Here is a 57,671-nt window from a genome sequence, read left to right as displayed (position 1 = left end):
GCTATCCAACTCTTTTAAGACCAATCCTGTAATGCCACTTAGAGTTTGGCGTTCTTTCATAATATTCAAATCATAATCAGGTTTGATTTTAAATATTTCCAAAACTGAATCTAACATTTCACGATGTTGAGCTGTCACAACAGTAACAGTTTCAAATCGATCACTATTTTGTTTTAATTTCAAAACTAATGGTGCCATTTTAATTGCCTCTGGACGTGTTCCAAAGACTGTCATAACTTTGATTTTTTTCAAATTAATCACCTCAATAACCTTCTCAAAGTATATCAGAATAACCCGGCTTTATGTAGTGGTCGAAACATTAGGACAATAATTAGATATTTTCTGAAAAAACTTGCTATAATTAATTTCATGATGATAAATATTCCGATGCTTATAATACTCAGCACACTCACGACATTACTTGCCTTTTTCCTTGTCATGGCAATTTACAATACATTTATGAAATCAAACGGAAAAAAATACTGGTGGTTTATTTTATTAGGGCTCATAATCCTTTATATCATAGCATTTATCGCCTATTTTCATTTCAGAGGTACACCTTTACTGTAAATACTTTTACAAAAAACATATGAATTCGTTAAGTTTTGAGTTAAAATATCAATTGTATTCAAAGATGAATTTATTGGAGGATTATCGATGGTTTTAACAAACGGTAACGAAATTTTCAACAACGCCCGTAAAGGCAAATATGCTGTTGGTGCTTTTAACATCAACGACTTGGAATGGACTCGCGGTATTTTAGCTGCAGCCCAAGAAACAAACACACCTATCTTGGTTCAAACATCAATGGGTGCTGCTAAGTACATGGGTGGTTATGAACTTTGCCTACACCTAGTACAAGACACAATCAAATCAATGGGTATCACAGTTCCAGTTGTTATGCACTTGGATCATGGTAACTATGAAGCTGCTAAAGAATGTATCGAAGTTGGTTACAACTCAGTTATGTTCGATGGCCATGACTTACCATTCGACGAAAACCTTGAAAAGACAAAGGAAATCGTTAAATTAGCTCATGCTAAAGGTATGTCTGTTGAAGCAGAAGTTGGTTCAATTGGTGGTACAGAAGATGGTATTACTGGTCTTGGTGAATTAGCTGATGTTGAAGAAGCTAAGACACTTGCTGCTACTGGTGTTGATTACCTTGCTGTTGGTATTGGTAACATTCACGGTGTTTACCCTGACAACTGGAAAGGTTTGAGCTTTGACCGTCTACAAGAATTAGCTGCTGAAATCTCAACACCACTTGTTCTTCATGGTGGTTCAGGTATCCCTAAGGAACAAATCGTTAAGGCTATCTCAATGGGTATCTCAAAGGTTAACGTTAATACTGAATTACAATTAGCATTTGCTAAAGCAACTCGCGAATACATCGAAGCTGGCCACGACCAAGATATCGATGCTAAGGGTTATGACCCACGTAAGTTACTTGCACCTGGTACAAAGGCTATTACTGAAACAACTAAGGAACGTATCGAATGGTTCGGTACACCTTCACTATAATAGTTGGTTATTAAGAGAGATGTTTATCATCTCTCTTTTTTTATGCTTATTTTCAAATTGGTATAGTTGCGATATACATTATTTACAGAAACTTTCCTCTTGTGAATTCATTTTAAGAAATCATCATCACAATATCGTTGATATGTCAGTGCTACAAGCTTGAATTGTTGTGAAGCCAAAATGTAAGATTGCATATATATTGTGAATTATAATTATTCCTGCTATACTGTGCATATAAATAAGAGAGAGATCTCTTAAGTAAGGAGGTCCTGCGATAATATTGGTATACTCAACAATTTTATCCACGCCTACTCTACTTCCTAATATAGCCTCCCTGGAATAATGCGTGGATAAGTTTTCGTAATAGATATATCCCCCACAGTTTTAGAAGTACAAACCCCTAATGAAAAAAGTAACCTAAGATATTTGCCGTCTTAGGTTACTTTTTTTGTTATTCTAAATTCATTGCTATTTTAGCGACACGACTCATCTTATCCATCGTCCACTTTGGTTCCCAAACTAACTTAATGTTGCACTTATCAATGCCCTCAACTGAAACAGCTGCATTATGAATCATCACCTTCAGATAGTCACTGGCTGGACACCACATATGAGTCAAAGTCATAGTTATTTCACACGTATCATCGATGATCTCAACATTATAAATAATCCCCAAGTTAACCACATCGACCCCTAATTCAGGATCTACTACATTCTCTAAAGCACACATTACATCTCCGGCACACTGATTTACATCTTCCACTTGCTTATCCATCTTTACGACTCCTCTCGGAATACGAAATGTATTTGCTTTCACATTCACACTTAATATATCATCTTTTTTGTTTTTTTGCACAAAAAAGGACAATTTTATTTATAAAAATTGTCCTAAATTTGTTTAAATCAATTATTCTTTATTTACGATACCATAATCCAACTTATCAATAGCTAACTGTGCTACTAAGTTTAAATAATTCCATGGATTATCATAATTTGGTTGGAACAACATATCAACAAATGCTAAATCATCGATCGTATTGTTGTTTTGAATGGCAATTGAGACAGCATTTGCGGATTGGGCCACTTCATGTTTACTGAATAACTGTGCTCCTAAAATTTTACGTGTGTCTTTATCGTAAACTAAGAAGATCGACAGCATTTCATTAGTTGGCATAAAGTCAGGACGATAGTTGGCATGGTATTCTACTCTATCAGCGTTGATTCCTGCAGCCAAAGCATTGTGTAATGTGATACCAGTCGAAGCCAAGGTATGCTCAAATAGTTCCATACCAGTTGATCCTTGAGTACCCATGTATTTTTGAACATTGCCAAAGACATTTTTACCAGCTAGAACACCTTGGCGAACAGCGTTCGAAGCCAATGGAATATATAGTGGTTTCTTTGTAGGATTGAAATTGACAGCACAAGCATCACCGGCTGAATAAATATCAGGATCTGATGTTTGAACGTATTCATTAATGATCAAGGCATTACGCGAATCCATATCCACTTGACCTTTTAGTAATCCCGTATTAGCGTCAAATCCAGTACACATAATAACTAGATCAGCCTTATGAGTGTCCTTATCAGTCTTGATAGTAATTTCCTTACCATCTTCAAAACCTTGGACACGCTCATTTAAATAAACGTGAACGTAATGATCTTTTAATAATCCGATTATCTTATCAGACAGAGGCTTATCAATATAATTCTTAAGGATTTGACCACCTGATTGAATCAAAGTTACCTCATGAACTGTATTAGCGTAACTTTCAGCAAGTTCGACACCAACGTATCCACCACCAACGATGGCGATACTTTGATAATTTTTAGCAGATTCATAAATACGCTTAGCTTGCTCATAATTCTTGCAATACAAAATACGAGGGCTATCAATTCCCTTAATATTAGGAGTACTTACAACTGAACCAGTTGTCATGATCAATTTATCATAAGTATCTTCAAATTCTTTACCAGTTTCAAGATCCTTAACGATCATTGATTTATTTTTAGCGTTGATTTTTTCAACACTGTGCTTCATCTTAACGGTTGCACCGAGACTTTCAAGTGTACCAGGGTCTGCATAGAACATGTCCTCTAGTCGATCAACGATTCGACCTAAGTACAATGCAATTCCACATGATAAAAATGAGATGTTGTCCTCACGCTCATATACGGTAACATCTGTTTCAGGGTGATCCTTCAAAATCTGTTCAACTGCAGCTGTACCAGCGTGTGTACAACCGACAATAATAACCTTCAATATGTGCCTCCCCATGGGACGTTTTTAATAGTTCTTTTTCATCTAGTAAATCAAAAGTCTTTAATATTAAAAGTACCACACTTATACTTTTTATTTTACTAAATTGTCCTAAAATATGTGAACCTTTTCTAACCGAATTATAGTTTAATTCTACACCTTGTAACTACCAGTTTCGACAAATTCATTTATCGAAAATTGAATGTACAAATGGAATATTTATAATATTCTAATATTATGTTGTGAATTATCATATTACACTACAAACTTTTTTATAATTAGAGTAAAATAATTTAAATTCGACAACTGAAAGTGAGCTTATCATGCAAGAAATTAATTACTCTAAAGATTTATCATCAAAAACTTATCAAGACGCCCTAAACATTCGTAAAGAGGTCTTCATCAAAGAACAAAATGTAGATCCGGACATTGAAATTGACGGCGAAGATAAATGTACTCACGTAACTATCTATGTTGACAATAAACCAGCTGGAACAGCTCGTTACTATCCGACAGCCGATAATGGAATCCACATTCAACGTGTCGCAGTTCTCAAAGAATTTCGTCATCAAGGCTTAGCTTCAATACTACTAAAAGATATAATCGCTAAGGCCAAAGAATCAGGCTATGACTACATTATATTAGGAGCGCAGGACCACGCTCAAGCATTTTACACTCAATTAGGATTTAAAGTTATTGGAGAACAATATCAAGAAGCAGGAATCTTGCATCATGATATGAAATACTCAATCTAAGAATATTGTTTTTGTTTATTGTATAATGATATCAATAAGCAATCAGTTATAGGGGGAAGTTTATGTACAGATATTTTATTCAGCCGCAATTAAACAAGTACACCAATACTTTGATTGGCTATGAACTACTAATGAAAAAGAAGACCGCCGACGGTTGGCGTCCACCACTGCATTTTTCAGATATTCCATCGCACACCATGGCTGAAGTACTGATTGCTACAACCAAACGTTTATCTCTAAAAATTGGCTCAGTATCAGTTAATATCAATCGAACACAACTCATGAATCCTGAAGTTAGGGAAGCTATTATCAAGTCACAACTGCAACTACGACCACTCAAATTAGTTGTGGAGTTGACTGAAGAACCTGGTGACGAAAAATGGACAAATGAAGAAATGATTCCCTTGATCAAACAATTCATCGACTATGGAATGGACTTCAGTTTGGATGATGTTGGTACCGGCGAGAATAAGTTGGAACATATCAAGCCACTGATACCGATGGCTTCTGAAATCAAATTTGCCCTTCAAAACTTCAAAGAGAAGTTTAGAGATCCACATATCGAAGATAAAGTTATTTTTTGGCGCGACTATACTAACAAACACAATCTTCGTTTGATACTTGAAGGTATTGAAAATGAAAATGATGATAAGCTTGCTGATTCATTACAGATCGATCTACGCCAAGGTTATTATTATGGAAAACCTCATCTGCTTAAATTAAAAGATGATGATGATGTTTTTGATAAGTAGTTCTTGGATGCCGCTGGCAGTGGTCAACAATTCCATCTGCCGTGGGACCGGCCTCAGTCTTCGTCTTCGGCCTCGCTTGGAAGCCTGTAGTCTTCCAAGTCGTCCAGCGTACTAAGCGATAAATCGCTTAGTACGCTATCACGGCTGATTCCATTGTTGACCACCGCCAGCTAGTTTTGTACTACTTCTATTATTAATATATATACTTGGTAGCAAATACTTAAAAATACATAAAAAATAAAGCAGCATACCATGACAAACTGGATACATTACCTATCCAATTGTAGTGATATGCTGCTTTTTTGTAATAAATATATTGAGCTGGAGGTCAGCAGTAATGGAATCCGTGGCAAAAGTGGTGTTAATGTGGTGGTTTCCCCACATTTACAGCACTGGACGTCTTTCTTGATTTGCGGTTTATGCAAAGCAAGAAAGCGAAGTCCTAGACCGCTTTTTGGCTAGGACTGGTCCCGCCACAGATGGAATTACTGCTGACCGGAAGCGGTAAGCGACAAACAATACACGAAACATTTCCTACTTTCCAAACTTCCGCTGTACAAATTTTACAATCTCCACAAATGGAATAACCGCAAATGATGATCCTAAGACTATCAACCATTGGTGAAGATCTAAATTTGCCACCTTGAATGCGTCATTCAGACCAGGAATCAAAATAACTGCCATCATCATTATCAGTGATAACAAAATAGCTCCGTTGAATGCCTTGTTCTTAAATAAGCCTACTTTGAAGATCGATTGATGCACAGACTTAACATTGAAAGCATGGAACAATTGAATCAACCCCAATGTAGCAAATGACATGGTCAAAGCGTCAGCGTGAATTGCTGAATATCCGCTATGAACTGGCCAAATAATTGCCGTTGCATAAACCATTAGCACCATCGCTGCTTCAAAAATACCCTGATAGATAACACTACTCAATACTCCACCAGAGAAGAAATTTGAATTTCTTCCTCGAGGCTTGTGATTCATTAAATTGGCTTCGGCAGGTTCCATCCCCAAAGCAATCGCTGGAAAGGTATCAGTTACCAAATTGATCCACAACAAGTGAATCGGCAACATTGTATCCCAAGCTAGCAAGGTTGCCACAAACAGCGTCAGCACTTCTCCTAAGTTAGCTGCTAGTAAATATTGAATGGCCTTTTGAATGTTTGAAAAGACCTTCCGACCTTCCTCAACTGCAACTACGATAGTCGCAAAATTATCGTCAGCTAAAACCATATCTGAAGCACCTTTAGATACCTCAGTACCAGTGATTCCCATACCAATACCGATATCAGCTTGCTTCAATGCTGGAGCATCGTTGACACCATCACCGGTCATAGCAACGACTTTGCCTAATTTTTGCCAAGCTTTAACGATTCTGACTTTGTGTTCTGGAGACACACGTGCATAGACTGAATAATTTTTGACTTGGCGATTAAATTCTTCAGTCGACATCTGGTCTAATTCAGCACCAGTAAGAACAGCTTCATCGTCACCCTGCGAAATGATTCCCAATCTGGCAGCAATTGCCTCGGCCGTATCACGATGATCACCAGTTATCATCAATGGTCTAACTCCCGCCTCTTTAGCAACGCGCACTGCCTCAGCGGCTTCTTCACGTTCCGGATCGATCATCCCTACTAATCCAGCAAAAATCAAATCGTGTTCAATATTTTCCGAATCCACCTTATCAGGGATTTCATCAACATATTTATATGCCATTTCCAAGACACGCAACGCTTGTTGCGCCATATCTTTATTATTGTGAAGGATCGTTTGCTTATCCTCATCAGTAATATCTCTAATACCATCTGGTGTCTCGATCTTGGTTACACGTTCCAACAAAATATCGGGAGCACCTTTCACGGCTACTAAGTATTTTCCATTCATTTCATGAATCGTTGACATCAACTTACGTTCGGAATCGAATGGTAATTCTTCCACACGAGGAGATTTCTTTAATTCTTCATCTAAATCAAAGCCATGTTTTTTACCAAATGTAATTAATGCTGTTTCAGTCGGATCACCAATCATCGAACCATCCTGAGAGATCTTCGTATCATTGGCGAAGTTCATGATTTTTAGAGCCATATTATCTGTGGATAATTCTTGATCGGCTGATATTTGTTGATCAAAAGTATAGAGCTTTTCCACAGTCATCTGATTCAAAGTCAAAGTTCCCGTTTTGTCGGAAGCAATAATTTCCGTTGATCCTAAGGTTTCCACAGCTGGCAACTTTCTAATAACGGCGTTACGCTTAGCCATTACTTGTGTTCCCAATGCTAGAATGATCGTTACGATTGCTGGCAATCCTTCTGGAATAGCCGCAACTGCTAGTGAGATCGATGTCAGCATCATCTTGATTGGATCCATTCCGTTGAAGAAGGTTCCAACTACATACATCAACACTGCGATCACGACGATTGCAATCGTTAAGAATTTACCCAAGTGATTGAGGTTTTGCTTAAGGGGTGTGGTAGTTTCATCTGCCCGCTCCAACATGCCCGCAATCTTACCGACCTCCGTTGCCATTCCGGTATTTACAACTACACCTTTACCACGTCCATAGGTCACATTGCTATTTGAGAAAGCCATATTCGTACGATCACCGATTCCAGCTTGCTCATCATCAATGACACCGACCGATTTCTCAACCGAAACTGACTCTCCGGTCAAGGCCGATTCTTCGATCTTCAAAGAATTGGCTTCAAGTAATCGTAAATCCGCTGGTACAACATCACCAGCTTCTAATAAGACAATATCACCAGGAACCAATTCCGTACTTTTAATGGTGATCGTATCCCCGTTTCGCAATACATTAGCGTGAGGCGTTGACATTTTTTTGAGTGCATCGATTGCCGCCTCAGCTTTGGATTCTTGAAATACACCTAAGATAGCGTTGATGATTACAACTGCCAAAATAATTACTGAATCGATCACATCATGCGATACTACTGCTGATATAATTGCCGCAGCTAACAAAACTAATATCATCAGATCCTTAAACTGTTCCAAAAACTTTTGGACGAGGGATTTTTTCTTACCATCATTCAGTTTATTGGATCCGTACTTATCCATCCTTTGAGCAACCTGCTTGCTATCAAGCCCTGCAACAGTCGTGTCTAGTTCAGTTAAAACTTCTGACTCACTCTGTGCATAAAAAGCATTAGATAACTGTGATTGTTTTTGTTCTGACAATGTGATTCCTCCTTTTATTTGCGAGGTCTCCATTCAAACAAAAAGAGACCTACGCGTGTCAAAAACACACATAAGTCTCACTATTTATAGCAATACCAGAAAAATCCCTTCGGGTTGGTGATATTGCTACAGCAAACGCTGCTAGTTACTCCCTCATGAAAAACATTTCTATGTTAACCAAAGTATATCTAATTGATTATCGAAGAGCAACTATCTTTATTTTTTCTTTTCGTCACGTTCTTTGGCAACTGCCATTTGACCGACCAAATTCAAATAATTGAATGGATTATCATAATTTGGCTGGAACAACATATCAATAAAGGCTAAATCATCAATCGTGTTGTTGTTTTGAATCATTACAGAAATAGTATTAGCTGACTGAGCTACTTCGTGCTTACTGAACAATTGGGCACCTAGTATCTTGCGATTGTCCTTATCATAGACCAAGCGAATCGTTAACATTTCAGTTGTAGGCATATATGAAGGACGGTAGTAATCATGATAGACAACTGCATCAGCATTGAAGCCCCACTCTAATGCATTCTTCAACGTCAATCCTGTTGAGGCCAAAGTATAACCGAACAGCTCCATTCCTGAAGTGGCTTGTGTTCCCATATACTTTTGAACATTTCCAAAGACATTCATCCCTGCCAATGCCCCTTGGCGAATGGCGTTAGTTGCTAGCGGCATATAGGCTGGCTTGCCAGTCGGATTGAAGTTGACGGTACATGCGTCACCAGCAGCATAAATATCAGGATCAGAAGTCTGTACGTATTCATTAATTATGATGGCGCCACGACGGTCCATATCAACTTGACCACGTAATAATTCAGTATTGGCGATGAAACCTGTACATACGATAACCAAATCAGCCTTGTGATCTTCTTTGTTAGTTTCAATAACTACTTGATCATCTCCAGAAAACCCACTCACACGTTCATTTAAGAAGACGTTGACACCGTGGTCTCTTAATAACTTAGTAATATTCTCTGACATTGACTTATCAATGTAATGATTCAATAATTGGTCTCCAGCTTGAACTAGAGTCACTTCGTGATCTGTATTGGCATAGCTCTCAGCTAATTCAACACCAATGTAGCCACCACCAACGATTGCAATGCGTTTGTGATCTTTGGCAGTCTCATAGATTTCACGAGCTTGTGCATAACTCTTACACATCAAGATCTTGGAATTATCGATTCCCATAATTGGTGGAACTTGAACGTAAGAACCAGTTGTCATAATCAACTTATCATAGGTATCTTCAAAAACTTCACTAGTTTTAATATTTTCAATCATAAGTTTTTTATTTTTAGCATCTATTTTTAAAACATCGTGTTTCATGAATACCTTCGCACCAAGTTTTTCCAACTCAGAAGGATCTGAATAAAACATATCTTCAAGACGTTTTACTTTGTGACCCAAATATAAAGCAATCCCACAAGACAAAAAGGAAATATTATCGTCTCGTTCATATACAGTCACTTCTGTACCAGGATGATCTTGCAAAATTTGATCAATGGCGGCAGTTCCTGCATGTGTACATCCAACTACAACAACTTTCATTTAAATTCCTCCATTTTGAAATTATTATCATATTAATAATACAGCAAACATAAATATTTTTAGTAATTTTCACAATAAAAAATTATTTATTACAGAAATTTATTAAAGATTTTAGAATAATTGACAATTTATGAACCAATAAAGGTATAAATAGCCATTTTTTGATAATTATTTTATATAATTTGCTTTATTTGTTTTTGTTACAAATATAACTAAAATATTTTTAATTTTATAATCTAACAATATATTAAACTTCATGTTAATATCTATATTAGTTACTATGCTGTTCACATAAGGTTATAAACCCACTACGTTATGGCAAATAATTTAATATTTTGGGGGGTGAAGGATGTCAACTGATTATAATTTTGATAGTATCCAGTCACTTTTGAGTGTAGATGGTAATATAAATGCAATTATCATCGCTCTAATAACAGTCGGTTTAATAACTATTATCACGATCATGGCGTATTCATTTGAAAGCATACTGCGTGGTAATAATAGTGCCAGCTATCGACTGCTTTTGGAACTTGTCGAAGGGGTCGTCCTTGTAATTGGGATGATCTTAGTTCAGCACATATTCAAAGCATTGAACTCCGGCGATATGCGGAGCTGGTTTTATGCGACTACTCAATTGACATTGCTTCTGTACAGCTTATATACACTGCAAAATCGTGTCATTGAAGTAGTAAACATCATTGCCCCTATTTATGTTTTCGGTCAACGTGCGATAACTGGATATAGTAATTACATTGTTCTATTCACCGTTTCGACCGTGATGCTGGCACTAACCGTTATCTATATTTACCGGCACACTGATTTGATCTTATCATCACAGTGGCGATTCATAGTGCTGCAAGCTATGTACGGAGCATTCTGGTGGGCAATTATTTGGCCGTTCCACAAGTTTACTCCCTACTATACGATCAACATGGTTGTCGGATTCGTTGCTTATATGTATTTGATCCGCTTTCTAGCAAGGTGGATCCGTAATTCCTTCAAGAATTACAATAACTTATCAAAAAAAGTTAATTACGATGAACTTACTGGCATTAGAAATCGGGCTAGCTTCGATGAGGTATCTCAAGAAGTATTCAAAGTCTACAAAAAGAATCCAGAAGTACCCCTAACCATCGCTATGTTCGACATCGACCATTTCAAGAAGTTCAATGATACTTATGGTCACTTAGCTGGCGATAAAGTCTTACACCACGTGGCAACTCACTTCGAACGTGAATTGTTCAATAAGACGACTCGTGGACAGATCTTTCGTTATGGCGGTGAAGAGTTTGTTATTATCTTTCGTGGCTTGAGTGCTGATGAGAGTGCAACGATAATTCAGGAGATCAGAAACGACTTGATCAACGATCCTTTGACTTACAATAATCAAGAGTTGAATATCCATGTCTCCTTTGGAGTGACTGAACTTCAACCATCTGATAAGGTATTCAAAGATCTATTCAGCCGTGTCGACCACTACTTATATGAATCAAAAGATTCCGGTAGAAATCGCATGACTGTTGAAAATGAAGTTTTTGCTTTTGATAAAACTATCTAAAAGAAGCTGAAAAACAATTGTATCAGCTTCTTTTTCCATATTATAGATATAAATTTATTAATATAGTGTAGTATACTTACATATGGACATAGTTGTTTACTAAACGCAACTATTAAAAATAAAAAATAGAGGTACGGAATGTCAATAAAGTTAGAGGCTGGGGTATTTCCGAAGCTTTTAAACGTGGATGCAAACATCAATGCAATAATCATTGGTCTAATTACAGTCGGTCTCATAACTATCCTCACCATCATGTCATACAGTTTTGAGGATATTTCTAGACGACATAAAAGTCGACTGTACGACGTTGTTTTGGGACTGTCAGAAGGCGCAGTCGTCGTTATAAGTATGATTCTAGTCCAGCACATTTTTAAGGCTCTGAACGCTGGTAGTTCGGCCAATTGGTTCTATGCTACGACTCAAATGACGATTCTTTTGTATTCGTTGTATACGATGCAAAACGCCGTTATAGAGTTCGTCAATATCATTGCTCCGCTTTATATCTTCGGTCATCACCTGTTTGAGGGAAATACCGGCTACAATATAATTTTTATGGGTGCCTTGATTGCCATGGCAATCACAGTTATCTATATTGCTAGAAACAAAAATAATCTATTGAACGATGAATGGAAGTACATTGCGTTACAAATCATTTACGGCGGTATTTGGTGGCTGATCATTTGGCCAATCTATCGCTTCTCACCTATCAGAACGATTTATATTATGATCGGATTCATCATCTACATGTGGATCATCAGATTTGTGGCAACGTGGATCCGCAATTCATTCAATGATTACAACAATCTATCCAAAAAGGTTAATTATGATGAATTAACACGTGTTAGAAATCGGGCCAACTTCGATGAAGTATCAGCTGAAATATTTAAAGTTTACAGCAAAAACAAAGAAATCCCGTTGACTATGGCGATGTTTGATATTGATCATTTCAAATTATTCAATGATAATTACGGACATATGGCTGGTGACAAGGTGCTCCAACACGTTGCCAGTGAGTTTGAACATCAATTGTTCCAACAAACTACCAGAGGTCAGTTGTTCCGTTACGGCGGCGAAGAATTCGTAATAATCTTTCGTGGATTAACAACCGATGACGCCACCAAGGTCATTAAATACATTCGCCAAAAACTCATCAACGAGCCTTTGGAATACAACGGTAATGAATTGAATGTTCGCATTTCCTTTGGAATATCTCAACTTCATCCGTCTGATAGAAACTTCAACGACTTATTCAAACGTGTCGATCATTATTTGTACATGTCTAAGGAAGCCGGACGCAATCGTCTGACAGTTGAAGATCGAACTTTTACTTTTGGATAATTAAAAAATTCTCGTATTTGTAAATAAATACGAGAATTTTTTTGGTTTGAAAACAATAAAAAAAGATGAAACCTTACGGCTCCACCTTCGGGAAGGAATCAGTTGTTTTGTATCTGGTAGTCCCTAAAAGTCATAGTACAACATATGAGGTGGGTTCGCAATAGTATTCAAACAAATTATTTTAACTCTTTTCAAATTTTATGGTTGCATTTTTATACTCTTTTAACGTTATTTTAATATGAACTTAAAGAACGTAATGATGTTTTAACGAAGGTACTACGATCTTATCTGAGATGCCAATAATTATTCCTTGAATAAACACTGCTAAGAGCGTGCCAATTCCAACTGATAGTAATTTACCAGTACTAAAAAAACAAATCAGCATAATCGTCACAGGAGGCGTATAACTCAATAATTGACCCCAACCTGCTGATCCATGTAAGTATTTGAATCTTAACAGATATGCCAATTCGTCATTAGGGTGTTGGATCAAGTTGCAACGTTGATAAATCGAAGTTCCCACTGAAACGCCGATCAATCCTAAAATATCGATCGTCACTCGAACAAACAAATTAAGTTGATCAAAATGCAATGGTAAATACAAACTAGAAAAGAATCCTACTAAGTAACTGAACGGCAATGAAAACAATAAATTAGAAATAAAAATATGACCATCGAACTTGCCGATCAGAATTTGATTAGCCACGGTTACCAAGACGGCATATACGAACAAGGTCGTTCCGTAAGGAACATTGATCAGATGAGATATATTTACCCCTGAAGCCATCCAAACGGCACTACCGACGTTGCTGTCGATCATCAGAGCATTTGCAGCAGCATCCAAGATTATCGCAAATATCAAATATCCCATTCTTTTTTTGAAACTATTATCTTTCATGCAAAGTCCACCTCAATACAGTTAATAAGATTATGTTATTACTTTTTAGACCAAACAAAAAGAATGATCTTATGTGTGTAGGGGGATATGCCGCTAACGATGGTCAACAACTCCATCTGCCGTTGTTGACCATCATTAGATAGGTTTGCATTACTCTTAGATTAAATAGTTACTACTTGGAAGTGGTGTAATAATAAATTTTATATTTTTTAAATATTATCAATAAAACCATTGTAAATTATATTGTACTGAGCACCCGCTAAGCCGTACAGATAAATCTTTTCATTCATGGTCAAATTATACGGACTTAAACTAATGAGATGTTTATTCAGTTCTTCCAGATACAAATAAGATAAACCTGATTTGTAAATACTTTTAATTTGATTCCGATATTTATCAACGTAATTTCGGACCTCATTCATGTATGTATCCTCAAAACGTTCCTCGATTGTTTTAGGAGCATATTTTTTGTCAAAATTTATTAAAGCATCATGAATCAGAAATCTAACTAAGTCAATTTTATTCGGAAAATGGCGATAGAAGGTTGAACGACCAACGCCAGCTTTTGTAACTATTTCTTTAACTGTAATTCTTGAAAAATCCTTTTTATCCATTAGTTGTAAAAGTGCTATTTTTAAAGAATCAAAAATAATTTGTTTTTCTTCATCTCGTCTATTCATGGACAGACCTCCCTATTTGTCCCGGCTATTAGAAATCATACCTGTTATATTCTAATCATGAAACGAAAGGAAGAACGAATATGAATAAAATTTTATTAAAAAAATTAAATATAAACGGCTGGGAATTCAATGTTCGAGTGGCTGGACTTGAAAATAAAGGTGATCTAATCATATTTTTGCACGGTTTTCCAGAAACATCATTAATGTGGAATAACACGATGTTATATTTTGCTAATAAGGGATATCTGGTTTTAGCACCTGATCAACGAGGATATTCGGAAGGTGCCCGTCCTACTGATATTAAGGAATATCGAATGAAAGCTTTAGCCCAAGATGTGGTGAAACTCGCTGAAAAGTTTGGATATGATAAATTTCATCTAGTGGGACATGATATTGGATCAGTTGTTGGCTGGACCGTTGCTGCAAAGTATCCCGAAAAAGTAAAAACTTGGAGTTCACTATCAGTTCCAGATTGGCCTGCATACAAATGGGCTTTAGAAAATGATCCAACTCAAAAAGAAAAAGGTGCTTATGTCAGTCGTTTTCAAATTCCCGGAGAATCAGAAAAATTAATTGCTTCCAATGATTATGCAATTTTAAAAAAATTATGGTCAGGATTTGATCAAAATCAGATTTCTGATTACTTAAAATTGTTTTCTGAAGCAGGAGCTTTAACTAGCGTTATAAATTGGTATCGAGCACTTTTTCAATTTGAAAATAAAATTAATTATGACAATATTACTTCTGATACTATTTTGATTTGGGGAAATAAAGATTTAGCAATTAGTCGTGCAGGAATTGAAGAAAACAGTAAGTATATGAAGGGAAAATATAAATTTATTGAACTCAATGCCACACATTGGTTGACAGAATTCAACAATAATCAAATCAATGCATTACTAGACAAACATATTTCAAGAAAATAAATCAAAATCGCACATCATAGTAAATGGATAAAAATATCCAAATTACTATAACATGCGATTTTTTTGTAATCGATAAATTTAGCAATAATGGAATCTGCGGCGATTGTGCAAAGCAAGAAAGCGAAGTACGAGACCGCTTTTTGGCTCGGACTGGTCTCGCTACAGATGGAATTACTGCTGACCGGAAGCGACATCCAAAACTAAAACCTACTTAGAAGGATGTTGCATCTCATCCATCGAAATCAAATGGAATTTGTGCTCATGATTTGGATCGTAAGCTTCGATTTGTGCCATCATACCGGTATCCTCATGTTCCAAAATATGGCAGTGATACATGTAAACACCAAACTTAGTGAATCTAACAGCCAATCTAACTGTCTCACCAGCATTTACACCAACGACATCTTTCCAACCATGCTCATTTGGATAGACGTCTTTACCATTTCTACTCAATACTCGGAATTGGTTACCATGCATGTGGAATGGGTGAATCATTCCTTGTGCCATGTCATTTGTATTAGTTACATCCCAAATGACAGTATCACCGATCTTTTGTTTACGATCGATTCTTTGCATATCGAACAACTTACCATCAAGTCTAACTTGATCATCCATACCTGACATAACCGTATGAACGATTTCTGTTCCAGGTGTTGGTACTGGATCTGGAATCGTTGTTAGGTGTTCTGGTAATTCAACATCTTCACGTTTATACTCGCCAATCTTGAACTTCATGATTGGAACATCATCCGTCATTAGAGTAACGACATCGCCTGGCTTCTTGTCGCCAAAGTCAACGATAACTTCAGCACGTTCGGCACATGTCAGCATTAATTTAGTAAAGTGAACTGGTTCAGGCAAAGTACCACCGTCTGAGGCAATTTGTGTGAACTCATGCTCATCATCAAAGTGCAATCTCCATTCACGACGATCAGAACCGTTAAGAATACGGAGACGAACACGTTGTGTTGTTACATCGAATACACCATTGATCGTACCGTTGACTAAGGCATACTTACCCAATGTACCATCAACATCATAATCAGCCTTGTAATCTAGTTGGTTATCGTGATAAGTTCTGTCTTGCAAAATAACTGGAATATCATCGACACCATAATTTCTTGGGAATGGTAATTTAGCTTCTTCGTCATCTGTTACCACTACCGCTGCGGCAAGTCCATTCCAAACTTGACGAGCAGTATTTGGACATGGATGAGCGTGGAGCCAATCTGTTTGTGCTTGTTGATCCAATGTGAAGTCGATATCACGGCTGCCACCTGGATAGACTGGAGCATGTGGGCCACCATCAACGATAGGTCCGGTAACGTTCAATCCGTGCCAGTGGAAGGTTGTAACTTCTGGCAATTTGTTAACTAAGTGTACGTGATAATGTACACCTTGTTTGTAGACGATCGTCTTACCTAAGATACTTGCGCTGTAACCCCAAGTCTTAGTCTTCTTACCTGGTAAGATCTGTGTCTCACCTTCTTGAGCTGTCAAAGTGTAATAAACATCATTACCTTCAACTTTGTCAGGTTTCAATAGTTCCGGAACGTTCAATGGTTTCTCCGGTACATCTGGAACTTCTAGTGGAATATATCCACCGTCATGTAAGTCAAATATTGGCTCATCAAAAAAATAATCATTGTAAACTTTTGTTTTTCCCAATGTCTTCGCCTTCTATTCAAATTTTATCTTACTTCTTGAAAACCCCAAAAGCATTCACAACTGCTTCTAAAAACATCCCTATCGCCATCATATACATGGCTAGCATATTCTTATTAGCAATCACGAGAAAAAGCAGTATGGCATAAAAGATAACCATGAATACTGAAAATATTTTCGATCCACCCATCAAAATATCACCACCTAACTTTTTACATTTATATTTTAATACAGTTTCAATAAGTATAATAATAGATATCTAAATATTAATGACGTAAAAAAAGAGCGTGCCCATGCACGCTCCTAAATCATATTTAAAGTTTCCCATTTAAAAATTGTGCTTCACCATTACCAAAACTCCAGTCAGCCTTAGTATTAGCCGTTATACTGATCATCTGATTTCTTTCTTATCGCGACCTTTAATCACATTAATGGAATATTATTTCCTCTTAGTCTTTAACAATTTTACCAACGGCAATTGGCAAAGTAACGTGTTGATCATAATGACCCACTGCTCCAGCAATTGTATCTGGTAAGTCTAGATCATCTGGAACGCCATGAACGTAAATAACACGTTTATCTAATTCCAAATCATCGGTACCGAATACTTCTTTGAATTTAGCTTGTAATTTATTCAAAGGAACTTCTTTTTCGTATTCAAAACTTCCCTTATCATTTGATACTGGATATGTATCGTTAGGAACATTCATATCGTGTGGAGCAGCATCAAAAGGAACCATTGTTGTTCCAGATACGGGTTCTGTTTCTGGTAAATCAACGAAACCATCGCCATTTACATCTTGTGCTTTGGTGGCAATTTGTGCTTCTTTACCATCTGGGAAGCCATGGAAATGTTCCCAGTGTTGAGTATTTTTAGGAGTATCCTTCATTGAAATATGAATCTTCATTACATCATTTTCGATTTCGAATGTGGCAGTTCCATGTGCAGCTGTACCAATCTTATCTTCATTTAATGGAACGATTTTTGCGCTATATTTTTCTGTCATAGTAACTCCTCCAGTTATCACTTCTTTGATTACAGAAGTAATTGTATACTGAACTAGACAAAATAGAATTGACATATGTCAAGAAAGGAAAAATTATTTTATGGCACACGATCCTATCAAATGTGTTGAACAAGTTTCTATCTTCAAAGGTGCACCCAGAAATGTCATTGAGGCCCTAGCACGCGTTTCCGTTCATCAAAAAAAGATTCCCGCTGGTCAAATGATTTATTCACCTGGGGAACCTAACGACAGATTAATGATCGTTGACTCGGGAAGAGTTAGAGTTTTCAGTTATGCTGATGACGACCGCGAGCGAACCTTGTATATGCTACGTTCCCGAGAGGTTGACCTAACTGGTGCACTGTTTACCAACCATGAACATCATAATTTTGCCCAGGCATCTGAGCCCACTGAAATATGCTATCTAAAACAAAGTGCTTTCAAAAAGGTTCTGAAATCATATCCTGAAATGGCTCTTTCGCTGGTCGATGTTCTCGGTGAGCGCCTATCATCCCTAGAACGCAGAGACGTCACTGACACATTGCTAACTTCCAAAGAGCGGCTCTACAATTACCTATTAGAATTACAAGACCAATTCAATAGTTCCACTTACAAACTGCCCGTTACTAAAAAGGAACTGGCACTGTATTTGGGGATCACTCCTGAAACTCTAAGCCGCCAATTGAAATTACTCGTTGCTGAAAACAAAATCAAATTGAATCGACGAGAATTCACGATTCTTTAATACGTATAAGCGACGATCTTACCGTTGATATAGTTGGCCAAGTAAATATCCGCAATATCAAGATCTTGTTCCTTTATTCGAGCCTCGACCCATTCGGGATCACGGCCGATCATCTCTAATTCATCTGTATTGATCTTGCCGTCCAAGACAACTGGATACTTGATATTCTCTTCATCGTTCATAATGATCGTCAATTGTCCATTCTGTTCGAAAACTGCCCGCTTAACATTACTGATGTCAGTTACACCTGCTGTCCGTAATTTGAATGACAGATCCGCTGCAGATAGACCATTTCTCAATGCCAGATCAACATCGATCTTGCCATTTTTGATAATCATCTTAGGTGAACCGATGATCATCCTTCTGAAGTAAACATTATGGTTGGATAAGAACTTGGCGATAAAAACAATCAACGTCCAAATAATCAACACTAATGTGAATTGAAAGGTCGTTATGCTGGAATTGTAAATCATACCACCAACGATTCCACCTAGAACATAATTTTGTAATTGATCGATTGCACTAGTTGGCGCAATGTTACTCTTCCCAAATAAATTGATTTGAATAACCATGAAGAGAAATCCAATCGTCAATTTTAAAGCTAAATTTCCATATGATAATTCCATAATTTCTCTCCTACTTTACCAAATTAATTTGACTAGTATCGACGATACTGGCCTTATTTAAAGTATAGCTATTGACATTATTATCAAAACTAACACGATAGTAATCCTTGCCAGCCTTGATCAGCATCCCCTCAGTCAAACTAGAACTGTTAGAATATAACTTCTTCTTCGAAATTTTCTTCTCATTGGAGATCGAACGCATCAAGGTCAGCGTCTGGTTGGTCTGATTGTTGATATCGATCTGCTTCTCATAGTTGTTGTAATTGATTCCAAAGAATAAGGCAATCGCAAAGACAAAAATCACTGCCAGATCACGATATTTATTATCCTTACGATTTTTAAAGTACAAAAATCCTGTAACGATCAATGCCGCTGACAATGCCGTTAGGACAAAAATAAACCAAAAGTTTGGTTCTTGATTCTGTGTATATAAATGCTCATATGAGTAAAAAGTCATAACCATTCCCTCTCAAACTTTTAAGACTTCATGATTATTATAATATATTAAAAAAGTTGACCCTCATCAAAAGGAGTCAACTTTTTAATTTAAAGAATTTTATCATGGGAACCTGTGCGGACAAGAACAAGTATTAAATTTTCTTTTTTTATTTTGTATATTAAAAGCCAATCATTTTGAACGTGAAGTTCTCTGTATCCTTGCCAATTTCCATTTAAAGAATGATCTTGAAACTTGGTTCTTAGAAACTCTGTGTCTTCATTGATTAGATGAACAATAACTTCTTTTAATTTGTCCATATCATAATGCTTCTTTTTTAACCTTTTATAATCCTTTTTGAATATTGATGTACGTTCTATGCTAATCATTTAAATCATTCCACAAAGCTTCAATGGTATTAAATTTTTTTAAATTACCATCTTCTACTTCCTTCTTAGCTTTAATATTCTCAAAATTATCTGCTCGAGGTTTAAATGGCAATGCATTGTCTGTTAGTGATTGTTTTAAAAATATCGTAATTGCCGTAGATAGATCCATTCCCATTGATTTAAATAATTCTTGAGATTCCTCTTTTAATTCCGGATCCACTCTAATACTGATTCTTTTATCCTTATCATTATTTTTATTTACGCGTTGCATTAATATCACCCCTGTCAAATATTAATCTATTTACGTAATAGTATCATTTTGACACACATTGTGCACCAATTAAGGATTATTCATCAAACAATCATATATTAGATCTACATATCTATGACCAACTGTTATAGTAAAAAAGCGTTAACGTCCTTCTCAAGACATCAACACTTTTACTTATTCCAAGGAAACTTCAAACTAATATTATTATTAAAATCACGTTGTTGCTTGAGTTTTTTCATCCGCTCCGCTTGCCGTTGTTCATAACCCTGACAGACAAACTTATACTCTTCAGTATCCGGAATGATTTGTGGCAATTCGATTCCCCGCTCAACAACTACAAAGGATGAAAAACAAGTCAAACCTAAGAAACGTTCACCAGTCTTAAGATGTTCGCCGATTATCTTCGTAAAAACTTCAATCGAGCGCGTACCTACACCTGATACGTAGGATTCCGTGCACATGGAGTCTTGCAATTTGAATGGCAAAATAAAATTAACTTGATCAACTGAAGCAGTTACCGTTTCAATTCTGGCGACACGCGATGCTGGTATTGAAGAATTATCATCGATTGTGGCTAAGATTTTTCCACCAAAGACAGTATCATGTTCATTCAGATCTGATGAAAACACACGATGATTACTGATAGATAAGGTTTGCGACACATTAATAGTATTCATAGTTGAACTTCCTCTCTGTAAGTATCCATTAAAATTATTATACTAGAAAAAGTCCTTAATTAATTGAGCGATTACCTCAGCGTGTGTCTCCAAAGCAAAGTGACCACTGTCTACAAGGTCAACTTCAACATTCTCATCATCTTGTTTGAATGCTTCAGCACCAGGATAGATGAATGACGGGTCATTCTTACCCCAAACAGCTAACAGCTTCGGTTGATTGTCACGTAAGTATTTTTGGAAATTAGGATAGTCCTTAATATTATTTTGGTAATCATAGATCAAATCTAATTGTCTTTGGGCATAGCCTTCACCGTGAGTATAGGCAATATCCAGCATATACCCATCTGGAGAAACAGCCTTCGGACGGGTCCCAAACTTATATTGACCGATGATCGTCTTCGGTTCAAATGCACTTCTGTAAGAATTACGCTTCTCTTCAGTCGGATTATCCCAGAAATCTTGACGAGTGGCCCATTTGGAGCCCAAGCCTGCTTGATAGACATTGCCATTTTGGCTGATAATTCCTTGAATCCAATCAGGATGCCTGACTGCAATCTTGAAGCCAATTGGTGCACCGTAATCGAACACATACATATAAAATTTTTCAATAGAAAATAAAAAGACCGCATCTCTGCGATCTTAAATATTCACACGGTATCCTCAAACACCCACGTAAGTGTTGAACTATAAACACCTGTTTTCAAAAAAGCATCATCAAGATAGAGTAACAGTCCATCTTTTTTATTCCAGCCAATGGAATCGAACGACTCACCATTCTGAGTTTCTTTTAGGAAGGTTTTATTATTCAAAACACTGACATACTTACCATTCTCATAATATCTCATACTTGAAGCCAATTGGTCACCGGATTCACTTTGAAATGGTGTTTCCTGAGTAACATAAGCTTTTTTGGCTCGTTTATCACGACGTCGATCATTTATTTCAACGACGTTGCCCTGAGGCAAGTTGTGCTGGTCTTCTCGATACTGCAAGCTATTAGTATCTAAGGGATTGATCTTGCCATAATTCAGATTATTCGCTGAAACACTGAAGCCATCTAGAGTATAGTTGATCTGTTCTTCGATCCCCTTAGACATGTAGACTTCATTTGTGTTGGAGTTACCATACAAATATGGTGTATATGATAACGATTCAGAACCAGTGATACCGACAACTTTCGTTTCCACTTCGATAGAATGTTTTTTAACATCGACACCATCAAAATCGATTCCACTAATGACCAGGTCGTCAGTTTTGTTTTCGGAATTATTAATGACCGAATACTTGCTGGAATCTAACTCCGTATCATCTAGTTTCACACTCAAAATTTTTGTATCTTGGTGCATCGGAATAACATAATAACCGTCTTTTAAGACACCTCGGTCGCTATTCTCGATCAAATCTGCTTTGTAAGTTATCAAATCATCATTGCTGACATCATTCAGATGATGGCTATCATCGCCTTCACCGGTATAAGTAGTATTTATCACTGAGTTATCCACCGTAATATCAGGTTTATTGATTACGGTTAAATTGGCTTGATTAGTCGTCATCGTCTTGCTCTGCAAATTCAAAGAACCGTACTTAAAGGTTATCTTAGCTTCATACTTAGTCCCATCATCGTCCATCGTCGTAGCTGGTGTTGTGTAGGAGATGTAATCTTTGTAGTTCGAACTGGTACTTTTGGCAACAGAAGTTTTTTTACCGTTTTTGTCATATTTGAACCACTCGATCGTAATTTTTCCTTTGTTCTCAGAATCATCATCCCCGACAGTATCACCATGCATCGTATAAGTCGCCGTATCTCCAATATCAACAGTTTGATCATCCAAACCACCGCCTACTCTGACAGTCGTTGTATCATGAACCTTGCTGCCGTTAGGATTTGTCAGTGTTCCGGTAATCGTCACAGTCCCAACAGCTCCATTCTTAGCAATCAGCTGAGTTGTTTTACCACCATTTTCAGAGTCATCTGCAAAATCAGCAATCTCCGGCTTATCAACCGAATAAGTGACGGGACCGTTAGCGTCAGATGGAGTTGGATATGCATGAACATAAGTATTATTATTCGCTAAAATATTATCTCCAAGATTATATAAATAATTATCATCAGTCGTGATCTTCAACGATTCAGCGTTAACTGGATCTTTAGCATGTACCGCCGTTACTTGTGAATAAATGTGAGTTTTCAACAGCCAACCTGTCGCATAATTCCAGTATTGCGTATCCAATTGATACCAAGTCGTGCCGGTTTCTTTTGGTGTAACGGGAAAATTCATACGATAGCCACCATCTGTCTCGGAAACTGCTGACCAAGTCTCACCAGCATCAGTGGTCTTGTACCAACGATAATGCGGACTATCTAATAACCCGGTTAGAACCGACCAGACCGATCTACCGGCACTGGTTCTGATTATGACTGTTTGCCCGACCTGTGTATAATAATCACTTTCAGGCTGCAATGAATAACCGTTAGTCAGCCAAATCCCTAAGAACTTCACGACATCTCGATTAGGTTTTTCCATCGGTTTGACTACAACCTCTTCATCAGCCAAAGCCTCATTAGTAATCTTTTTGTTAGTTATCAAAAATAAAGCTGACATAAATAAAATAAGACAAGACCATCCTAGCAGCATCTTCTTTACTCGATGTTGTTTCATGATAAGCTCTCCTTGTTTATTAACTGATAAATTATCTTATAGTCATTATCTCAAATAGTTATATCCAAAAGATGTCATTAAAGAATATATTTTTTTATATAAAATGATATTCATAAAAAGATATATAAAAAGACTATTGGAATCACGTTTCTGTAATAATGATGACTTTTTTAGTCATATACATCCCGTATTGATTTTAGTCAGTAACTCTCTGCAAGGTATAATTATATTATTTGATGATTTATTTTAAATCACAAAGTAGCTTCGATATAATACCTTCAGGAGGGAGATCATGCATATTTCTGTTCATATTAAATGGTCACTTAAATTATTCAGCCTAATTTTGATTTACGCTGTCCTTGCAACTACTATGGCATTGACATTAAATTCCAAAGGTATCGTCTGGGCTGGAGATGACGCTTCATTTCACATAGGAAGATTAGTTACTTTGAATTATTCATTCCAGCATGGCAATCTGCTGCCAAGTATTTCCAATTCAAATTTTCAACAAATCGGCTATGGGATCAATCTCTTCTATCCGTGGGTAACTCTCGCACCACTTGCCCTGCTGTTTTCTTTATTTAATGATCCAGTAACAGCCTTTTACACTGGAATTGGTATTTATTTTTTCATTTCTTTTTGTATCAGTCACTTCGTAATGACTAGATTTTCCAATTCATTTTGGAGTGGTATTATCTTTTCGTTATTTTATAATTTATCCACATACTTATTAATAGAAGTATTGCCAAGGTCAGATATTGCCGAATTCATTGCCACAATCTTCCTACCACTCTGTTTCTTAGGATTTTACGAAGTTTTTTTCAGAGATTATCACAAGTGGTATATCTTGGCGATCGGCATGTCGGGACTTCTGTTGAGTCACATACTATCAACCATTATTGTTTCATTCTTCTTCATACTGATCTTGGTACTCTATATCATCAAATCCAATCGTTATTGGTCTAGGACCAAAGCCCTGATAAAGGCAATATTCACAACCATCTGTGCCAGTGCCATTTTTCTAATTCCTTTTTTGAATGAAATCAGTTTTCAGCCTTACGATCAGCCTTCTCCATATACACTTAAAGGAAAAGTTCTCGAAAAAATGCTTCAAGCAAGCCTTCTCAATAACAGTGCGCAGAGTATCGACGGCAACACTTATAATGTTGGGGTCGTCTTGCTAATTGCACTGACTCTGGGATTGATCTTTTTCTACAAGTTCTCATCCCTTTATAAAAAAATCTACGTCCTAGCCTTCCTAGCATTCTTTATGACGACTGACGTTTTTCCATGGCAATTTTTCCAAGGGACACCACTCAAAGTTATCCAATTCCCATTTAGATTTTTGATGATTGCTACACTATTGGCGGCGGTCATCGCCACAAAACTGACATTAATGGCAATTGATGAACTCAACTTAGTTAAGTTCAAACTTCCAATAGTAATCTTATTGGCAGCGGGGCTCTGCGGACTTTGGATCTTATCAGCTAATAATGCGCAAAGGCAGCCGTTTATTTCTAATGAAAAGCACGTTATCACTAGTAAGCAGATCAAGCACAAAAAATTTTACGAAGATTATTATGAACAATACTCTCCTGCCGCCGCTGGTAAGTTCATTAACTCAACGATTTGGCACGTGGGTAAGATCGATCATAAACAAGTTACCTTCCATCCAAAAACTCAGGGTGAATCAATTGTCTTCAAATTGGCGGGAATATCTAAGAACACCGTGATCGAATTGCCGATCATTCGGTACAAAAATACCGAGTTGACTATCAATAATAAGAAGGCTAAAATTTCTACCAGCAAAAATGGTACTGTCAAAACCAAAATAACCAAAAAAATAAGCCTCCTCAAATTGAGAACGACTTATAAAACCACTAATTTGACAATTTTCAGTGCTGCATTATCGTTGATAACTTGGGTTGCTCTATTATTCGGCCATCTTAAGAGAAACAAATATAATTGGACCGATATGGAAGAGTTCTTAAAAAATTTCGAATATTAAAATATATACGGTATAATTGAAACCTATTAAATATAAGTATCGTCATGGGGGATTTATTAATGCATGCAAACTTAGTCAACAAAAATACCAATGAGGTCAAAGACGTCAAAGTCGGCTTTTCATGGACCGAATTCTTCTTCGGCTTCTGGCCCGCAGTTTTCCGAGGCGATTGGAAATGGCTGCTAATTATGTTACTAGTCGACGTTGGTTTAGGCGTCTTCACTTGGGGTGGCGGATCATTACTTTTTAACTTCATCTTTGCCTTCTTCTACAACAAGTTCTATGTGAAAGATTTGATTGAAAAAGGATTCCAACCATCAGATGAAGGTGATTACCACACATTAGTATCTGAGGGTTATATCCAACCTAATCAACGTTTCAATAATCCTACTGCTAGACCTACTAATGATTCTTCACTTGAAGAATTGGACAAACTCAAAAAACTTCTTGATAACGGAACTATCACCCAAGAAGAATTTGATGCTAAAAAGAAGCAAATTTTAGGATTGTAGTGTTTTAAAAAGCAAAGAAATTATTGTAAGAACTTCTAAAATTATTATTTTGAGGTTCGGTTTTAAGGTTCGATTTTGATTTTCGCAAAGTGTGTGAATTTAAAAATATATCTTATGCTATATGAACGAAAGATTCACTTTTTCAACACCATTACCACTATAATTTTTTATTTTTTCTCCGACTAAAAACAGCTATTTTCATTCAAAATTTAGTGCCATTCTGATGTGCCAAAATAAAAATGTGCCATCAAATGTGCCATAATTTTAGGCTATTCATATCACTTTTTAAGCATATCAAAAACGCCGTATCCCTTGTATACCAAGGGATACGGCGTTTCACAAACTTTTTCAGGATAAACCCTGAATATGGTACAAATGATCCCTCCCGGAATCGAACCGGGGACCTACTGCTTAGGAGGCAGTTGCTCTATCCAACTGGGCCAAGGGACCATTGTGGTGCCACTAATAATAGTGCCACCAAATTATTTATATTTCAAGCTAATTCACAATTACTTATCTGACTTAGGAGTGCGGCGTTTTCCTTTATTCTTTTGATCACGCAGACGTTTCTTCGGTTTAGATTTTGACTGTGTTTTTTGTGCATGGCGTTTTTCTTTACGATAAGTTTCCTTATCTGAGAAAGTTCCATCACGATTCAAAAAGACTTTTTTAACTTCAACATCGGTGAAGTCTTGTAAGTTACGGAAATCGTGACTATTACCAAAAGTCAGAACGTTTCCAGCTTTACCCATTCTTCCGGTACGACCGCCACGGTGAACATACTCGCTGTTATCACGGGGAACCATATAATTAATAACTGTTGTAATGTCATCAATATCCATCCCACGGGCGGCGACATCAGTCGTTAACATCAAGTTGACCTTTTTACTAGAGAATAATTGTAAGGCTGACTTACGTTGTTGTGATGACATCTTGCTATCTAAGGCAACGAAGTTGGTCTTGTTGTAATGCAAGTCACTAATGATCTTGTGCAAAGAACGAGAATTGTTAAAGAAGACTATTCCCTTGAACTTCTTATTGTGAGCTAATTCTCTAATCAGTGCATCCTTAGTATTGTCCGTTGCCGCATTGATGAAGTAATGCTTGATTCCAGCAGTATATGAACTGTCATCTCTTTGGTCGATCATTAAGAAGTCTTGACCGAACCACTTATGCATCTCCTTGAAGATCTCATTACCAGTGGCAGAGAAGAATGTCATTTGAACATCAGCTGGCATTTGGTCGATTGTTTCACGAACTGATTCTAATTTTGATTCGTTCAACATTTCATCGGCCTCATCAACGATAACAGTTTGAATGTTGCCTAGCTTAACTTTGCGCATCTCAGTCAATTCCTTAAGACGTCCTAAAGTTGCGACTAAAATCTCTGGTTTTTCTTTTAACTTCTTGAGTTGTCTTTGAGGATTAGCCCCACCAGTTACTGATTGAACACTGCACCCCACTAATTTGGCTAATGGCTGGATAACAGTCCTAACTTGAATCGCTAGTTCTTGCGATGGTTCTAAGATCAATACTTGTAATCCATCCCCAGGAACTAATGTTTCGAGCATCGGCATCGCAAACGCCAATGTCTTACCAGATCCAGTCGGTGCCATGGCAACTAATCCTTTGCCTTCTTTAAATGGCAAATAGACTGATTCTTGGATCTTCGTTAATGACTCAAATTTATTCTCTTTAAAATAATCTTGATATAATTTTGGTATTTCCACTTTATTTTTCCTTATCTGCTTCAAATACAAGTCCAGCGCTGGTTCTGGCTTGTTCTAGTACACGATTTACTTTTCGTGCGTAACTACGTAACTTATCATAAGTTGCTGTATCATTTTCATTCATAATTCTGGCAAACTCAACGGCTTCTGAATCCATTGGATTGTCGCTCTTAGTTGTTGGGATCTCTGATAACTTCTTATCAGCACTGGCTTCTGTAAGTCTAGTAATATCACCAGCACTATCCATCAATAACGTCTTCTTGCCAAAGTAGATTTCAGATGGCATGTATGAATTCTTAGTCTTACCGACAATAATATTGACGTCAAACTTATCATACTTCAACGTTAAGCTGCCTGATCCATCGATACCTGAGCTAAGGATCTCTGGTTCATAGTCAACTTTGTTCGGTGCACCGAATAATACAATGGCATCATAAACGGCGTAGACACCTAAGTCATATAGTGCTCCGCCAGAAAACTTCGGATTAAAGATATTAGGATTCTTCCCGGCTAAGAAACTATCCATTTTACTTGAATATTTCATATATGACAAGGTGGCACCAGATAATTGTTCACGATTATCGTCAACATAAGCTTGGATCTTCTTAAAGATCGGTTCATGAATATGACGAGCAGCTTCGAAGAAGTATACGCCCTTTTCATGTGCTAATGTATCCAAAATCGTATATTCACGAATTATTGAAGTACTTGGTTTCTCAACAATTACATTCTTCCCATTCTCAATTGCCAACTGAGCTTGTTTAAAATGCAAAGCATTTGGTGATGCAATATAAACTGTATCAAAATCTTCACTCGCAAAAAACTTTTCTAAATCAGTGCTGATTTTAACATTTGAACCATCCAAAATACTCAAACCGTCAACAAATGCTTGAGCTTTCTCTTCTGTTCTCGAATAAACTCGAGTTAGTTTGAATGACTCTGTTTCCTCCGCAGCTTCAATGAATTGCTTAGTAATCCAACTAGTTCCGATTATTGCTAAATTTATCATAAAATCACCTCTATATTGATTTTACTTATATCTAGAGTTAATTACCACTAAAAACGTTACAGTCCTTACCTATAAGGTGTATTATAATATTTTACACTTTCACTTAGGGGTTGAAAATCATGGATAAGGAAATAGATAAGTTCAGTTTGAAACGCGATCTTGGATTCTTTTCTGCTCTATCCACAGTCATGGGACTGGTAATCGGTGGCGGAGTATTCTTCAAGATCTCAAGTGTCACGGCAGCGACTGGATCACCTAGCTTGACCATCTTCGTCTGGTTACTGGCGGGCTTCATTACTATCAATGCTGGACTGACAGTGGCGGAACTAGCGGCCGCATTACCAGTTGCTGGAGGCATCTACAAGTACATCGAATACATCTACGGCAAGGTTCCGGCTTTTTTGCTTGCCTGGGCACAATCAGTCATTTATTATCCCGCTGGTATCTCTGCGTTGTCGATAATCTTTGCGACGCAAGTGATCAACTTGTGCAATCTACCGGCCAACTGGCAAATTCCAATTGCGATCGCCCTAGCTGTCTTTTTATTTGCGGTTAATTTATTGGGAGCCAAAGTTGGAGGATCGATCCAATCGATCTCTTTGATCGCCAAACTGATCCCCATCGTTTTGATAGTTGCGGTCGGTTTATTCACTAAATCAAGCAATAACATTTCACTATTTCCTATTACTTCTGGAACCCATCCTGACTTCTGGTCTTCGATGGGTGGCGGATTATTAGCAACAATGTTTGCCTTTGACGGCTGGATGAATGTCGGTAATTTAGCTGGTGAAATGAAAAAGCCCGAAAAAGATCTATCACGTTCGATTATCTTAGGACTATTCTTGATCACAGTGATCTACGTCTCTATTAGTTTTATTTTTATCAAGGAATTGCCTTTCCACCTGATACCCGGTAATCAAAACGCTGCATCAGAAGCTGCCATCAGAATCTTTGGCAATATCGGCGGCAAGATCGTCACGATTGGAATTCTGATCTCCGTCTTCGGTGCCGTTAATGGCTACACTATGACTGGTCCCCGTGTTAGTTATGTACTTGGTGCTGATGACGATATTGTCTTCAGCAAGTTCTTCGCTAAACTGACGACCAATAGTCGTGTCCCATTAAATGCTGGTATTGTACAAACTGTCATTGCCATAATAATGATCTTCATGGGTAGTTTTGACTTTCTTACTGATATGTTGGTCTTTGTAATGTGGATCTTTTCAATGATGATGTTCATCGGAGTCTTCATTTTGCGCCGTACAGAGCCAGATTTGAAACGTCCCTATAAGATAAACTTCTATCCTATCCCTCCAATAATCGCCCTACTCGGTGGTGGATATATTATTATTTCCACTCTACTTAGACAGCCGACACTTGCCTTTACTGGTATCGCAATCACCCTATTAGGTTTGCCGCTATATTATATTCATCAATTTAACAAAAAAAACAAGTCGCTATAATGGCAGCTTGTTTTTTTTTAACGTTATAATCTAAATGAATTTATAAACCCCTAAATGTCGCAGGTGTTGAATATGGAAAATTTATTTAAAAATAAATTTGAACAAAAATTAGCTCAATTAACTTTAAAATTACAAAAATTATTATTTTACCGTATAATTCAACGAACTGTCTTAATGATTTTTCCCTTTGTTCTATTCGGAAGTTTCATAAAAATAATTCAAATTACCATTTTAGGTAAAGATAGCTTCTTAACCGCTATTATCCCTAAGCTAAATAATGACTTTATTTTTAATCATGTCAACGATATTGCGACAGCGTTATATAGTCTGACCCTAGGATGGGTCGCAGTTATGGCTACATTCGGTGCAGCTAAGTATACTGCCAAACACTTCAATCGTGATGATCAACTTGCTGGACTAACTAGCATTAGTTCACTCTTGATCATCACTTTTACGTATTCTAAGGTTCAGCCATTGTCCTTCCATGGCGAAGTACTGGGAATGCGTGGCTTGCTATTCGCTATTTTGTTAGGGATGTTTATCGGGTGGATCTTCAAAGTAACTAGTCATCCCACACCAGATCATTTAGCAAAGCATCTATCTAGCAACATTCTCGAGCGGACTTTTATTTCACTCAAACCGATTTCGATCATTTTGATTCTTTCGGTTATCTTTAGTTTTTTGGTCAACATCACTTACTATTCAGATCTGCCAAACAGCATCGTCTACTCACTGGCAACCAACTATCATAGTTCCAATCCCTTTATCCAATTATTAAGTGTGTTGGGTTTTTCGATCTATACAATTGTTGCTTCATTCTTGGGATGGTCGGGTATTTATTCACCGATCGAAGTGGAAAAGTCGGATCCTACTGTTCTAGAGAACTTGAACTACGCTCTAAATCACCATACAGCTTGGGGGGCTCCTAACCTCTTTACAAGCAACACTCTGTACCATGCATTTGCCACATTAGGTGGTACTGGTTCAGTGCTTGCTTTGATCATTGCCATCTTCATCGTATCTAAGGATCCTGACTTTCAAACTGTCGCTAGATGGACGATGGTTCCTAGTATCTTCAATCTCGGTAGCAGTGTAATGTCAGGAATCCCCGTTCTCTTCAATATTATCTTTATTATTCCCTTCATCTTAGCACCACTAATATGCATGCTGATGGCTTCAATTGCCCTACTGTTGCATTTAATGCCGCCGAGCGTATATCCGATACCAATTGGAACTCCCGGTCTCCTATCGGCGTTTATTGGCACAGATGGCAGCTGGCAAGCCTTGATATTCTCAATAATAAGTTTGATTGTTTCAGTTTATATTTATATTCCTTTTGTAAGGATTGCTGAAAAACTCAAGACGATCGATAACCTAGCAATTGACGAAGGAGGTATATCAAACGATGAGAACCTTCAAAAATAAATCAAACAAATCTTTTAAGTATTTAATAATTCTAGCTTCTATCCTCGTGATACTAGGTATACCATCATACATTTGGACGAAGAAAAATGTTTCTACCTTAGCTGGTCGTTATAACTCACCAATGTCACCAATAATTATGATTCCTGGTAGTAGCGCTTCTGCTGATAGATTCGATGATTTAGTCAAAACTATCAACAATCAATACGGCGAAAAACACAGCTTGTTGAAACTTACCGTCAATACCAACGGCAAGATCACTTACAAAGGCACTATCAGAGCCAACGACGAACGTCCCTTTATTGTTGTCGGATTCATTAACAACAAGGACGGCTACGACAATATCAAGAAACAAGCTAAGTGGTTCAATATCGCCTTTGATCAATTGAAAAACCGATATCGCTTCAGCAGCTTTGACGCCTTCGGACATTCAAATGGTGGTTTGATCTGGACTTATTTCTTAGAACATTACTTCGATGATAACTCCATCAACATCGATTCTATGTTGACAGTAGGGACACCTTATAACTTTGAAGAAAAAAATAGTTCCAACCGCACACAGATGTTAAACGATTTCATCAAAGATAAGGACAAATTGCCAAGTGACTTGACTTATTACTCCATTGCGGGTACACAATTGTATACTGATGATGGTATCGTACCGATTGGGAGTGTTGATGCTGGTAAGTATATCTATGAAGGCAATATCCAACACTATACCCTCATAACCCTTACAGGTAGTAAGGCTCAGCATTCAGATATGATTGCTAATAATCAATTTATTTCCATCTTCCACCAATATATTATTGGTAATAAGTTGAATAATCCTAACGGTGGAATCAATAAAAAGAACGGTGGTCCCACTAAATAAATCCTGATCTCTAACAAAAAATCGTTATTTTTATTAAAATAAACGATTTTTTATTTTTACCCATTTTCTCACAACTTGTTTTTACAGCAATGCTTCAATACAATTATCTTAATAATGTAGGAGGGTGCCAGAATGTTACCGATCTATTTGTTGGAAGACGATGATGTCCAACGTAAAAATTACATTGAATTTATAAATAACAGCATAATGATCAATGATGCTCATATGAAATTAGTACTGGCCACCGCTACAACTGAAGAATTGTTCAGCTCCTGTGTTGCCCCCGAAAAGGGAATCTTTTTCTTAGATATGGAAATCGGAGATAACAATACCGCTGGACTAGAAGCTGCTGAGAGAATCAAAAAAGAAGTTCCTTTGGCTCAAATAGTATTTATAACGACCCATGATGAACTGTCATTAGTTACACTCGAACGACGTATCGCCCCACTAGACTTTATTTTGAAAAACAAAGGTATCGATTCTATCAAAAAGAGTATCAACAACGATATTGCACTGGCTCAAAATTACTATGACAATTTTGCTCATCATTCACAGAACCTATTCAACTATCGCATCGGCAGTCGTTTCTTCAACGTACTAATGAACGATGTTATTATGCTCTTCACCGAAACCACTGCTCCAGGGCAAGTAACTCTAATAACCAAAAATCAACGCAGTTCCTTCTCAGGATCGCTCAGTTCTATTGAATCAGTTTATCAAAACCTCTTCAGATGCGATCGCAGCTATCTCGTCAACCTCGAGAATGCTGTCACTTATGACAGTCACAGTCGTATTTTAACTTTTATCGATAACTCTACTTGTAAAGTTTCATTTCGAAAAGGTCGCGAACTATTAGAAAAATTTGAAGACAGAAATGTCAAAAAACAAAAAACAGGACCCCACAATAAGTGAGTCCTGTTTTAATATTTTAATTGATCCTCAATCAGGTTCTTAAGAAAATCTAGGCTTCAGATTCTCTTTCCTCGTATTCTCTGTCTTCTCGCCCTACTAATGTATCTAAACTTACATTGTAGACATCAGCGAACTTAATCATCGTGTATATATCAGGTGTTCTAGTATTATGCTCATACTTTGAAATAGTAGTTATATCCACATGAAGTAGATTAGAAACTTCACGCTCAGAAAGATTACGCTCTTTACGAAGAATCCTCAAATTATCTCCCAATTGTAGGCTTCCACCAAAATGAATATTTTTATTCATGATAAAATACCCCAATTCTCATATCCTTTTTTATACGTAATAATATTATTATTTCATAATAATTTTTATCTGAACAAAAAAATTATAAACGTAAAAAAAGCGCATATAAACGTAAGAAAATAAAAGTAATTATTAATATCTTGTCATTCCAACAAAATATCTCTACAATTATTTAGTTATCAATGCTCATTAAAATATAGACTCGAAAGGAGGCAAAACACCTGTCATGATATATATTAAAACCAATCTTAGTCCATTAGGAAATATTTTTATCCTATTCGCCACACTGCAATTAGTTCATTTTTTCATGCATGAATTCAAATATTATTACTGGATCAATGATTTGGTTTTATCGACTGCCTTTGGGGTATTGGGTCTATACACAAACAATTCCTTCATTCTCTTCTTCGTTCTGGCCTTATTAGGAGTCCATATTCTCCGCAGCCATCCACACAGAATAAATTATAATAATGGTATTTCTATCATATTAGCAGCTAATATTCAGTTGACCCTTTTTAGTTTAAGTACCTTTTTGGCGAGTTTTATTATTTACTTCATGAGTAACCGTTGGACTACGGCAGCAATGAAGGAATATCAGAACATCTTTGCCCCAATCACACTACTGATAAACTTTGTTTTGCTCTGTATCTGTGTCTCGATCATCTATCACTATGAATTAAAGATTCAACAAGTTCGCAATAATATCATCCGCTATAAATTAGGTAAGCGAGTGTTTGTAATGCTCTTCGCACTACTGTTAGCCTTCATGGTCATCCTAGTCATCAGTGATATTGAACAAGTCAGTCCCCTAACACAGATGGGAATATTATTGATATTTACAATTTTAACTATTTCTACCTACTGGCAAACTATTATTTTTATCCAATCATTCACTATGCGAAAGGAAGCCAGCGAAGCCACTTTGCGTTTCAAGCAAATGGACGATTATCTAATCAGTTCACAGCAACAAAATGAGGATCTTCGCAAGTTCAAGCATGATTTTCAAAATATTATGCTCTCACTTGGACAAGTCGTGGACGATCAAAGTTCTGAAGAAATAAAACGATATTATCATGAATTGATGCATCAGCAAAATAGTTTTGAAAACATGCAAACACACAGTTTAGTGGAGCTGCAAGCTATAAAAAGCAAACCTATTCAGAGTTTACTAACCCAAAAATATTTCATGGCAAAGTCAAAAGGAATCAAACTGAACTTTGAGCTAACTGATCAGGATTATGAAATAAAAAAGAATGATCTTTCGATCATTCGCATCATTGGGATTTTATTAGATAACTCCATTGAGTATGTACAAAATATAGAAAACAAAGTAATTACCTGTGCATTTATCAAATCAGCGGACACACTTGAGATCACAGTCGATAATGCTATCGATGGTAATATTGATATCAATCAGATTTTCAAAAGTGGTTATTCGACTAAGAAGAATCATCAAGGTTACGGCTTAGCCAACATAAAAAATATCACTGATTCTTCCAATGATCTGTTTACTGATACCCAAATAAGCCATCATCATTTGATGATAACTTTGATAGCTTTGCAAAAATAAATTTTTTCTTTCTATTGCCGCAGGAGATGGCCAACAATTCCATCTGCCTTGGGACCTTCTTAAGTCTTCGTCTTAAGACTCGCTTGGAAGCCTGTAGTCTTCCAAGTCGTCCAGTTTACTAAGCGATAAATCGCTAAGTAAACTATCACGGCGGATTCCATTGTTGGCCATCTCCTGCTAATTTTTATTACTTTCGATATTTAACCTACTTGACTAAAGTAATTTAATGAATAAAAGCCAGAATAGAGCATCACGATTTTTTTAGTGATACTCTATTTTTTTATACAACTGATTATTCAGCTTACAGTCAGCAGTAATGGAATCCGTGGCGAAAGTGGTGTTAATGCGGTGGTTCTCCTCATTTACATCACTGGACGTCTTGATTGATTTGCGGTTTTTGCAAAGCAAGAAAGCGAGATCTGAGACCACCTTTTGGCTCAGATCGGTCCCGCCCACAGATGGAATTACTGCTGACTGGAAGCAGCATCCCAACCACAGGCTTTAGCTAAAGCGCTTACATAAATTTGTAAGTTAAAAGACTTCTAAAAGCATCAAAATGGCGCCGACGAACATTGATCCGCCGACAAAACCATACCAAGATGCTAATAAATCAAATATAAATATTTTTTTGGATACGCTCTCATTAGGTATAGTAAAGTATCCAATTGAAGCAAATAATCTCCAGAATGCAATAACTAACATTGCAACTGCAACAAATATACGTCCCAAGATAATCCCCCTCAGAATTACTTTCTAACTATATTTTGAAGTAAAAAAATAGTGAGGTCAAGGCTAAATAGCCTTAATCTCACTTTTGATCATTTTCTAGTTAATTTTGTTACAGATTCTATATGATTTGTCATTGGGAACATATCAACTGGTGTTGCGTCACCAATTTCGTATGTATCACTCAATAACTTCAAGTCTCGAGCTAATGTTGCTGGGTTACAACTGATATAGACGATACTCTTCGGTTTGATGTTATTGATCGACTCAATCAATGAATTAGCCAATCCCTTGCGAGGAGGATCGACCATCAATACATCAACCTTCTTCTTGTCCTTGGCCCAGTCATTCAAAACTGCTTCAGTCTTACCAACAATGAAGTCCGCATTTTCGATTCCATTGATCTCGGCGTTTTGCTTAGCATCATTAACAGCATCCTCGACCATTTCGATACCAGTAACGTGCTTAGCCTTGTCAGCCAATGATAATCCGATCGTACCAATACCTGAATAAGCATCGACAACATTCTCTTTGCCTGTTAACTCAGCTTTATCAACAGCTAGTTTGTACAAACGTTGTGTCTGTGTAGGATTAACTTGGTAGAAAGAACGTGGTGAAATTCTGTAAGTATGTCCCAAAATCTCATCATCAATATAAGGACTACCTGCTAGTAACATCATTTCCTTACCCAAAATGACATTCGTTACCTTGGAATTGATATTTAGATAAAGTGACTTAACTTCTTCGTTAGCCATAATTTCCTCTGAAATAGCCTTGTAATGTGAAATATCACGAACACGTGATACTAGCACTACCATCATTTCACCAGTGTAATAAGCACGGCGAACCATAATTGTTCGAATTTGGCCTTTGTTCTTAGCTTCATCGAAGCCACGGACATTATACTTACGTAAGATATCACGAACACGCTTGATTTCAGCATCGATCTTAGGATCTTGAATCAAGTAATCTTCCATTGGAATCAATTCATGTGAATGTCTGCGATAGAAACCTGAAGTTAACTTGCCATTGATTTGGCGTACAGGTACCTGGGCCTTATTACGATAATGGAATGGATCATCCATACCAAGAGTTTCATTTACGTCAATATCCAAGCCCGCTTTTTGAAAATCAATTTGAATTTGTTTTTGTTTGAATTTCAATTGTTCTGAGTATTTCAAGTGACTTAAGGGAGCAATTCCGGTTCTGACATAGACATTATCAATGTCTTCAACACGATATGGCGACTTCTTGATGATATCTAGAGCTTTGGCGAAGCCATAACTCTTACCAACCTTTAAGATCACTGCATTAACTACTTCGCCAGGCAGAGCGTTGTCTACAAATAATGTAAAGTCATCAACTTTAGCAACACCCTTACCTTCGTATGATAAATCTTCAATCGTTAATTCTAACTTGTCGTTCTTTTTTATATTTGGTTTTTCCATATTTCATCCTTTGCATAGAAAAAGGGTAGCTGGTACTCATTTCTCAGCTTCCCTTTTATTCATAGTTCTATATTCTAATCTAATTTCTTCTCTTCTTCAATGATCTTTTCTCCAGCATCCTTTTCATCCATCGATGAAGTGTCGATTGCCTTGAGAGGAATTGAGTCTACATTAGCGTAAATATTGAGGTGTGCATGCAAGTTGGTGAATTCCATCGGAGCATCCCCACCATACTCTCCATCAAGGTTGACCATGATGCGATTATCATCATTAGCCTTAACGCTCAACTTCTTGGTCTTAGTATAGATGATCTTAGGATTATAAACATGACGTCCACCATTCAAGACCAAGGCAATCAAATGAACTAAATCTCGAAGATTAGTTTCTTTGACAATGATCAATGAGAAAGTGCCATCACCAATAACTGAATTAGGAGCAATTTGTTCCATTCCACCGATTGAATTAGTTAGACCAATTAAGAACATTGTGGCCTTTCCATCGAATACACCATCATCGTATTCGATATGCATGTCGATCGGATTGATTCTAGGCAACATTTCTGCACCCTTAACTAAGTATGCCAAGTAACCAAGAATTGACTTATACGCTGAAGGTACTTCATAGGTGAGCTCTGTCATGGAGCCACCACCAGCAATATTGATAAAGTAATTATCGCCAGCTTTTCCGATATCAACTGGTAACTTTTGCTTCTTCAAAATAACCTTTGCGGCCTCAACTACATCATCACGAGGTATTTTTAAGGCACGGGCATAGTCATTAGTTGTTCCTGCTGGAATAATGGCCAATTCTGGTCGTTTATCCAAACCGGCAATACCATTGACTACTTCATTGATAGTTCCGTCACCACCGGCAGCAACTACTAAATCGAAGCCTTCTTTTGCTACACGATTAGCTTCAGTCTGAGCTGAATTCTTAGTTGGAGTCGTACGAAAGGCACTGGCTTCATAGCCAGCTTTTTCTAAAACATTTAAGATGTCTCCCACATTGTTTCTCAGTGTTTCGTGACCTGATGTAGGATTATAAATCAACCTTGCTCGCATATACTTCTCCTCACTAACGACTATTTAGCTCGGCCATTAGGATTTTGTTAACAACTTTAGGATTGGCTTGTCCATGTGTTTGCTTCATAATTTGTCCAACTAAGAAACCAACGGCACGATCTTTACCATTCTTAAAGTCATCAATTGATTGTTGATTGTTGTCCAAGATCTCCATGATCATTGGCTTCAATACAGCAGGATCTGATTCTTGAACAAGACCCTTATCTTTAACCCATCCTTCTGGCTCTGTTCCATTACTGATGGTTTCTTTGAAGACTTTCTTAGCAATCTTAGAAGAAATAGTTCCATCAGAAATCAACTTAATCATCGTTGATAAATGTTCTGGTGTCAATTTAGTATCTAATAAGCCAACTTTCTTTTCGTTCAAGAAGGCATTAACTTCACCCATCAACCAGTTAGAAACAAGTTTTGGATTAGCACCATAACTTACAGCTTCATCAAAGAAGTCTGACATTTCCTTAGTATCAGTAAGAACTCCTGCATCATATTCAGGAATTCCCAATTCATTGATATATCTAGCACGACGTTTGTCGGCTGGTTCTGGTAATTGTGCTTTGATTTCATCGATCCATTCTGGCTTGATCTCAAAGTCAGGAAGATCTGGTTCTGGGAAGTAACGATAATCGTCAGCACCGGACTTAACACGCATCAATGCAGTTTCGCCAGTCTTCTCATCAAAACGTCTTGTTTCTTGTTCGATCTTACCGCCGTTCTTTAAGATAGCAGCTTGACGCTTCTCTTCATAGGCAAGACCTAATCTGACGTAGTTGAATGAGTTAAGGTTCTTTAATTCGACCTTTGTACCATAAGTATCTGATCCAACTGGTGTGATAGAGATATTAGTATCAACACGCATTGAACCTTCTTCCATCTTAACGTCTGAAGCACCAGTAAATTGAACGATTTGACGAAGTTTTTCTAGATATTGATATGCTTCTTCAGGAGAATGCATGTCAGCCTTTGAAACAATTTCGATAAGTGGTGTACCTTGACGGTTCAAATCAACGTATGAATATCCGTTGTTACCGTGGGTATTCTTACCAGCATCTTCTTCGACGTGAAGTTCAGCGATACCGATCTTTTTCTTCTTGCCATCAACTTCGATTTCAATATAACCATCGTGAGCCAGTGGCTTGTCGCTTTGTGTTAATTGATAAGCCTTAGGATTATCTGGATAGAAATAGTTTTTACGATCAAAGTGAGTATGGTTTTCAATTTGTGCATTCAATGCTAGTGCCACCATAACACCTAGACGATATCCTTCTTTATTAACAGTTGGTAATGTTCCTGGAAAACCAAAATCAATAACATTGGTATTGATATTTGGTTCAGCACCATAGGCAACTGGTGAAGGACTAAACATTTTTGACTTTGTCTTTAATTCAACGTGAACTTCTAGACCAATAGTTGTTTCAAAATTCATTAGTCTTCCCCCTTCAATGCAGTTGGTATTTTTTCATAGAATTTGTTTTCTTCTTGTAATGCGTATGCAGCATTAAAGATTGCTTGTTCATTAAACGGTTTTGCCATGATTTGTAGACCAACTGGCATACCATCGGCTAAACCTGCAGGAACAGATGCAGCTGGAAGTCCAGCTAAGTTAGCAGGGATAGTCAAAATATCATTCATATACATTGCTAGAGGATCGTCAATCTTATCACCGATCTTGAAGGCTGTTGTAGTTGTTGAAGGTCCCATGATCAAATCATGATCTTCCAGAACTTTGCCCATTTCTTCAATGAACAAGGTTCTAACTTGTGCAGCTTTCTTGAAGTAAGCATCATAAGCACCAGCAGATAGGGCAAATGTACCTAACATGATACGACGCTTAACTTCATTACCGAATCCTTCGGATCTTGAATTTACAAATAAGTCTTTGATGTTCTTAACGTCTTTAGCACGGAATCCATAACGAACACCATCGTATCTTTGTAAGTTAGATGATGCTTCACTGGAAGCAAGTACATAATAAACTTCAACCGCGTGCTTCAATGCAGGAAGACTGACTTCGTCAACTGTAGCACCGAGCTTCTTGTAAGTTTCGATTGCAGCGTTGATTTGCTTAATAACTTCAGGATTAGTACCTTCATGCCAGAATTCCTTAGGAACGGCGATTCTTACACCTGTCATATCCTTATTCAAATTGGCACGATAATCGGGAACTTCCTTCTCCGAACTAGTACTGTCATGATCATCATGACCAGCAATTGTTGAAAGAACAGTAGCTGAATCTTCAACACGTTTTGACATTACACCAACTTGATCAAGACTTGAGGCAAAGGCGATAACACCCCAACGAGATACACGACCATAAGTTGGTTTGATTCCAAAAATACCATTGAATGCAGCGGGTTGACGAATTGAACCACCAGTATCAGTACCTAATGCAGCAACAACTTCACCAGAAGCAACGGCTGCGGCCGAACCACCAGAAGATCCACCAGGAACTTTATCGAAGTCCCAAGGATTGTGAGTGTCACCAAAGAAAGATGTCTCAGTTGATGAACCCATAGCAAATTCATCCATGTTTGTCTTACCAACGTTGATAGCACCAGCAGCTTCTAATTTTTCCAAAACTGTCGCACTGTAAACTGGCATAAAGTTGTAGAGGATCTTACTTGCAGCAGTAGTCTTGATGCCATTGCTTACAATATTGTCCTTGATTGCGATCGGAATACCTGATAATGGACCATTGATACCCTCTTGGTCAACTTTTTCAGCATCTTTTGTTGCATCATCATTAACAGTAATAAAAGCAGAAATATCTTTTTCTTTATCTTTCATCCCGTTCAATGTTTTTTCAGTTAGTTCTTTTGAAGTTAGTTCCTTATCAGACAACTTCTTGTGTAATGAATCGATAGTTTCGTTTAAGTAATTCACTATTCGTCGTCCTCCTTATCAACAATTGTTGGTACTTTGATCAAATTGTTTTCAGAATCAGGAACATTCTCAAACATTTGCTCTCTAGTTTGAGTATGGATGCCCTTATCTTCACGGAAGGTAGTACTTGTATCACCCATGTTATATGTTGGTTCTACACCATCAGTATCAACACTAGCCAAATTACTTTCCATATCAACGATCTTACCTAGTTGACTTACAAAGTTATCGACTTCATCATCTTTTAATTTTAGATTTGCTAATTCAGCAACATGTAAAATTTCGTCTTTTGAAATCATCAAATTTCTCCTTTTAATTTGCATTATAAACGTGTGAGAAGAACTTGCCATTCGTTCTCGTAACGACAGATTGTTGTTCATCTACAGTCTGAATATTAATATCTAGATCAGCATCGGACGGTAGATACTTCGATGCACTCTGTTGAACAAATTGGGTAAAGCTTGAAACTTGAGCTAAACCATCGAACTGTGTATTAACGGTAATATCCATTGACTTCAAGCTTGTCCCATCATAATGTGCCTGTGCAGTTACACCGGAAATATTAGGGAAGTAATCTTGAATATTATCTTTGAAGTTAGAGAAGGCATCCGAGTCACCACTATTTATTGGTGTGTCATTATTAACAGTTGGCAACATTTGATTCTTATAATTCAAATCCTTCCAACTACCTAATTCGTCACTCTTACTTACTGAGTATTGGAAATAAGTTCCACCAACCAAAGTATCTTGTGGGGCAACTGAATACAGACCAACAACGATCGGAACATTACCGACTTTATTCATCTTACGCAGGCGTTTAACAACTTCTTTAGCTACACGCTCACCTTCGGCCTTTTGTTCTTCTTTAGAGATCGTCGTGCTATACGTTGCTCCATATTGTTTCTTTTGGTAATAGTCGATCTTATTCATTGCAATACCGATCGAGATCCCAGCTAACTTGTATTTACCATCTTGCTTTTGAAGATAGTCTTCTTCAAGCATTTGTTGGAAATACATTGGTGCTCTCTTAGTTGGACTAGTCGAACCATTTGAAGCTGGATTCAATCCGGTTGAATTGCTCTTAGACTTACGACCGAGCCAATCGGTAACGGTGGAAGATGATAAAACTTGGCCTTCCTGGAAAACATAGGAATTTGTGGAAAATTCTTTTTTAGACAAATCCAAAAGTCCACTCTCAAAACTACGGCTATTGAACTGATTATTATTATCAGCCGCAGTAATTCCTGAAATCGAACTAGTTTTATATTTTCCATTACTCATTAAGACGTCATAAGAACTAGAGTCAGATGAACTGGCTGTTTGAACAGTACTCTTACCACTGTCGCTACTACCAGATGACAAACTTGAATCTTGCAAATTACCACAAGCAGTCAAAAGAAGCGAACACATCAGTAACAGTGCTGTAGCTTTTACGAATTTTTTCAAAACTTTTCTCCTACTCCTTCGCATCATCTAAATAATCAGATAATGTTGCTTCATCAATTATCTGCGTCCCTAATTGTTGAGCCTTGGTCAATTTGCTTCCGGCTTTTTCACCGGCAATCAAAATATCGGTCTTCTTAGTTACCGATCCTGTGACCTTAGCACCGTAGTTCTCTAACAATTCGGTCAATTCTGAACGTTTATAATTCATTAATGTTCCAGTTATAACCACTATTTTATCAGTAAAATGTGAATTTGTTTCACTTGAATTAGAACTACCAACAAAATTCATATTAACATTGACTGATTTCAATTCATTAATCAAGTTTTGAACATCTTCATTAGAGAAATACATGATTATACTATCAGCAATAATATCTCCCATAGTATTAACTTCTAAGATTTCTTCCTTAGTAGCCTTCATCAAGTTATCAAGGTTGCCAAAACTTTCAGCCAAGATCCTGCCGGCTTTCGCACCGACATGACGAATGCCCAAACCAAATATCAATCTTTCTACTGAATTACCCTTAGAGTTATCAATTGCTGTTAACAAATTATTAATTGATTTTTCCTTAAAGCCATCAAGAGTTGCCAAATCATCAGCAGTTAACTTATACAAATCAGCAACATCTTTGATCAAGTTCTTAGTATACAACTGTTCGATGATTTTTGGACCCAAACCGTCGATATTCATCGCATTTCTTGAAGCAAAATGTGTCAATTGTTCTTTTACTTGAGCAGGACACTTGGGATTGATGCAGCGCAAAGCTACTTCGTCTTCCAAATGAATCAATTCCGATCCACAGTATGGACAGTGCGTTGGAATCTCAGCTGGAACTGAATCCTCTGGTCGCTTGTCCAAAACAACCTGCGATACTTCCGGAATAATATCCCCAGCCTTATGCAGTAGGACTGTGTCACCAACTCGGATATCTTTTTGCTTGATCATATCTTCATTATGCAAGGTTGCACGAGCGACCGTTGTTCCAGCCAACTGTACCGGATCCATTACTGCTGTCGGTGTCAAAACTCCGGTCCTACCAATTGTCCAAGTTATTTCACGAACGACTGACTCAGCTTGTTCTGGTGGAAACTTATAGGCAATTTCCCACCGTGGAACTTTAACTGTATTACCGAGTGCACGTTGTGTGGATAAGTCATTGACCTTCAAAACGACCCCGTCAATTCCGTAATCCAAATCATCACGGACATCCCCATAACGTTCAATGTATTCCTTTACTCCTGATAAGCCTTTTGTCACTTCAGCAGTTGGATTAACATGGAATCCTAATTCTTCAAGAGTCTGAAGAGCTTCATTTTGAGTCGTGACGTTTAAGTCATCAAAAGTAACGATCGTATACATGAATGTATCAAGTTTTCTTGAAGCAGTAACTTTAGGATCAAGTTGACGTAAACTTCCGGCCGCCGCATTTCTAGGATTAGCAAATACCTGAAGGCCTTCCTTTTCACGTTCTTCATTCAAACGCAAAAATTCTTTCTTAGACATGAAACATTCGCCACGAACTTCAAAGCTTAACGGACGACTTAACTTCTGTGGAACCGTACTGATCGTCTTTAAGTTCTCAGTAACATTCTCACCGATAGTTCCATTACCACGAGTCGAGCCTTGAACTAGCACACCATTCTCATACACTAATGAAATAGCTAATCCATCGATCTTCAATTCAACATTGTAATCTACTTCTTTACCAACGTTTTTTTCGATTCGTTCATTATATTCGGCTAGTTCTGCTTCAGAAAAAACATCCCCCATCGATAACATAGGAATATCATGGGTTACTTTGTTAAAGTCTGGCAAAGTAACGTCACCTACTAATTGTGAAGGTGAATCTGATGTTACCAAATCAGGAAATTGAGCTTCTAATTTCAACAAGCGATTATATTGTTGATCATAGACATTATCTTCAACTTCCGGGGCATCTTTAGTGTAATAAGCTTCACGATATTCATTCAGTTTAGTACGCAACTTAGCTAATTCTTCGTTAGCTTGTTCTTTAGTGATCTCTGCCATGTTTTTTCACCTCTTAAATTATTAGGCTTTTTTAATCGGAGCAAATTCTGCTAATAAACGTTTAATACCTTCATTATCAAAGGCAACGTCTAACTCAGCATTCTTACCAGAACCATTAACTTTAACAACCGTTCCTTGGCCCCACTTCTTGTGCTCTACTTTGTCACCAATATTCCAGCTAATATTTTCAGCACCTTGTGCTCCGCTTGCTTTTTGAGCGGCGTCAACTTTGTAACTAGAATGAAAAGCTGATTGGCGGCGGCGTTTAACGAATGGTAATTCTGAATCTGAAACTTTGTTAGTCTTTGAAGTTGTAACTCCACCGGCATTTTTGTTAACAAAATTCAGATGATCATCACCGATTTCTTCAACGAAGCGCGAGACTTGGTTACTCTGCATACGACCATACAACATACGACTGTAAGCATTGGTCAAGTATAGCTTCTTCTCAGCACGAGTAATTCCAACATATGCTAGGCGACGTTCCTCTTCCAATTCTTCTTGCTTCATCATTGCCCGTCCAAGTGGGAAGATGCCTTCTTCCATACCGACTAAGAAGACAACTGGGAACTCCAAGCCCTTGGCAGCGTGTAATGTCATCAGAGTAACTTCTTGTTGATCCTCTTCTAATTCATCTTGGTCACTGACCAATGATAATTCCGTTAAGAATGATTCTAAGCGAGTCTCGTCAATTTCAGGATCTGGTTCATATGACGAGTCAAATTGAGTTGTAACCGTCAATAATTCTTCAATATTCTCGATTCGTGATTGTGATTCAAGGTTGTTTTGATTTCTCAAATCATCTACATAGCCTGATCTATCAAGTAAATGATCCATCAAGTCAGTCATTGAAACCGACTTAGCTTCTTCTGCCAAGTCATCAATTACTTTAGCAAATTCTCCCAGAGTCTTACGAGGTTTAGCTGCAAGTGGTGATAATTCAATGTTTTCAGCTGCTTCTAATAGTGACCAACTGTGCTCATCCGCATAGGCTTGTAATTTTTCAATCGTACCTGGTCCGATACCACGTTTAGGACTGTTGATAACTCGCTGAAAACTCATTGAATCATCAGGATTAGATACCAATCTTAAGTAGGCCATGATATCTTTGATTTCTTTACGGTCGTAGAACTTATGTCCACCAATGATCTTATAAGGAATATTGGCTTGTAGTAATTTCTCTTCAAATGTACGTGATTGTGCATTAGTTCGATACAAAATGGCAAAGTCACCATAATTGTAATTCTTTAATAACAAATCTCTGATCTGTGAAATAACATATAAGGCTTCGTCAGATTCGTTTTGGCCACGATAAAAATCTATCGGTGCTCCTTGAGCGTTGTCAGTCCACAATTCCTTAGGTTTTCTTTCGGTGTTGTTGCTGATAACTTCATTGGCCGCATCCAAAATTGTCTTAGTTGAACGATAATTCTGTTCCAACTTGATCGTTGTAGCTTCTGGATAATCCTCTTCAAAGTTCATAATATTCTTCATGTTAGCGCCACGCCAACCGTAGATACTCTGGTCAGCATCACCGACAACACAGACGTTGCGATACTTGGCACCTAATTGTTGTACCAACTTGTATTGAGCTTCATTGGTATCCTGATATTCATCAACGTGAATGTATTGAAACTTTTGTTGATAGTAATCTAAGACATCCGGACATTGTTCAAACAAAATATTCGTCTGCATGATCAAGTCATCGAAGTCCATAGCTTGGTTCTTTTCCATTTCCTTAGTGTATGCGTCGTAACAGTTAGCCACGATCTGTTCAAATGGCGACTTAGCGTTTTGAGCAAAAACTTCAGGAGTCTGCAAGTCATTCTTAGCATTGCTGATTGCTCCTAAAATTGCACGTGGATCATATTGCTTAGGATCAAGATTCATTCGCTTTAAAATTTGCTTCATCAAAGTACGTTGTTCAGAAGGATCAGAAATTGTAAATGATCTGGATTTACCCATTTTGTCAATGTCACGTCTCAAGATACGAACACAGAGTGAATGGAAAGTTGAGACCCATACATCGTCAGCTGCTTCATCCAACAGTTTTCCAATTCTTTCTTTCATTTCCTTAGCAGCCTTATTAGTAAAAGTGATAGCCAAAACATGCCAAGGCATGACATTTTTATCTTCGATCAAATATGCGACACGATGAGTCAATACTCGAGTCTTACCACTTCCGGCACCAGCCATGATCAACAGAGGACCCTCAGTAGTACGAACCGCCTCTTGTTGCTCCGTATTTAAACCCTTTAACATTGCTTCTTCCAATTTTTAACTCCTTAAAATCCTTAATATATCAACATTTAACAAAAAACATCTATTTTACATTGTAGCAAATTTTTAATGACAATAATACTATTAGAGCGCGTCAACAAACGGGAACAATTGAGCATTACCTAGGATAACAAAAGTGGCACGAAGTGACACTTTTGGTAGCCGTAGTAAGCGGAGATTGTTGTTTGTTGTAAGCGCGTTTCAATTAGAGCGTGTCAACAAACGGGAACAATTGAGCATTACCTAGGATAACAGAAGTGGCACAAAGTGGCGCTTTTGATAACCGTAGTAAGCGGAAAATCTAGGATAACAAAAAAGACATTTGCATACGCAAATATCTTTTTAACATACTTATTCTAATCCAACACGCTTGAAAATTTCATCAACATGCTTCAAGTGCCAGTGATAATCAAAGGCATCATCAATGTCAGCTTTTGATAGTTTGTCAGTCACACGACTATCTGCTTCCAGCAATGTACGGAAGTCTTTCTTTTCATCCCATACTTCAGCTGTCTTAGGTTGAACAATATCGTAGGCTTGTTCACGACTAAGTCCTGATTCAACCAATTTCAACATTACACGTTGTGAGTAAATCAATCCGTGGGTTAAATTCATATCTTCCATCATCTTATCTGGGAATACAGTTAGATCTTTTGTAATCTTTGTAAAACGAGTTAAGATATAATCCAACAATTCGGTTGTATCCGGAATAATAACACGTTCAGCTGAACTGTGAGAAATATCGCGTTCATGCCACAAAGGAACGTCCTCAAGGGCCGTAAAGGCATGACCTCTAATTACCCGTGCAAGACCTGTAACGTTCTCTGAACCGATAGGATTACGTTTGTGAGGCATTGCTGAAGAGCCCTTCTGTCCGGCAGCAAAATATTCTTCTGCTTCACGAACTTCGGTTCTTTGTAGATGTCTTACTTCCAATGCAAAACGCTCTATTGAAGTAGCGATCAAAGCCATCGTTTGGATGTATTCAGCATGCAAGTCACGTGGAAGAACTTGTGTTGAGATCTCTTGTGCACGAATACCTAGCTTCTTACATACTAATTCTTCAACCTTAGGTGGTACGTTGGCAAAACTACCAACAGCTCCACTGATCTTACCAGCTTCTACACCCTTTGCAGCGTGGTCAAAGCGTTCAATATCACGTTTGATCTCTGAATACCAGTTAGCTAAGACCAAACCAAAAGTAGTTGGTTCGGCATGAACCCCGTGAGTACGTCCAATCATAACGGTATCTTTGTATTCAAGAGCTTTGTCCTTAACTACTTCTAAAAATTCTTGTAGATCTTCACGAATAATGTCGTTAGCTTGTTTCATCAAGTAACCATAGGCTGTATCAACAACGTCGGTTGAAGTAAGTCCAAAGTGGACCCACTTTCTTTCTGGTCCTAAGTAACGTGAAACATCACGTGTGAAAGCAACGACATCATGTTTTGTTTCTTTTTCTATTTCTTTAATTTCATCAACGTTAAATTTAGCATTTTTGGCAACCAACTTCGCATCTTCAGCAGGAACTTCACCTAATTCACTCCATGCTTCAGTTGCTGCAATTTCAACTTCAAGCCATGCTTGAAATCTATTTTGATCTGTCCAAATGGGGCTCATTTTTTTAGTTACGTATCTGTCAATCATAAGTTATTCTACTCTCCAAATATTAGTTGATAGGATATCTTCCTTTAGTTCGTCAGCGTCGTCAGAAACGATTGAAATGTATCCAACATCCCGATCCGCTTCATTCTTCGCCTTAAATCCTGTGTAATAATTGAATTTCCATTGAGCCTTCTCCTGTAATAGATCCAAACTTTGTGGCAAATTACCCTCAATGATCTTCAAGGTCGCCGCATTTACCATTGGATAGATTTCAGGGATCGGCCAATCACAAATAGCCCTAATATGTAATTCGAATTGTGAAACTCCAGTAGCTTCTTGATAAACATTTGCTGAATAATTGATACCTGGAAAAATTCTCTTCACATATAAGACGCCTGCTTGTGAAACCAAAAATCCAATTCCAAAAATGCCCACATAATCTATCTTGTCAGCAATTTTTAAAGCTACCCTCTGCATCTCCGCTTCAACATCTGGATTATTCTTCTTAAACAAATAAGAACTCATCAAATGTGAACCATCATAAATCTCTCTGATCATAGGGAAAGTATGAACCTTACCGTTCTTACTCTTACTTACCATGATAGAATATTCGGTTTTAGTATCGATCCAGGCTTCTAGAATATAAGTACCCTTATCTAATAACCCTGTAACCTTATCAACATCATCATAGTTGTACAGAATATGACGCTTCAGAACGGTTTGATTCTTTTGAATAGGCTTCATAATACATGGGAAGCCAATTTCCTCTATCGCCTTTTTGATATCATCAGTCGTTACGATTGAAAAGAACGGTGGAACGTTGATGTTCAAGTCATTCAACAACGTACGTTCAATATACCTGTCTTGTACGATGGACAAAAGTCCTGAGCCTTGAGCAACATTGAATTGAGCTTCAAGTTGCGCTAACAGGCTACTGTTAAAATTCTCATCCATATACAAAAGAAGGTCACTTCTATGGCCCAATTCACTTAGATTCTCGATGTTTTCTAATTCACCAACCAAGTAATTGTCGGCCGCTTGTGTGGCAATGTCATCTTCTTCAGTCGTCAGAAGCATGGTTCTAAAACCCATCCTCTTAGCTTCCAATTCGAATAAATAAGTTTCACTGCCGCCGCCAATTATCCCTAGGGTCTTACCAGGCGCAATAAAAGTCATAAATCCACCTTCCTAATTAGTCGTTTTCAGGTTCAAAAACAACTTGTCCATTCTCAAAAGCCTTGATACGTGCTAATGAATAGATTGGAGTTCCTGCTTTATCAATCATTTGTCTTCCCTTTTGGAAAGACTTTTCAATCACGATTCCGATACCTGCTAATGTTGCACCAGCATCTTCTATAATTGTGTTCAAACCATTGACCGCTTGACCATTAGCTAAGAAGTCATCGATGATCAAAACTGTATCATCACTTGATAAATATTTCTTAGCAATACTGATATGGTTAGTTGTCTTCTTAGTAAAAGAATAAACCTCAGAAGTATATAGATCGTCGCTTAATGTAACTGATCTGTGCTTTCTAGCAAATACTACTGGCACACCAAATTTTAATCCTGTCATAACTGCAGGAGCGATTCCTGAAGATTCAACAGTCAGAATCTTGTTGATGCCAGCATCTTTGAAACGGTTATAAAATTCTTCACCCATTTTTTCCATTAACATTGGATCCACTTGATGATTTAAAAAGCTATCAACTTTTAAAACATCCTTACCTAAAACGCGACCATCTTTTTTGATTCTTTCCTCTAGTTCTTTCACTACGTTATCCCCCATTTATAGAATAATTAGAGTCTATCATATTTTGATTTTCACTTGATACCTTCGTCATACTTTTTTAGATTATATTTTTGTATAATCCGAATAATTTTACTTGTATATCCGGGATCAGTCGCATATCCATCGGTTTGCAGTGCCACAGCAGCGTCAATATAATCCTTAGACTGTATAACTTGTTTGTATTGTTCGGAATTCCACGTTGTCCCATTGACTAATAGTTCAGCGTGATCCTTCATTGATTCTCTAAAATCTGAATAGACTCTAAATCGGCCATTTATTGTTACCCATTGACCATTTGTATACTCTTTAGTTTGTAACACTTTAGTGTTGTCAGGATTATCACCCTTTACACCATAATAGTTATTATAATCTTTTGCGAGCGTACTATTACCCCAATCGCTCTCTAATATTGCTTGTGCGATGGTAATACTTGGTAGAACTCCATATTCCTTACCCAAAGTTACTGCATACGGAGCCAATTTACTAACAAAAGTATTGTGTTCTTGCTGAATCTCAACCGTTCTCGTCTCCTCACGATATTGTGTATAGCGACGATAACCAAAGAAGCCTACAAAAATTATCACAAAAACTATTACTAAAGTAATTACAGATATATTACTATTATTTTTTCGGCGCCGAGAACTTCGACGGCTTGTGTATCTCCTTTTTTGCGGCAATTGCTTAATATCCCTTTTTTGTCATTAATCTCTATTATAGCTGATATGATACAAAAAAATATGACAATAATATGACAAAGTAAACTTAATCGACTTTTGATTTCTGATAATAGATGATCCAACAGATCAAAGCAATTACTTCTAACATTCCTGTAAAAATAAAGATACTTCGATAACCGCTGATATTAGCAATTCCTGCTGCCATCATGGGACCGATCACACTTCCAAGTGACTGGGCTGATTGATTATAGCTGAATACCCGACCAAAAATCGACTGCGGTACCATCTGAACCGTTAAAATCTGAATAGCTGGTAACAACGCAGCATCCGCAATACCCAAGACAAATCGTAAAGAGGCAAACTGCCAGACATTTTGAATCAAGCTCGTCATAAACAAAGTCACGATAGCCAAAATCAAAAAGATCATTAAGTTCTTCTTAGCACCCATCTTATCAATCATACGGCCAGCGATACCTGACATTAGAATCGTTGCTAACCCTGGTGCAGCAGAAACAAATCCTGTGACCAAATTAAGATGCTCTGTACTCGGTAGTAACTGCTTCACGAACAAACTTACCATCGGTGTGATGGCATTAGTCGTTGCTTGAATCGCCAATAATGACACGAATAAAGCTACAAAGAAACCCGCACCTATTTGCTTCATAGCAGGTATCAATGGTTGTAACTTATCCTTAGTAACTGGGACGAAGTCTTCCTTGACTCCTAACAGTGTTGTAACAAAAACTGTCGCCATTAAAACACTTGTGACAAAAAAAGCTCCACGATAGCCGACTAGAGTTGCTAATACACCACCTAACAGTGGTCCCATTAAAGTCCCCGTAATACTCCCGGTTACTAGCTTGCTCATGACCCTTCCGCGCATGCTTTCAGGAGCTTCAACTGACATCAGTGCATTGGCGTTATTGATATAACCTGAGAAGGCACCTTGTAAAATACGGAAGAACAACAAAAACCAAACGTTTGGAGAAAGACCAACTAAAAATATCGTTAACGTCATAACTCCTGAAGCGCGTAAGCACATAAGCTTACGGCCTTTTTGGTCTGCTAAGCGGCCCCAGAGAGGCGATACGATAGCCTTCGCTAAATAGGTCAATGAAAAGGCTAAAGCACCAAGCGTGTTCAATTCCGAACTGGTAAAATTCCCTAATGTATCGATATATAAAACAATAAACGGTAAGGTCATAGCGTTACCTAATTCTGTGATCATACTTCCAAACCACAAAACTTGAAAATTCTTCTGCCACTGTATTTTGTCTCTACCGAAAAGCAACTACAACACTCCTTACATTTAAACTTTGATTATATTATTTGAATGTAGAGATTGTGTTTAAAGATTGTAAATTTTATGTAAATTGTAAACAAAAATGGTACTAAAAAAGCCAACTCGTCTGAGTTGGCCTTGAAGTTTAATTGTTATTAGTCCTTTACGACGTTTGAAGCTTGTGGTCCACGATCGCTATCTTCGATATCGAATGTTACGCCTTGGCCTTCTTCAAGTGTCTTGTAACCGTCACCTTGGATGGCTGAGAAATGTACGAATACATCACTACCATCTTCGCGAGTAATAAAACCATAACCCTTTTCTGCGTTAAACCATTTTACTGTTCCATGTTCCATCAGACTGTTCCTCCTGATAACTAATATTTGTGCATTATCTCGTGGTACATTATGGAAGAAAGCCTTTATTAGATAAAACCATTCGAACCATTAACCATTCAAAAATACAACTCTTATACTAACATGTATCCGTACTCATTTCAAATCGATCAGAGCAATATGTTTAAATAAATTGCTATATTTTATTACAAATTTACTTGTTTTTTGTAAGGTATAGAATTCTGTGCTCCTTGCTCTTGAACAGTCAGAGAAGATGCCTTGCTGGCAATCTTCATAGCGCTTTCTAAATTATCCAAATTACTATTCAAATTAGCAGCCAAATAGCCAATAAAAGTGTCTCCAGCCGCTGTGGTATCGATGGCATCCACCTTAAATGCCTTGACAAAACCTTCGTTACCTGTTCTACGTGAATAATAAGATCCTTTAGCACCCACTGTGATCAAAACTGTATCTATTCCTAGACCATGCAAGTAAGTTGCAACTTTTTTCATTGAACTTTCATCCGTGACACTTATTCCCGTAATTGCCTTTGCTTCTGTCTCATTAGGAGCGATTATATCTGTCAATTTCAATAGTTCTTCCGGTATGTCGGTCTTTGCTGGTGCTGGATTCAGAATTGTTACCACATTATTTTCTTTGGCAATTTTGAATAACTCTAGCGCCGCTGGCATCGGTGTTTCGAACTCAGTAATGACACAATCAGCCTCTTTGATTACATCTTCTGCATTTTTAACATCAGCAGCTGTAATAGTCTGATTAGCTCCGCCGTAGATCAAAATACTATTCTGACCATTGTCATCTAATAATATGTATGCCTTGCCGGTCCCAGCATTGTCATCAGTTAATAAGTGGTTTATATCCAATTTGTCTTTTTTGAAAGTATCGATCATAAAATCAGCCGCATGATCTCGTCCGATCTTAGAAATAAACGACGTTTCTGCCCCCGCTCTGACTGCCGCAATTGCTTGATTAGCGCCTTTCCCACCGCCAGCAGTAGATTGATCGTGCATGGCCATTGTTTCACCAGGTAATGGCAAACGGGTAATTTTAAGAATTGTATCAACATTGATAGATCCCAATACAACAATTTTCTTCATAAAATCTTCACCTTTTTTGTAATTTTTAGTAATAACATTTATCATAACAAAAATTAATATTTCAAAGGATGCAAAATATGAAAAGAACTGCCAAATTAAGTTTTTACTTCATCATCTTTTTGATTTTTGCTTTGATTGGTTATTTCATGCCAATGGTAGGTGATGATCTGAACTGGTGGAGTCAATGGGGACGCAACTATTTCCAAAGCGGGACATTCACGTATTACGACGGACGGTATCTGGGCGATCTATTGATCATTTCGATGATGAAGTTCAAATTCATCGCCTTTTTAGCTTATGGTATCTTTCCCACACTGATCGTCTTCCTCATTCAAAAAATTCGAGAAGAAATTTATCCAGTAAAAAACTTAGGCTTAGTTTCCGCTGGTATTTCTACAATTCTCCTCTTACTAGCACCAAAGCTTATTTTTAAGCAAATTTGGGGTTGGCACTCCGGTTTTGCTAATTACGTACCATCGGTGATTTTCCCTTTGTTTTTCCTCCATTTGATCCTAAAAAATATCGATAAAAAAGACGTCCATTACTATCGAACTTCAACCCTGTTAATATTTTTTGCAGCACTATTCGCACAATTCTTTGCTGAACACATCACCCTCTTGAATTGTTTCAACGTCGTGCTCGTATTGCTTATTTTCAAGAATAGATTCAGTAAACCTTTCAAAAAAATCCTCTATGTAATTATGGCTGGTAACTTTCTCGGTGCTTTATTGATGTTTATCAACGGTGCTTATCTCAAGATCATTGCCGGTAAAGATGCTTACCGACACGTAAAGATGGACGGACAAGATACGTTGTTTAATTATTTCCAAAACTACTATTCATCTAAAGTTATCCTGACCATCTTAGCAATCTTAATAGTTGTGGCCATTGCCATATTGATCATCTCGATCTATCGTTTAAATAATTATAAGCAAAAAATAACCAATATCGCTCTAATTGCATCCGGAGGTGTAGCAATACTACCGTTTATTGTCATCTCACCATTTGGTTCTCGCTGTATTTTTGCCAGCTTTACTTTTGGTGTTGCACTGATAGCAATCAATTTGGATATCTTACTCGATAATTATCACAAATTCATCCTACCTCTAGTAACGCTAATGCTGATCGGAGCGGGAATTCGTGATGACTATATAGCCAAGGACTACTCACAGACGTTCAACATCGCTGCTAATTACTTGGCATTTCAAGTTAATGCCAACCGTTCAGTCTATTATCTACCTTCATACAAGAATACCGATTATATTTGGTCAGAGAATATGTCAAATGATACAGTCTTCAAGAATTACTATATTTCTGACAAAAAGATTCCCACTGTTGCCATAAGCTATGATGATTGGAAAGATGCTCTCAAAACGGTTGATAAAAAGACTTATAAAGCACCATATTTCAGAATGTTTGCCTTCGATCAGCAAATAAAGGCTAAGGTAAAACTGCTTAATGAAAAATCTTCTAAATAGCTATATTATCCCATTATTTAATAACATCTCATGATGGATACGCAATAAATTTTATACTTAATAGGTATATAAGTTGTGTTATACTTTGTTCGTAGCAAGTTGCCACCCCAATCAGGCGGCTTGCTGTATTCCGTATTTAGATATCTGCCTCTAGCAAAAAGGACCAATTCCACCGCCGGAATTGGTCCTTTTTCTTATTTAATTATTTACATCAAACACATAATCAGAAGAATAGAATGGCACTCGATAAGCACGATATGCATAAGCCTTAGATGAGGCATTCTTCATAGTTACGTTGAACACTTGATTACCTTCCGAATCTACTTCAATAATGTTACTTTCTTTACCATTATTCTTGAATCCGAAGTCGATCAAAGTATTGCCATTTGATTCACGTTCTGCATAACCAATAATACTTGTAAAATTAGCTTTGCCAAGATTCTTACCATATGACCAAGTTTGATCGATCGTCATATTCTTAGTATCGATCTGATACTCAACTGCTTGAGAATACTTGCCTGAAGTCTTCTTATCTCCGTTGGTAACATCGATATTATTATCGTATAGCATAATATCCTCGCTATCACCATCATGTTTTAATAGATACAATCCATGCTGTCCACCTGTGATAGTTGTTCCTTGGGTTGGAGTCAAGATCTTATCACGATACTTCTTAGGCCAAGTGGCTTTTTTCTTTCCGCTGTAGATCCAGATAATTTTATTTGTCTTATAATCAAGTTTCATAATCATATCTTGATTACGTCCGGAAATCATAATACTATTATCTGACTCATCGTAGTCAACTGAGTTCTGATGGAACCAATCAACTTTACCATCAGATCCAGCCTTGTACTTCTTATACATTGAACTTGGAAGGATTCTCTTCAAGTCGATGACCTTTACTATTTTACCAGTCTTATGAGAGATTTGGACCATGACATCTTCTTTATATTTTGATCCGTCACTTACAGTCGCTAAAATATCATGGTTTGGTAATTCTAATAAATCGTGATGGATCACAGTTGTTTCATCTTTAGCATTACCTGAATCATTAGACTTAGTTTTTGAATTGAAGCTGTATTCCTTATATACTCTGCCAAGTACATCTGTTTCAATCAAATCATTATAAACTTGTGAACTTTCTTTTTTCTTAGTCAAAACTAACATGTGACCATTAGAAATTTGTTCGATCGTATGTTGTGAATAATCAGTCAAATACCATCTGACATTACCGTCAGCATCGATAGCGAATGGTTCTTTGGTGGTTCGATTGATAATCGTCAACTTGTTATTACCGATATCCATCTTCGACTTATCAGTATTCTTGACGCTGATAGTTGCATTCTTAATATACTTAGGTAATGAACCCGTCTTGATCTCGATCGTCTGCGTTGCTGTTGTTCCATCCTTATAAGTTACATTGATAGTAACTTGATTGGTCTTGTTAGCATACAGTCCTACGACCGGTACCTGATGTGTCGTTGAATAGCCGCCGTTTACCTTATTGGTAATACTAGTATTATCGCTCTCTCCTTCAACAGTATAGGAAACCTCAGCCTCCTGGTCTGTTTGAAAGATAACCAATGCAGTCAATGGTGAAGTCTTATACGGATTGAGCTTCACATATGGATCACTCAAAGTATAAGAACTATTTTTAACCACTTGTTGATACTTTTTCGTCAAAGTTGACTGAGAATTTTCCCGAGTCTTGATCAACTTTGATCCGACGTTCTTCTTTATTTGTTTGGT

The 57,671-nt window shown here is 37.3% G+C and carries 52 protein-coding genes and 1 tRNA gene (2 of these 53 only partly in view); 15 read left to right on the top strand and 38 right to left on the bottom strand.

Going from position 1 to position 57,671, the window contains the following annotated elements:
• Nucleotides 1-252 carry the start of a non-hydrolyzing UDP-N-acetylglucosamine 2-epimerase gene (wecB, locus tag U8519_RS08435; protein ID WP_334329874.1) on the bottom strand. Its footprint begins 891 nt before the window's first position, so 252 of the gene's 1,143 nt are visible here — the first part of the coding sequence; the start codon lies at nt 250-252; its stop codon lies off the left edge, out of view.
• A 405-nt stretch (nt 253-657) separates the two neighbouring features.
• On the opposite strand from wecB, the gene fba reads away from it, so the two are divergent.
• Nucleotides 658-1,524 (top strand): class II fructose-1,6-bisphosphate aldolase, encoded by an 867-nt coding sequence (gene fba, locus U8519_RS08430; RefSeq protein WP_334329873.1) that lies wholly within the window; start codon nt 658-660, stop codon nt 1,522-1,524.
• A 451-nt stretch (nt 1,525-1,975) separates the two neighbouring features.
• Here fba and U8519_RS08425 read toward each other — a convergent pair whose 3' ends face one another.
• Together U8519_RS08425 and U8519_RS08420 are read right to left on the bottom strand one after the other, a co-directional pair.
• A complete protein-coding gene (locus U8519_RS08425) occupies nt 1,976-2,299 on the bottom strand; it encodes a metal-sulfur cluster assembly factor (RefSeq protein ID WP_334329872.1) in 324 nt (107 codons plus the stop codon).
• Between the two features lie 132 nt (nt 2,300-2,431).
• Nucleotides 2,432-3,787: an FAD-dependent oxidoreductase gene (locus U8519_RS08420; RefSeq protein WP_334329871.1), complete on the bottom strand. Its 1,356-nt coding sequence runs from the start codon at nt 3,785-3,787 to the stop codon at nt 2,432-2,434.
• A 320-nt stretch (nt 3,788-4,107) separates the two neighbouring features.
• On the opposite strand from U8519_RS08420, the gene U8519_RS08415 reads away from it, so the two are divergent.
• Both U8519_RS08415 and U8519_RS08410 read left to right on the top strand, forming a co-directional pair.
• Nucleotides 4,108-4,539, top strand: a complete 432-nt coding sequence (locus tag U8519_RS08415; RefSeq protein ID WP_334329870.1) for a GNAT family N-acetyltransferase — start codon at nt 4,108-4,110, stop codon at nt 4,537-4,539.
• 62 nt (nt 4,540-4,601) lie between these two features.
• Entirely contained in the window at nt 4,602-5,291 is a 690-nt protein-coding gene (locus tag U8519_RS08410; protein ID WP_334329869.1) for an EAL domain-containing protein, read from the top strand.
• A gap of 534 nt (nt 5,292-5,825) precedes the next feature.
• On the opposite strand, the gene U8519_RS08405 is transcribed toward U8519_RS08410, so the two are convergent.
• Both U8519_RS08405 and U8519_RS08400 read right to left on the bottom strand, forming a co-directional pair.
• Nucleotides 5,826-8,528: a calcium-translocating P-type ATPase, PMCA-type gene (locus U8519_RS08405; protein WP_442892138.1), complete on the bottom strand. Its 2,703-nt coding sequence runs from the start codon at nt 8,526-8,528 to the stop codon at nt 5,826-5,828.
• 183 nt (nt 8,529-8,711) lie between these two features.
• Nucleotides 8,712-10,061: an FAD-dependent oxidoreductase gene (locus tag U8519_RS08400; RefSeq protein WP_334329867.1), complete on the bottom strand. Its 1,350-nt coding sequence runs from the start codon at nt 10,059-10,061 to the stop codon at nt 8,712-8,714.
• A gap of 349 nt (nt 10,062-10,410) precedes the next feature.
• On the opposite strand from U8519_RS08400, the gene U8519_RS08395 reads away from it, so the two are divergent.
• Nucleotides 10,411-11,619 carry a GGDEF domain-containing protein gene (locus U8519_RS08395; RefSeq protein ID WP_334329866.1) on the top strand — a complete coding sequence of 403 codons (1,209 nt, stop codon included), beginning with the start codon at nt 10,411-10,413 and terminating at the stop codon, nt 11,617-11,619.
• A 138-nt stretch (nt 11,620-11,757) separates the two neighbouring features.
• The gene (locus U8519_RS08390; RefSeq protein ID WP_334329865.1) at nt 11,758-12,957 is read left to right on the top strand and encodes a GGDEF domain-containing protein; all 1,200 of its coding nucleotides are present in this window, start codon (nt 11,758-11,760) and stop codon (nt 12,955-12,957) included.
• Between the two features lie 244 nt (nt 12,958-13,201).
• Here U8519_RS08390 and U8519_RS08385 read toward each other — a convergent pair whose 3' ends face one another.
• Both U8519_RS08385 and U8519_RS08380 read right to left on the bottom strand, forming a co-directional pair.
• The gene (locus U8519_RS08385) at nt 13,202-13,855 is read right to left on the bottom strand and encodes a hypothetical protein (RefSeq protein WP_334329864.1); all 654 of its coding nucleotides are present in this window, start codon (nt 13,853-13,855) and stop codon (nt 13,202-13,204) included.
• Between the two features lie 209 nt (nt 13,856-14,064).
• Entirely contained in the window at nt 14,065-14,535 is a 471-nt protein-coding gene (locus U8519_RS08380) for a TetR/AcrR family transcriptional regulator (protein ID WP_334329863.1), read from the bottom strand.
• Nucleotides 14,536-14,615: 80 nt separating this feature from the next.
• Here U8519_RS08380 and U8519_RS08375 point away from each other — a divergent pair, with 80 nt between their 5' ends.
• On the top strand, nt 14,616-15,461 hold the full coding sequence (locus U8519_RS08375; protein ID WP_334329862.1) for an alpha/beta fold hydrolase: 846 nt from the start codon (nt 14,616-14,618) through the stop codon (nt 15,459-15,461).
• A 207-nt stretch (nt 15,462-15,668) separates the two neighbouring features.
• On the opposite strand, the gene U8519_RS08370 is transcribed toward U8519_RS08375, so the two are convergent.
• The 3 genes from U8519_RS08370 to U8519_RS08360 all read right to left on the bottom strand — a co-directional run bounded on the left by U8519_RS08370 (nt 15,669) and on the right by U8519_RS08360 (nt 18,133).
• Nucleotides 15,669-17,129, bottom strand: a complete 1,461-nt coding sequence (locus tag U8519_RS08370; RefSeq protein ID WP_334329861.1) for a multicopper oxidase family protein — start codon at nt 17,127-17,129, stop codon at nt 15,669-15,671.
• A 28-nt stretch (nt 17,130-17,157) separates the two neighbouring features.
• Nucleotides 17,158-17,316, bottom strand: coding sequence for a hypothetical protein (locus U8519_RS08365; RefSeq protein WP_334329860.1), 159 nt, complete (start codon nt 17,314-17,316; stop codon nt 17,158-17,160).
• 259 nt (nt 17,317-17,575) lie between these two features.
• Nucleotides 17,576-18,133, bottom strand: a complete 558-nt coding sequence (locus U8519_RS08360) for a hypothetical protein (protein ID WP_334329859.1) — start codon at nt 18,131-18,133, stop codon at nt 17,576-17,578.
• Nucleotides 18,134-18,233: 100 nt separating this feature from the next.
• Between U8519_RS08360 and U8519_RS08355 the strand changes: the two genes are divergently transcribed.
• On the top strand, nt 18,234-18,878 hold the full coding sequence (locus U8519_RS08355) for a Crp/Fnr family transcriptional regulator (RefSeq protein WP_334329858.1): 645 nt from the start codon (nt 18,234-18,236) through the stop codon (nt 18,876-18,878).
• Here U8519_RS08355 and U8519_RS08350 read toward each other — a convergent pair.
• From U8519_RS08350 to U8519_RS08320, 7 genes are all read right to left on the bottom strand, one after another.
• On the bottom strand, nt 18,875-19,504 hold the full coding sequence (locus U8519_RS08350) for a DUF421 domain-containing protein (RefSeq protein WP_334329857.1): 630 nt from the start codon (nt 19,502-19,504) through the stop codon (nt 18,875-18,877). The genes U8519_RS08355 and U8519_RS08350 overlap by 4 nt on opposite strands.
• Nucleotides 19,505-19,514: 10 nt before the next feature.
• Nucleotides 19,515-19,961 (bottom strand): DUF3290 family protein, encoded by a 447-nt coding sequence (locus tag U8519_RS08345; protein ID WP_334329856.1) that lies wholly within the window; start codon nt 19,959-19,961, stop codon nt 19,515-19,517.
• 89 nt (nt 19,962-20,050) lie between these two features.
• Entirely contained in the window at nt 20,051-20,329 is a 279-nt protein-coding gene (locus U8519_RS08340; RefSeq protein ID WP_334329855.1) for a type II toxin-antitoxin system YafQ family toxin, read from the bottom strand.
• Nucleotides 20,322-20,600: a type II toxin-antitoxin system RelB/DinJ family antitoxin gene (locus tag U8519_RS08335; RefSeq protein ID WP_334329854.1), complete on the bottom strand. Its 279-nt coding sequence runs from the start codon at nt 20,598-20,600 to the stop codon at nt 20,322-20,324. Before U8519_RS08335 ends, U8519_RS08340 begins: the two co-directional genes overlap by 8 nt.
• Before the next feature lie 170 nt (nt 20,601-20,770).
• On the bottom strand, nt 20,771-21,277 hold the full coding sequence (locus tag U8519_RS08330) for an acyl-CoA thioesterase (protein WP_334329853.1): 507 nt from the start codon (nt 21,275-21,277) through the stop codon (nt 20,771-20,773).
• Nucleotides 21,278-21,319: 42 nt separating this feature from the next.
• Nucleotides 21,320-21,886, bottom strand: coding sequence for an alpha/beta hydrolase (locus tag U8519_RS08325; RefSeq protein WP_334329895.1), 567 nt, complete (start codon nt 21,884-21,886; stop codon nt 21,320-21,322).
• Between the two features lie 38 nt (nt 21,887-21,924).
• Nucleotides 21,925-23,937, bottom strand: coding sequence for a hypothetical protein (locus tag U8519_RS08320; protein ID WP_334329852.1), 2,013 nt, complete (start codon nt 23,935-23,937; stop codon nt 21,925-21,927).
• A 292-nt stretch (nt 23,938-24,229) separates the two neighbouring features.
• Here U8519_RS08320 and U8519_RS08315 point away from each other — a divergent pair, with 292 nt between their 5' ends.
• On the top strand, nt 24,230-25,945 hold the full coding sequence (locus U8519_RS08315) for a hypothetical protein (RefSeq protein WP_334329851.1): 1,716 nt from the start codon (nt 24,230-24,232) through the stop codon (nt 25,943-25,945).
• Nucleotides 25,946-26,004: 59 nt separating this feature from the next.
• Entirely contained in the window at nt 26,005-26,457 is a 453-nt protein-coding gene (locus U8519_RS08310; protein WP_334329850.1) for an SHOCT domain-containing protein, read from the top strand.
• 376 nt (nt 26,458-26,833) lie between these two features.
• Here U8519_RS08310 and U8519_RS08305 read toward each other — a convergent pair.
• The 3 genes from U8519_RS08305 to U8519_RS08295 form a co-directional block, all read right to left on the bottom strand.
• A tRNA-Arg gene (locus tag U8519_RS08305) sits at nt 26,834-26,907 on the bottom strand.
• A gap of 59 nt (nt 26,908-26,966) precedes the next feature.
• Nucleotides 26,967-28,187 carry a DEAD/DEAH box helicase gene (locus U8519_RS08300; protein ID WP_334329849.1) on the bottom strand — a complete coding sequence of 407 codons (1,221 nt, stop codon included), beginning with the start codon at nt 28,185-28,187 and terminating at the stop codon, nt 26,967-26,969.
• A gap of 1 nt (nt 28,188) precedes the next feature.
• Entirely contained in the window at nt 28,189-29,196 is a 1,008-nt protein-coding gene (locus U8519_RS08295) for a Gfo/Idh/MocA family protein (RefSeq protein WP_334329848.1), read from the bottom strand.
• Between the two features lie 119 nt (nt 29,197-29,315).
• On the opposite strand from U8519_RS08295, the gene U8519_RS08290 reads away from it, so the two are divergent.
• The 4 genes from U8519_RS08290 to U8519_RS08275 all read left to right on the top strand — a co-directional run bounded on the left by U8519_RS08290 (nt 29,316) and on the right by U8519_RS08275 (nt 33,864).
• A complete protein-coding gene (locus U8519_RS08290) occupies nt 29,316-30,659 on the top strand; it encodes an APC family permease (RefSeq protein WP_334329847.1) in 1,344 nt (447 codons plus the stop codon).
• 72 nt (nt 30,660-30,731) lie between these two features.
• Nucleotides 30,732-32,084: a PTS transporter subunit EIIC gene (locus U8519_RS08285; RefSeq protein ID WP_334329846.1), complete on the top strand. Its 1,353-nt coding sequence runs from the start codon at nt 30,732-30,734 to the stop codon at nt 32,082-32,084.
• Nucleotides 32,065-32,952, top strand: a complete 888-nt coding sequence (locus U8519_RS08280) for an alpha/beta hydrolase (protein ID WP_334329845.1) — start codon at nt 32,065-32,067, stop codon at nt 32,950-32,952. The genes U8519_RS08285 and U8519_RS08280 overlap by 20 nt, the downstream gene beginning before the upstream one ends.
• A gap of 132 nt (nt 32,953-33,084) precedes the next feature.
• Complete coding sequence (locus U8519_RS08275; protein WP_334329844.1) at nt 33,085-33,864, top strand: response regulator transcription factor; 780 nt, start codon at nt 33,085-33,087, stop codon at nt 33,862-33,864.
• 49 nt (nt 33,865-33,913) lie between these two features.
• Here the strand turns inward: U8519_RS08275 and U8519_RS08270 are convergent, their stop codons facing one another.
• Nucleotides 33,914-34,174 (bottom strand): helix-turn-helix domain-containing protein, encoded by a 261-nt coding sequence (locus U8519_RS08270; protein WP_334329843.1) that lies wholly within the window; start codon nt 34,172-34,174, stop codon nt 33,914-33,916.
• A gap of 226 nt (nt 34,175-34,400) precedes the next feature.
• On the opposite strand from U8519_RS08270, the gene U8519_RS08265 reads away from it, so the two are divergent.
• The gene (locus U8519_RS08265) at nt 34,401-35,744 is read left to right on the top strand and encodes a sensor histidine kinase (protein WP_334329842.1); all 1,344 of its coding nucleotides are present in this window, start codon (nt 34,401-34,403) and stop codon (nt 35,742-35,744) included.
• Between the two features lie 531 nt (nt 35,745-36,275).
• On the opposite strand, the gene U8519_RS08260 is transcribed toward U8519_RS08265, so the two are convergent.
• The 16 genes from U8519_RS08260 to rbsK all read right to left on the bottom strand — a co-directional run bounded on the left by U8519_RS08260 (nt 36,276) and on the right by rbsK (nt 54,444).
• A complete protein-coding gene (locus U8519_RS08260) occupies nt 36,276-36,473 on the bottom strand; it encodes a hypothetical protein (RefSeq protein WP_334329841.1) in 198 nt (65 codons plus the stop codon).
• Nucleotides 36,474-36,562: 89 nt separating this feature from the next.
• Complete coding sequence (gene rlmD / locus U8519_RS08255) at nt 36,563-37,918, bottom strand: 23S rRNA (uracil(1939)-C(5))-methyltransferase RlmD (protein WP_334329840.1); 1,356 nt, start codon at nt 37,916-37,918, stop codon at nt 36,563-36,565.
• 74 nt (nt 37,919-37,992) lie between these two features.
• A complete protein-coding gene (locus tag U8519_RS08250) occupies nt 37,993-38,979 on the bottom strand; it encodes a diacylglycerol kinase (RefSeq protein WP_334329839.1) in 987 nt (328 codons plus the stop codon).
• 13 nt (nt 38,980-38,992) lie between these two features.
• Complete coding sequence (gatB, locus tag U8519_RS08245) at nt 38,993-40,423, bottom strand: Asp-tRNA(Asn)/Glu-tRNA(Gln) amidotransferase subunit GatB (RefSeq protein WP_334329838.1); 1,431 nt, start codon at nt 40,421-40,423, stop codon at nt 38,993-38,995.
• Nucleotides 40,423-41,880 (bottom strand): Asp-tRNA(Asn)/Glu-tRNA(Gln) amidotransferase subunit GatA, encoded by a 1,458-nt coding sequence (gene gatA, locus U8519_RS08240; RefSeq protein WP_334329837.1) that lies wholly within the window; start codon nt 41,878-41,880, stop codon nt 40,423-40,425. The genes gatB and gatA overlap by 1 nt, the downstream gene beginning before the upstream one ends.
• Nucleotides 41,880-42,179: an Asp-tRNA(Asn)/Glu-tRNA(Gln) amidotransferase subunit GatC gene (gene gatC / locus U8519_RS08235; RefSeq protein ID WP_334329836.1), complete on the bottom strand. Its 300-nt coding sequence runs from the start codon at nt 42,177-42,179 to the stop codon at nt 41,880-41,882. Before gatC ends, gatA begins: the two co-directional genes overlap by 1 nt.
• A gap of 13 nt (nt 42,180-42,192) precedes the next feature.
• Entirely contained in the window at nt 42,193-43,326 is a 1,134-nt protein-coding gene (locus U8519_RS08230; RefSeq protein WP_334329835.1) for a CamS family sex pheromone protein, read from the bottom strand.
• Between the two features lie 10 nt (nt 43,327-43,336).
• Entirely contained in the window at nt 43,337-45,355 is a 2,019-nt protein-coding gene (gene ligA / locus U8519_RS08225) for an NAD-dependent DNA ligase LigA (protein ID WP_334329834.1), read from the bottom strand.
• A 21-nt stretch (nt 45,356-45,376) separates the two neighbouring features.
• Complete coding sequence (gene pcrA, locus U8519_RS08220; protein ID WP_334329894.1) at nt 45,377-47,617, bottom strand: DNA helicase PcrA; 2,241 nt, start codon at nt 47,615-47,617, stop codon at nt 45,377-45,379.
• A gap of 369 nt (nt 47,618-47,986) precedes the next feature.
• On the bottom strand, nt 47,987-49,282 hold the full coding sequence (gene purB, locus U8519_RS08215; RefSeq protein ID WP_334329833.1) for an adenylosuccinate lyase: 1,296 nt from the start codon (nt 49,280-49,282) through the stop codon (nt 47,987-47,989).
• 3 nt (nt 49,283-49,285) lie between these two features.
• A complete protein-coding gene (locus tag U8519_RS08210; protein ID WP_334329832.1) occupies nt 49,286-50,416 on the bottom strand; it encodes an ATP-grasp domain-containing protein in 1,131 nt (376 codons plus the stop codon).
• 16 nt (nt 50,417-50,432) lie between these two features.
• Complete coding sequence (locus U8519_RS08205; protein ID WP_125589631.1) at nt 50,433-51,014, bottom strand: xanthine phosphoribosyltransferase; 582 nt, start codon at nt 51,012-51,014, stop codon at nt 50,433-50,435.
• Between the two features lie 50 nt (nt 51,015-51,064).
• On the bottom strand, nt 51,065-51,616 hold the full coding sequence (locus tag U8519_RS08200) for a glycoside hydrolase family 73 protein (protein WP_334329831.1): 552 nt from the start codon (nt 51,614-51,616) through the stop codon (nt 51,065-51,067).
• Between the two features lie 178 nt (nt 51,617-51,794).
• A complete protein-coding gene (locus U8519_RS08195; protein ID WP_334329830.1) occupies nt 51,795-53,000 on the bottom strand; it encodes an MFS transporter in 1,206 nt (401 codons plus the stop codon).
• A gap of 146 nt (nt 53,001-53,146) precedes the next feature.
• Nucleotides 53,147-53,347, bottom strand: a complete 201-nt coding sequence (locus U8519_RS08190; protein WP_125566131.1) for a cold-shock protein — start codon at nt 53,345-53,347, stop codon at nt 53,147-53,149.
• A gap of 185 nt (nt 53,348-53,532) precedes the next feature.
• Nucleotides 53,533-54,444 (bottom strand): ribokinase, encoded by a 912-nt coding sequence (rbsK, locus tag U8519_RS08185; protein ID WP_334329829.1) that lies wholly within the window; start codon nt 54,442-54,444, stop codon nt 53,533-53,535.
• 77 nt (nt 54,445-54,521) lie between these two features.
• On the opposite strand from rbsK, the gene U8519_RS08180 reads away from it, so the two are divergent.
• A complete protein-coding gene (locus U8519_RS08180) occupies nt 54,522-55,922 on the top strand; it encodes a DUF6056 family protein (RefSeq protein ID WP_334329828.1) in 1,401 nt (466 codons plus the stop codon).
• A 198-nt stretch (nt 55,923-56,120) separates the two neighbouring features.
• On the opposite strand, the gene U8519_RS08175 is transcribed toward U8519_RS08180, so the two are convergent.
• Nucleotides 56,121-57,671, bottom strand: partial view of an aryl-sulfate sulfotransferase gene (locus U8519_RS08175; protein WP_334329893.1) — the 3' portion only. It continues 72 nt past the right edge of the window; only the last 1,551 of its 1,623 coding nucleotides appear in the window; the start codon falls outside the window, past its right edge — the gene reads right to left on this strand; the stop codon is at nt 56,121-56,123.

Source organism: Companilactobacillus sp. HBUAS59699, assembly GCF_036913575.1.
Classification (GTDB): Bacteria; Bacillota; Bacilli; order Lactobacillales; family Lactobacillaceae; genus Companilactobacillus.
This window is presented reverse-complemented; position numbering and strand designations above follow the sequence as displayed.

Coding starts and splice junctions, on each gene's coding strand:
- U8519_RS08345 (WP_334329856.1), bottom strand. CDS start 19,961: ATGACTTTTTACTCATATGAGCATTTATATACACAGAATCAAGAACCA.
- rbsK (WP_334329829.1), bottom strand. CDS start 54,444: ATGAAGAAAATTGTTGTATTGGGATCTATCAATGTTGATACAATTCTT.
- U8519_RS08210 (WP_334329832.1), bottom strand. CDS start 50,416: ATGACTTTTATTGCGCCTGGTAAGACCCTAGGGATAATTGGCGGCGGC.
- U8519_RS08390 (WP_334329865.1), top strand. CDS start 11,758: ATGTCAATAAAGTTAGAGGCTGGGGTATTTCCGAAGCTTTTAAACGTG.
- U8519_RS08250 (WP_334329839.1), bottom strand. CDS start 38,979: ATGCGAGCAAGGTTGATTTATAATCCTACATCAGGTCACGAAACACTG.
- U8519_RS08335 (WP_334329854.1), bottom strand. CDS start 20,600: ATGCAACGCGTAAATAAAAATAATGATAAGGATAAAAGAATCAGTATT.
- fba (WP_334329873.1), top strand. CDS start 658: ATGGTTTTAACAAACGGTAACGAAATTTTCAACAACGCCCGTAAAGGC.
- U8519_RS08315 (WP_334329851.1), top strand. CDS start 24,230: ATGCATATTTCTGTTCATATTAAATGGTCACTTAAATTATTCAGCCTA.
- U8519_RS08350 (WP_334329857.1), bottom strand. CDS start 19,504: ATGGAATTATCATATGGAAATTTAGCTTTAAAATTGACGATTGGATTT.
- U8519_RS08190 (WP_125566131.1), bottom strand. CDS start 53,347: ATGGAACATGGAACAGTAAAATGGTTTAACGCAGAAAAGGGTTATGGT.
- U8519_RS08280 (WP_334329845.1), top strand. CDS start 32,065: ATGAGAACCTTCAAAAATAAATCAAACAAATCTTTTAAGTATTTAATA.
- pcrA (WP_334329894.1), bottom strand. CDS start 47,617: ATGTTAAAGGGTTTAAATACGGAGCAACAAGAGGCGGTTCGTACTACT.
- U8519_RS08360 (WP_334329859.1), bottom strand. CDS start 18,133: ATGACAGAAAAATATAGCGCAAAAATCGTTCCATTAAATGAAGATAAG.
- U8519_RS08375 (WP_334329862.1), top strand. CDS start 14,616: ATGAATAAAATTTTATTAAAAAAATTAAATATAAACGGCTGGGAATTC.
- U8519_RS08410 (WP_334329869.1), top strand. CDS start 4,602: ATGTACAGATATTTTATTCAGCCGCAATTAAACAAGTACACCAATACT.
- U8519_RS08295 (WP_334329848.1), bottom strand. CDS start 29,196: ATGATAAATTTAGCAATAATCGGAACTAGTTGGATTACTAAGCAATTC.
- gatB (WP_334329838.1), bottom strand. CDS start 40,423: ATGAATTTTGAAACAACTATTGGTCTAGAAGTTCACGTTGAATTAAAG.
- U8519_RS08385 (WP_334329864.1), bottom strand. CDS start 13,855: ATGAAAGATAATAGTTTCAAAAAAAGAATGGGATATTTGATATTTGCG.
- purB (WP_334329833.1), bottom strand. CDS start 49,282: ATGATTGACAGATACGTAACTAAAAAAATGAGCCCCATTTGGACAGAT.
- U8519_RS08425 (WP_334329872.1), bottom strand. CDS start 2,299: ATGGATAAGCAAGTGGAAGATGTAAATCAGTGTGCCGGAGATGTAATG.
- ligA (WP_334329834.1), bottom strand. CDS start 45,355: ATGGCAGAGATCACTAAAGAACAAGCTAACGAAGAATTAGCTAAGTTG.
- U8519_RS08275 (WP_334329844.1), top strand. CDS start 33,085: ATGTTACCGATCTATTTGTTGGAAGACGATGATGTCCAACGTAAAAAT.
- U8519_RS08405 (WP_442892138.1), bottom strand. CDS start 8,528: ATGGAGACCTCGCAAATAAAAGGAGGAATCACATTGTCAGAACAAAAA.
- U8519_RS08415 (WP_334329870.1), top strand. CDS start 4,108: ATGCAAGAAATTAATTACTCTAAAGATTTATCATCAAAAACTTATCAA.
- U8519_RS08380 (WP_334329863.1), bottom strand. CDS start 14,535: ATGAATAGACGAGATGAAGAAAAACAAATTATTTTTGATTCTTTAAAA.
- U8519_RS08180 (WP_334329828.1), top strand. CDS start 54,522: ATGAAAAGAACTGCCAAATTAAGTTTTTACTTCATCATCTTTTTGATT.
- U8519_RS08290 (WP_334329847.1), top strand. CDS start 29,316: ATGGATAAGGAAATAGATAAGTTCAGTTTGAAACGCGATCTTGGATTC.
- U8519_RS08340 (WP_334329855.1), bottom strand. CDS start 20,329: ATGATTAGCATAGAACGTACATCAATATTCAAAAAGGATTATAAAAGG.
- rlmD (WP_334329840.1), bottom strand. CDS start 37,918: ATGGAAAAACCAAATATAAAAAAGAACGACAAGTTAGAATTAACGATT.
- gatC (WP_334329836.1), bottom strand. CDS start 42,179: ATGATTTCAAAAGACGAAATTTTACATGTTGCTGAATTAGCAAATCTA.
- U8519_RS08365 (WP_334329860.1), bottom strand. CDS start 17,316: ATGGGTGGATCGAAAATATTTTCAGTATTCATGGTTATCTTTTATGCC.
- U8519_RS08320 (WP_334329852.1), bottom strand. CDS start 23,937: ATGAAACAACATCGAGTAAAGAAGATGCTGCTAGGATGGTCTTGTCTT.
- U8519_RS08270 (WP_334329843.1), bottom strand. CDS start 34,174: ATGAATAAAAATATTCATTTTGGTGGAAGCCTACAATTGGGAGATAAT.
- U8519_RS08330 (WP_334329853.1), bottom strand. CDS start 21,277: ATGAATACTATTAATGTGTCGCAAACCTTATCTATCAGTAATCATCGT.
- U8519_RS08265 (WP_334329842.1), top strand. CDS start 34,401: ATGATATATATTAAAACCAATCTTAGTCCATTAGGAAATATTTTTATC.
- U8519_RS08355 (WP_334329858.1), top strand. CDS start 18,234: ATGGCACACGATCCTATCAAATGTGTTGAACAAGTTTCTATCTTCAAA.
- U8519_RS08395 (WP_334329866.1), top strand. CDS start 10,411: ATGTCAACTGATTATAATTTTGATAGTATCCAGTCACTTTTGAGTGTA.
- U8519_RS08310 (WP_334329850.1), top strand. CDS start 26,005: ATGCATGCAAACTTAGTCAACAAAAATACCAATGAGGTCAAAGACGTC.
- U8519_RS08400 (WP_334329867.1), bottom strand. CDS start 10,061: ATGAAAGTTGTTGTAGTTGGATGTACACATGCAGGAACTGCCGCCATT.
- U8519_RS08285 (WP_334329846.1), top strand. CDS start 30,732: ATGGAAAATTTATTTAAAAATAAATTTGAACAAAAATTAGCTCAATTA.